Genomic DNA, 57,671 nt, shown 5'->3' on the forward strand with positions numbered 1-57,671 from the left:
AGAGCCTGGGACCGTCCTTTCCACATTCTCCGCGCCGAAATAAATCCCCGAAGGGGTTTCTTGCGGGAGAATGTGGAAAGCACTCAGGAATAACTTTTAACCAGACACAGTTTATTGAACTATCCCTGATGAAACACCAAACTATAATACTAACGAACTAAAATTACTAAAAGACTAAATTACTAACAGACTAACGAACTAAAATCACTAACAGACCAAATTACTAACAGACAACGCCTCCACCCCTGCGGCAGCCGCATCTTGAGTTACCTGGCACCTGCGGCCTCGCCCAAAATCAGGCATACTGCAGCGGTAGGACGATTCCTTACCCCGAGGCCCCAATCCCCGGAAGCATAATAATTATTTGCAATATGTATGAAGAGACCGAACACCGCAAGGTCCTTTTCCGATACTACAGCCCGGTCCTGGAACGGGAAGTTGTGGAAACCCTATGGGCCATCGTTCTGGATGAAGTCAAGGGTCTTTATCAATTAGATAACAATCCTTTTTATGGCCTCCAGCTCGCACCCGGAGATCATTTTTATGCCGAAATTGACCCGGTGGAGGAGGCCTACGTCTTCCGCCATCTCGTCAAAGCATCGGGCAGTTCGGTGATCCTGGTGGTCATCATGCTGGCCGGATACGACGAGAGCGCGTTGAGAAAAGCTTTCCGGAGGCTCGGTTGTGAATCCGAAGGATTTGGGGATGGCTATCTTTCGATGGAAGTCCCCGAATACACCAACTTCCAAATCATTCAGGAGCGGTTGAACCTCCTGCAGGAAAAAGGCATCATCGATTACGCAGTACCTTGCTGCTCAAGTAAGCACAGACATGACGTTAAACAAAACTAGGGCTTCCCTCCTCTTGCTGATTTCCGTGGCCTGGGCTTCTATGGCCTTCGCCCAACCTCCCTCCCATACCCTCATCACCGCAGCCTACCTCTTTGATGGCGAGACCATGCTGGCCGATCGGGCCGTGCTGATTCGGGGAGACCAAATCCTGGCGGTGGGCAAAGTAGGGGAAATGGAACTACCGGAGGAATACGAACGGCTGGACTTCCCCAGCGGAACCCTGTTGCCCGGCATGATTGAGGGGCATTCCCACATGCTCCTCCACCCCTACAACGAGACGGGCTGGAACGACCAGGTGCTCAAAGAATCCTGGGCCGAGCGGGCGATCCGCGGCGGAGAACACGCCAAAAAAACACTTCGGGCGGGCTTCACTACGGCGCGGGACCTCGGTTCAGAGGGCGCCGGATACGTAGACGTGGGACTAAAAGAAACCATTGAAAAAGGGGTGATCCCCGGGCCGCGACTGATCGTGGCGGGAAAGGCCATTGTGGCTACGGGAAGTTATGGTCCCAAGGGGTTTGCCGAGCACGTGAAGGTTCCGCTGGGTGCCGAACCTGCCGACGGTCACGATGACCTCATCCGGGTAGTCCGGGACCAGATCGGGCACGGCGCCGACGTCATCAAGGTGTACGCCGATTACCGCTGGGGACCGGAGGGCACCGCGGAAGCGACCTTTACCCAGGAAGAGTTGGAGCTGATCGTAGCAATTACGGAAAGTAGTGGGCGATACGTAGTGGCCCACGCCGCCAGTCCGGAGGGCATGCGCCGCTCGGCCCTGGCGGGTGTACGGACCATTGAGCACGGCGACGGCGGCACGCCGGAGATCTTTGCGCTTATGGCAGAAAAAGGAGTGGCCCTCTGCCCCACCCTGGCCGCCGGAGACGCCATCATGCAGTACCGGGGCTGGAAGAAGGGCCAGGACCCCGAACCGGAGCGGATCGTCAATAAGCGGAAGTCCTTCGGGGCGGCCCTGAAAGCCGGGGTGACGATCGTCGCCGGTGGCGACGTGGGCGTCTTTCCGCACGGAGACAACGTCCGGGAACTGGAAATGATGATTGATTACGGCATGACACCCCTGGCGGTCTTGCGGTCGGTTACTTCCGTCAACGCAGACGTATTTGGGCTGCAAAACAAGGTTGGCAGAGTGAAGAAGGGGCTACTCGCGGACCTGATCGTAGTGGAGGGTAACCCGCTGGAAGCAATCAGCAACCTGCGTAAGGTGATCCTGGTGATGAAGGGAGGGAAGGTGGTTCGTTAGTCTGTTGGTCTTTTAGTCTGTTGGTCTGTTGGTCTGTTGGTCTGTTAGTCTGTTAGGGGAATGATGAAACACCAAACTAAAATACTAACGAACTAAAATCACTAACAGACTAAAATACTAACGAACCAACAGACTAAATCTCCAACAACCCCTGCGGCAGCTGCATCTTGATTTGCCTGGCACCTGCGTCCTCGCCCAAAATCAGGTTTTCGTGCAGCGGAATGAGGATGCTTTTTCCTTCGTGCTCCAGCTCCGCCAGATAGTGTTCGGGAAGGTCCATAATGCCACTGATGGGGCCCAGCTCCGGGTAATGTTCGGCGATGATGTGGTAGCCCACCAGATGATCAAAGGGCGTGTCTCCGGTGGGTGCCTCGGCGGTCACCTGATGCGCTTGCAGGAACAGCGGCTGATTAGACAGCAGATTAAGTTGCTCCCGCTGATCAAGGTTTTCAAACTTGGCAATGATCGCCCCGCCACCGCGAAAATACTCCACGAAATACGGGATCGGGGGATCTCCGATCAACAGGCTCTTGGCTTCCAGGAGATCGTCCTCGAAGTGCTCGGCGACCCGCAGCTTGATCTCGCCCTTAAGGCCGTGGGCCTTACCCGTCCATCCGATTTCAACTAAATCCATGCGTTTCTGCTTTCTGCAATTTTAGCCAGGGGCAGCCCTCAATTTTCGAGTCGCCGCTGATAAATGATGAATCCTTTTTCGGCCTTGGTGTCCCAGCTTAGGTCAAAACACCCCTGCGTGTCTCCGTTGCAACACACTCGGCACTGGGTATGGCGCGCATCGAGAAAACGCTCGATCAGCCCTACTCCCGGAGCGTAGCGTTCGTAGGCCTGCCGGTAGTCGATCAGGTTGTCAATGTTCGCCTGGTCCACCAGGAGGCTTTCGGTAAAGGTCAGGTTCAGGGTATCCCGGGGAGTGTCCACTTCCGAATACCGGTAATCCCAGCCCGCAAATACGTCCAGCAGCTCTCCGCCGGTGGGAATCTGCCGGAATTCGTCGAAGCCGACGTTACCGTTCCAGCGCCGGCCCTCCCGGACGGGAAAAACCAGCTTCACGAAGGGCAAATTATCCTCGCGGCGGATGGCCTGATTATTCTGGAGGCTCACGTCAAAGCCCTCCACCGGCCGCCAACTCGTCTCCCCGACGTAGCGTTCCGACCGCTCCCCCCGGTACCAGAGGTGCCCATCGGGCGTCCGGAAAGTATCCACCAGCGTCTCCCGTACTTCCAGTCGGGTGGTATCGTAAATGACGCCCCCGACGGTGTTGAAGAGCACGATGCTGTCCAGGCGATAAAAATCCGTTTGCCCGATCGCCAGGGGAAAGTAGGCGAAGTCCGCCGAAAAGTTGCGGGGCTCCAGCACCTCCTCTTCACAACCCGAAAAACTCAGGAGGGAGGCCAGTAAGGCCAGAAGACACAGCGAGCGGGTTATCATCAGGGACATTGGTTTTTCTTGCGGCATAGGGGGCGACGTTGCGCGGGATGCAAAGATAATCAGTGTAGCCAGGCCGTGGGTACCCCGAGATTGACCGGCTCCCGGCATTTCGGCAATAGTTTCATCACAAATGGGCCCAGCTTCCTCCTGGCTTGGCGTGATACCTATCTTCGCGGGGAAATTGCCGCAGAAAACATGGAAAAAGTTCGCATTGATAAATGGCTCTGGGCCGTAAGAATTTTTAAAAGCCGTACCCTTTCCGGGGATACCGTGCGTCAGGGGAAGGTCCGGCTTAACGGCAGTCCGGCCAAACCAAGCACCAAAATCGAGGTTGGTGACCGCATCCAGGTGGCCAAGAATGGTTTTAACCTCGAATTTGAGGTGTTGCGGTTACTGGAAAAGCGCGTGGGTGCGCCCATTGCCGTCACCTGCTACGTCAATCACACTCCGGAGTCGGAGATGAACAAATACAAAGACTGGTTCATCGGCAAGCGAGGTGCCGAATTCCGGGAGAAGGGGACCGGCCGGCCCACGAAGCGCGAACGTCGGGAAATTGATTCTTTTAAGGAAGACTTCTTCGCAGAGTTCGATGAGTTCGACGAGTAGCGTACCTTGCGGCTCGCAAAACCTTTCTCCCATATCATGGCCCAACTGGAACCCGTAGGGATTATTGGTGCCGGTTCTTTCGGCACCGCAATGGCAAACCTGCTGGCCCTCAACACCGAGGTCCTGGTCTACAGCCGTAATCCCCAGCTGGTCAAAAAACTGGAAGCGGACCGCTTCCACTTCGGCGTGCGGCTGCACGACCGGGTGAAGGTCGTCAATGACTTTGGCGTGGTGGCCGATCGCTGTCAGCTGATCCTGCCCATCGTGCCTTCGGATAATTTTCGCGCCATGATGCGCAGCGTCACGGACTACCTCGACCCTTCCCACGTGTTGATTCACGGCACGAAGGGCTTCGACATTTCCGGAGTTAAACTGGAGGACATTCCCGAACGGGGACTGGACCGGAAGCAGGTCCACACCATGACGGACGTGATCCGGCAGGAAAGCGTCGTCGTCCGGGTGGGCGCGCTTACGGGTCCCAACCTAGCCAGGGAGTTGCTGGACGGGCAGCCCAGCGCCTCGGTCATCGCCAGTAAGTTTGACGAGGTGATCCACCGGGCGGATGCCGTCCTCGGTTCGGAACAGCTGCACGTTTTTCATACCCACGACCTGTTGGGGGCCGAGCTTGCGGGGGTACTTAAAAACGTAATCGCCCTGGGCTCGGGTATTCTGAAGGGATTCGGGTTGGGCAAAAACGTCCAGGCCATGCTGATCACCCGGGGGTTGCACGAAATGATTCACTTCGGCCGGGTACTCGGCAGCGATAATCGTGCGTTCTTCGGTACGGCGGGGATCGGTGACCTGATCGCTACGGCTACCTCCAAGAAAAGCCGTAACTATATGTTCGGCTTTCGTCTGGGGTCCGGAGAGAAGCTCGACGAGGTGCGGGCCACCAGTCAGGAGCTCGCCGAGGGCGTCCGGACGCTGATGATCACCCGGCACCTGGCTAAGAATATCCGGCTGCGGGTTCCCATTACGGAAATGCTCTACCGCATTGTTTTTGAGGACTTTCCCATCGCCGAAGCCATGAAATACCTCATCACCTATCCCTACGAAGTCGACGTCGACTTCCTTTAAACCAAGTGTATATACTTTTGAGCGTATGAACTTTAAGAACCTGCTTCCCCACCTCGTGGCCCTCGCCGTTTTCTTCGTAACGGTGTTCTTCAACTTCGCGCCCCAGTTCTCCGGAAAAAGCCTCCGGATGGGTGACATCGACAACTACAAGGGAGCCACTAAAGAAATGCGGGATTACCAGGCGGCGACGGGAGAGCGGACCAACTGGACGGGCTCCATGTTCGGGGGGATGCCTACCTATCAGCTGTCCACCATTTCCGAGGGTAACCAACTCCGGGTCGCCCAGCCCGTGGTACAGGGCTTCCTGCCCCGGCCGGCCGGATACTTCTTTGCGGGGATGCTGTGCGCTTATCTGCTGTTAATCTGCCTGGGGGTCAACCCCTGGCTCAGCATCGCCGGCGCCCTGGGCGCGGCGCTGGCCACCAACGGGTTCATCCTATTCGAAACCGGCCACACCAGTAAGATTCTGACCGTTTTCTACCTGCCCCTCGTGGCCGCGGGAACGGTACTTGCCTTCAGAAAAAAATACATTCTGGGGGGATTGCTCTTTGCCTTCGGCATGGGGCTGGCCATCCTGGCTAACCACCTCCAGATGCTGTATTATTTTGGATTGACCTTCCCCATTCTCGGTATTGTCTACCTGGTGGAGGCCATCCGGGAAAAAACGCTCCCCCATTTCGGCAAGGCCATCGGGGCCTTGGTGGTGGGCCTCCTGATTGCGCTGGGCGCCGGTTCGAATAACGTGATCCCCACCAAGGAGTACTTATCCTCCACCTCCCGGGGCGGTCAGGTGCTGGAAACCCCCGTCGGCGTTGCCGACGCCGAGGACGCTCCGGAAACGGGGTTGGAATGGGAGTACGCCATGCAGTGGAGCAACGGGATGAAGGATTTGCTGGCCAGTTATGCTCCTCTTGCCGCCGGTGGCGGCAGTGGGCAGAGCGTGGAAAACAATTCTGATCTGGGCAAATCCATCCGCCGGGCGGGATTCCAACTTCCCGCCGAGTTTCCGGCCCCCACCTACCACGGTGCCCTGCCCTTTACCGAAGGCCCCAGCTATCTGGGGGCGGTAGTCTGGGCGCTGTTCCTCTTCGGACTCTTTTCCGCACGGATGAGCATTCGCTGGTGGCTTGGCCTGGGTACCCTGTTCGTTTTTGCCCTCAGCATGGGCAAAAACCTGGAAGGATTCAACCGCTTCCTCTACAATACCCTCCCCCTGCTCGAGCAGTTCCGGGCCCCAAGCTCGGCCCTCAGCATTTCGAGTTTCATGATGATCGCCCTGGGTATGGTGGGCGTTCATGACTGGCTGCAAACCCGGGAAGAAGATGAGGGAAAGGCTAAAACCCAACTGCTGCGGGCCGGTATCACGGCGGCGGTACTCGGACTTGCCGTCATCTTTGTATTTCCCGGCTTCATCAACTTTTCCCTTCCCACCGACGCCGCCCAACTGCAGCGGTACTTCGGCAGCCAGGTTGACGTGAATACCTTCCTGGGCCCCCTGGAGGATACCCGCGCAGCGCTCTACAGTGCGGATGCCTGGCGGAGTTTTCTTTACGTCGGTTTGTCTTTCGGGGTCTTGTTCCTGCTTTACCGCAAGACCATCACGCCCCTCATTGCGGGACTGGCACTGGCGGCCCTGTTGGCCGTCGATTTCGGGGGCATTAACGGTCGCTACCTGAAGAAGGAGGACTGGCGCCGTACCCCGCGAAACGCTCAGACCTTCACTCCATCCACCGCGGACCAGCAAATTCTGGCGGACAACGACCCTAATTTCCGGGTCTTTAACCTGACCGTTTCTCCCTTTCGGGATGCTTCCACTTCTTACTTTCACAAGAGTATCGGGGGGTACTCCCCCGTGAAGTTGCGGCGGGTGGATGACCTGATCAGTGGTTACCTCATGCAGCGTGATCCGGACGTCCTGGACATGCTGAACACCAAGTACTTTATCCTACCCGGCCAGGATGGCCAGCCGGCCGCCCAGCGGAACCCCAACGCGTACGGGAACGCCTGGCTGGTGAGCAACATTCAGCTGGTCAACAGCAACGACGCAGAATTCGCGGCCCTGGGCAGCGTGGATCCCCTCCGCCAAACGGCCATCGTTCATGAAGAATTCAGCGATGCGGTCAGTGGCCTCCAACCCACCGGCCAGGGAAGCATCACCCTCACCGAATACCAACCGAATGCCCTGACCTACTCCTTCCAGAGTAACGCCGAACAACTGGCGGTATTCTCCGAAATCTGGTACGGTCCGGACCTTGGCTGGGAAGTCACCATTGATGACCAGCCCGCTGAATTGATCCGGGCCAATTACGTGCTGCGGGCCCTGCGGGTTCCCGCCGGCCAGCACACCATCAAAATGACCTTTACGTCCTCCAGCTATCAGGCGGGCGTGAGTATTTCGTGGGTGTCCAGCCTGCTGATTCTTCTGGGTCTGGTGGGGTACCTTGGCTACCAGCTCTGGCAGAGCAGGAAGGAGGGAAGCACGGAGCAGTAGCCCCACCATTTTCCTGGCAGTACGAACGACCGGATTGCGCAGCAAGCGGACCGACGCGGATTCAGGATAGAACCAACTGTACTACTTGGTTCGCTTGACCTTCAGGACCACCTGACGTTTGTCGGCCTTGGCCACGTCGACGAAGAACTGCCGGTAATCTTCATATGTATCCGCCGGAAGTTCTACCGGGATGAGCTTAAAGGTGCGGATCCAGGTAATCAGATTCCCCTCCTGCTGGAGCTTGCTGGAGTAGTTGCCGACGGGGTGACTGAACGCTACTTCGGTATCCCCCATACTTTCTACCTCCATGTTTTCCGGCAGGGCCAGCTGGACGGTATCCACGAGGAACCGGCTGCTGAGCGAATGGATGTCGTGGTGCCGGGTTTCCAGCTGGTCGGGAATCCATTCGAAGCGATAAAACTTATTCAGGGGGACGAACATCCTGGTACCCAGTTTGCGGCCGTAGGCTTTCAGACTGGTCCGGTAGTCAAGCTCGGCGATGGGATCGTCGGGGTTACAGTTCAGTACCAATCCTTCCCCGGTGATGTTGGGCACGAATTCGCTTGACGCCAGGTACTTCAGTCGTTCTCCCTGATCCTCTTCCTGGTGAAGCAGACCCCGAAGCCATTCCTGCTCCGTTCCGAAAAAGCGTCCACGGGTCGAAAAGGCCGCCGAACCATCGGGCTGAATTTCCACAGTGGTGTGTCGTACGTAGCCGTTTTCGGAGGGCACCAGGGCGGGTGTTCGGGCCAGTTCTCCGCCGGATTCGCTGAGCAGCAGCACGTTACGATCTGACGTACTGGAACCCAGGTAGCCCGGAGGGGCCGTGCTACTGGTACATTCCAGAAACATGTCTTCCGAAGGAACGTACAGGATCATGTGGTTGAAGGCATTGGTTGTAAAGGAAGCATCGACGGGAAAAAACTGTCGGTGCCCCGAATAGATCAGTACCGGCTGGGACGCGATACCCACCTCGGCGAGCATGGCCCCCATGTAGTTGGAGAGCGCCTTGCAGTCGCCAAATCGGTTTTCTTCCACGTAATCGGCGGGGAAAGGTTGCCAGCCCCCAATGCCCAACTGGACGCCCACGTAGCGGGTACGTTCCTGCAGGAGGCGGTAGAGGACGTTGATTTTTTCCCGATCCGTGGATAGCCCGGCCGTTTTTTCCTGCACCAGGGCCCGCAGCTGCTCGGGGAGTTCGCTGCGGCCCTCCATCAGTTTGGCGATGAAGGCACCAAAGGATTGCCAGTCGTTCAGGGACCCGACGTAATCTCCGAGGTCGAAGGTTCGCAGTCCCGTGCGGAGGTAGGGCAGCACCCGGGAAATGGGCGGACATTCGACCTCCTTGACTACCGCTTTGAGGTTCTCTACTTCCCAGAAGTACCGCCGATCGTTGCCCTCCTCGGTAATATTCGCCTCGGGCAGTTGGTTGCCGAAGTAGAGGAGTTCATTGGAGGTTGGAAGCGTGGCCGTGAAGGAGGAATATTCAACGGCCTGATTGAAGTCCTGAGGCATCCAGGAAGGAAACCCGAAAACCCCCACGTCCGTTTGCTTGATTTCGTATTCGAACTCAATGGTGTAGGGATAGGACGAATGATTCAGGGTGGTGGTTTGAATGCGGGCGTCCGTATAAAATTGGCCCCCGGTGAGGTAACGTACGTCCTCAATTTCGGACTTTTTCGCCGAGCGCACCTTTTCCCCCGCCGCGTCGTACAACACCGCTTTGAACTGCGTAATCCGGGTATCGCCGTCGTAGGGAACCACGAGTACATTGTCACGATCATGATTACTATTCAACAAAGTAATCACTTTTCGATGACGCACGAAGGCCACCCGGTCAGAATTCACCCGGTACTCAATGGAATGGTGACGCACTACGGAGGTTGCTCCGGAAAGCAGTTCCGGATTGATGTTGACCACCGCGTAGGCACCATCATCCTGGGCGACCACGACCTCAGGCAGGGTGCAGGCCAGCAAAAAAAGAATCAGGCCAAAAAGGCTAGGGTTTTGTTTGAGCATACTTTCATGGGGTGTAGACGAAGAAAAAAGGGTTACGGGTGCATTCCGGAATTGGCATAACTATACATACGGCTATCCGGGATAACCGTGGCACCTGCGCGCGAGCGCCCAAATCTTCCGCTCTAAATAAGAGTGCTTACTCCTTAAGAAGATGGGAGAGATTATTTGGCGCGTTTGAGCACGATGGTCGAGGCCTGCATGTCAATGATCCGGCGGAACATATCCCGCAGAATGGGGTATTCCCGGGCTTCGTATACCGTGCGGGCCACGTCGACGGTGAAGTTGATTGAAACGGCATTTTGTCCATTATCGGAAGCCGCAAAGGTGCAGCTCATCGTGCCATCTTCGGAACGCATGCGGATAGACTCGGGTAGCTCTTCTACCGCATATCCTTCGGGTAGGTTAATGGTGGTGATGTAGCGTTGCTGCCAGGGGTAGGCAAAATCAACGGGATAAATTCTTTGCTCCACTTCGGCCAGTTCTTTGTCCAGTACGGGAATGAGCACGGGTTGAACGTAAAGGAAATCATCCAGTGACTGGCCCATGGGCACCTTCATCTCAACGTCCATTTCCAGCGGACCGCCCGCCACTTCCGGATCCTTGATGGAGTGGTTGAGGAGTTCCGCTTCGGGGAATACTTCAATGATGTCGGTAACGAGGGGAATCTCTGTGTTTTCTTCCTTTTCCCGCAACTGATTCCGGCCACCGATGGCAAAGTAGCTTTTCATCCGGCTCTGGATTTTCACGTTGCCCATGCCCTGGTCGTCCAGGTCCACCTCCGCCATGACGGTCTGCGTGGACTTGGGCACGCGCACGTCAATCCAGTAGGGCTGGTCGGGATCGGCCACGAAAGCCCGGTGGTTGAGGGCCGATACCCGGGGAAGGCCCGCCGGGCGGACGGGAGAATTTGCGTCGAGGAGCATTCCGCCACCATTCAATTCCGCGAGGACCATCATGTGATCAAACTGGGTCATGATGGGATACAACTCCACCGGAGCCCCGCGGTTACGCAGGGAGACGAGGACCGGTTGGGCGTTAATGCCGGCCTCCTGCAGCAGACCCAGCAGCAGCAAATTCATTTCTCCGCTGGTTCCCGAAGAATTATCAAAGACTTTGTTCAGCGACTGATAGGCCTGGAAGGTATAGGTTCCGTCCCAGGAAATGCGGCCGGCCACGAAGTTATAGGCGGCCTGGATTTTTTCCTCATCGGTCGAAAGTCCGGCGACGATGGGCTCAAACTCCTTCCAGGCCCGGTTGAAGTTACCCCGGTTGCGGTAGGCCTTTCCGAAGCTGGCCGAGCCGTCCAGCTCGCTCACCGTTTCCTTCCAGTCGCTGAAGACCTTGTACACGGGTCTGCCGGGGTACTGAACGGACTGCAGTTGCAGGCGGACCTGGGGAATGTAATCCGAAAAATTATTGGTGTAGGGTTGGTATTCGTAGGCGGGTAGGTCGGCGTAAGCCCAGTCGATGAGGGCGTGGTCTACTTCCTCGCTGCCGTAGGTACGGGTGCCCCGGTCCAGGCGATTGATGGTGTAGTCTCCCGAGGAAGTGGCCAGACTCACGTAATTAAAGTACATGGGAATCTGTGCCTTGTATTCCGCCCAGCGCACGGGGATATCTTCCTGGAAGTAGTAGCGGCTGGGAACCGTCGGATAGTCGTCGTAAGTCACGTAGGAGTATTCAATCACGGCTCCCTCGGTCACCTGGGGGAAGGTGAACTTGAAGATGTCGCGGTCGTCATCGTAGCGTTCCCGGATGAAGTCACTGCGCTTCAGGGTAATGGTGCCCCCGGTGGGCAAATGGATGGCTGCCTTGAGGTTGGTTACCTTTTCGTAGTCCCGGTTGTAGATAATTTCTACGTCGGCACGCTCAAAGCTGGAGGGCTTGAGCAGTTTTACGCGGCGGTGACGGAATTCGTTGAGCATGGGCGCTCCTTCCGGACTTTGGATGACCCGCAGGTAAAGGAGATCGTACAGGACGTAGGCCTCGGCGGAAGAATCTACCGGACAAACCATCATTTGGCGGTCTTCTTTGGAGATTTTTCCCAACTTGACATTGGGGGATTCCTGGGCGTTTAGGGTAAAGGAGAGACAAAGGATGGCTACAAACAGCAATAGTCTTATCATCAGAAAATGAAGGGTTTTGGGGTAAATGGGTTGGCCCGTAAGTTACGCAAAAGCGCTACGTAAACAAAGTGTTACGACACCTATCTTGGGCTACACGCAGACAATCCTGTCCCTCATTTCCTGGCCCGAAACTGCATCCTGCCACCTTCCTTTACGGTCATGACCAGAACCCCAAGTTCCCCTGAATCAGCGCGCTCGGGGTACAGTATCCGCGGATTGCCCGACCGCTTTAACGTCATTAATTATTTCCCGTTCTATCTTTGCAGCGCATAAAGTGATTACATGGGATGGTTTAAGCGCCTGAAAGATGGCATTCAAACAGCAACACGAAACAAGAAAGAGGCCCCGGAAGGTCTGTGGTATAAGTGTAAGCGTTGTAGCGAAACGGTTACCCGTAAGGACCTGAGGGAGAACTATTACAAGTGCCCCAACTGCAACTACCACGATCGAATCGGTTCAGAGGCCTACTTTGATATCCTCTTCGACGGAAACTTTGAAGAGTTCCATCCGGATATGGCGGCAGTGGACATTCTCAAGTTCAAGGATCTGAAGACCTACGAGGAGCGCCTGAAGAGCGCCCGGAAGAAAACTGGTCTGAACGATGCAATTCGCGTGGCGCGTGGTAAGATCAACCGTCGGCCGATCATCATTGCCTGCATGGACTTTTCCTTCATCGGGGGCTCCATGGGCTCCGTAGTGGGGGAGAAAATCTCCCTGGCGATCGACGAGGCCCGGACCAGCCGCACCCCGCTGCTGATCATCTCCAAGACGGGCGGAGCGCGGATGATGGAGGCGGCCTTCAGCCTGATGCAGATGGCCAAGACGAGCGTTAAGCTCAGTCAGTTGGCCAGGGCTGGCGTACCCTACTTCAGTCTCATGACGGACCCCACCACCGGTGGGGTGACGGCCAGCTATGCCATGCTCGGCGACATCAACCTCGCCGAACCCGAGGCCCTGATCGCCTTTGCCGGACCGCGGGTGGTCAAAGAAACGATCAAGAAGGATTTACCCCCGGGTTTCCAGACCTCCGAGTTCTTGCTGGAGCACGGATTCCTCGATTTCATCATCGATCGCTCGGAGTTGAAGCAGCGCCTCGGCGACCTTCTGCACCTCTTCGAAACCGCCACCAAGCGTGCCTAGTAAGCTAGCGGGCATATTATTTTGTCTCCTGCTTGCTTACGTGGCCAGCTACGCCCTGGAGCAATGGCTGGAGGACGGAATCAGCATCTGGACGCCCCCTACCGCAGTGGTGGATGGTTCGACGCTGAATACCAGTCAGTACTTCACCGCTCAGGCAAATTCCGATACTGTTCTGGCCCTGCGGCCGGATCAGGAGGCCCTGCTCGATTTTTACGCCTACCTCGACGGTGGCGGTGCGGACAACTACCGGCGCTGGCAAACTTCCAGCCAGGAACTCCGGGCCGTGGGTACCCCCTACATGGCCCAGGCCCTCGCGCAGGCCGAAGCGACGGCTACCGTTAAGTTTCTGGCGCTGCTCCTGCTCATCGTGACGCTGCTGCTGCGCTTCGGGGAAGTCTTGAAGGAAAATTACTGGACTACTCCCCTACTCTGCGGGGCCATAATTGCTGGCACGGCCGTCCTCTATGGTGGCCTGGCGGCGCCCTTTGCCACCATCCTGTTGGTGGTGATTACGGTACTGTACTTTGGGGGAATCCGGCTGTTTCTCCCCATTTACCACAGTGAGTGGTCGCGGATCATCCGCCCCATCCTGACGCCCTGCGTCTTTCTGCTGGCCGTCATGAGCTGGCGGGGCCAGGAATTGGTGGATTACTGGTTCTGGACCAGCGCCCTCTTCCGGTTCTTCCTGGTGGTGGTCATCTTACTGATGCTCTTTTTCCACCTGAGCATCCTGAGTAAGGTGTTGCAAAAGGCCAACATCGACAGTGCCGCCCGCATCTTTGCCTACGGCATGCCCCTGGGCATCACGGCAATCGTGGCGGGATTGGCGGTCGGCCTTTTCGGAGAAGAAACGGGGGCGGGCCTGCAACGCCTGAACTACGAGTTGCTCCCCCTGGGACCGGACACCGCGGCGGCCTTCTCGGACAGCGCGCCCTTCACGCTATTTTTTGCCGGCGTTGCCCTCCTGATTCTGGGCGGGATCGGCTACTTCATCCAACGCATCGCCCGCTAGTAAGCACCACCAGATCATAACAATTGGAGCGGCGTCGGCGTTGGTCCTCTCGGTTTGGAATTTAAAATCCCCAAGAAAATCTAATCCTGATGAAACACATTCTTCTCGGCATTGTATTATGCCTTTGTATCGGGCCGATCGCTGCCCAAAATACCCCCACCAAGATGGATACCATTTCCTACGCCCTGGGCGTAGTTCTCTCCCAGAACCTGAAATCACAGGGCTTCACCGAAGTAAACGCCAGTGAACTTGCTAAAGGATTTGAAGAAGGCCTGAGCGGCGCGGCCAGCATGGATGTTGCCGCGGCCAACAGCTTCATTCAGAAGTTCCTGCGCGAGAAACAAGAACTGGCCGGAGCGGAAGCCCGCAAAGCCGGAGAAGATTTTCTGGCCGAAAACGCCAAGCGCCCCGAAGTGAAGGTCACCGACTCCGGTCTGCAGTACGAAGTCCTCACCGAAGGAACGGGCGCCAGCCCCTCCGCCACCCAGACGGTAAAGGTACACTACCACGGCACCCTCATTGACGGTACCGTTTTTGACTCCTCCGTAGAGCGTGGTGAAACGATCGAATTCCCCCTCAACCGCGTAATTTCCGGTTGGACCGAGGGACTGCAACTGATGAAGGAAGGAGCAAAATACCGCTTCTACATCCCCTACGATCTTGCCTACGGTCCCCGTGGCTCGGCTCCGAAGATTCCTCCCTACGCTGCGCTGATCTTTGACGTGGAACTCTTCCAGGTGAAGTAAGCGTTCAGCATCAAACAACGTAAACGGAAAGCGGCCGCTCCTGCATCAGGGGCGGCCGCTTTGTTGTTCTTGTAGAACTCGTTCGGGTCCGTTAGGCATTGGCAACGGGTGCATCATTCACCTCCGCATCCTGGAACAGTTCAAAGATTTCGGGCAGTTGGTCCAGCAAGCCGGAAGCGTAGGCAAAGGACGCCAGCAAACTGGCCGTAACCAGGAAGGTAATGAAGCGGGCCTTACGGCGCCGACGACGGTCATTGGAAAGTGTTCGATAATTCATCTCTCAGAGCGGGTTATGTAGAGGTACAACGAAACAACGCGCCGCTATTGTGTATTAGTTTCCATGGAAACCTTAAGTGAATTTAAAATTTTGATAAAATGGCCATCGCCCAGGACGCCTATGACCGCCTTCGCTCCGTCACCGAATCCGCTAACGCCCGCCTGATTGCGGTTTCCAAAACCAAACCCATAGCGGACATCATGGCGCTCTACGAGCAGGGACATCGGGATTTTGGCGAGAACCGGGTCACCGAGCTCGTGGATAAGTACGAGGCATTACCCAAAGACATCAACTGGCACTTCATCGGTCACCTGCAGCGCAACAAGGTGAAATACATCGCCCCCTTCGTCCACCTGATTCACGCGGTGGATAGCCTGCGCCTCCTGCGGGAAATCAATAAGCAGGCCGCGAATAATGAGCGGAGTATTCCCGTGCTGCTCCAGCTTCACATCGCCGAGGAAGAGAGTAAGTACGGACTGACTAACGCAGGTGCCAACGACCTCCTGACGGCCATGCGATCAGATCCACTCCCCAGCGTCAGCATTCGGGGCGTCATGGGGATGGCTACGTACACCGATGATGAAGAACAGGTCCGCGGGGAGTTCCGTCGACTGCGGACGATTTTCGATCAGCTAAAAACGCAGTCTTTCAATGACCAACCGGAATTCCGGGAAATTTCCATGGGGATGTCCGGCGACTACCCCATCGCGCTGGACGAAGGAAGCACCATGATCCGGGTGGGGAGTATGCTATTCGGGGAGCGGTAGGTGGACGCTTTGAGGGCCCCCACCGGCTCAGTTACGCTTAGCCTAAGCCTTCTTTTGGCACTGACGACCGGCTTGCGCTTGCCTGACTACTCGTCGATGAGGCGGGGAGCAAGCCTCTTACGGATACGTCACCTTACGACCGGTCTGCGGAGCAGACCTGTTCCGGTTTTTTGGGGTTTATCTAAACCTATTGAGGTGCAGGTTCAAATCGTACCATGCAGAACCTCCAGACTCGATTAAGCCGTTCACTGAATCATAAATGGCGACAATCGATTCACCTTCCCGCTCAGGGTCAAACTGCTCGTGAGCAATGATGGAACAAATCAGTCTGGCCGCGTTGGACATTATTTCGTCGTCTCGGCTTCCCTGAAGGCACTCCACCCGTTTAAGCACAATCGATAACCGCTCCCAATAATCCATGATTTACGTAGTATTGACGACCGGCCTGCGGAGCAGACCTTTTCCGGTTATTCAGCAGGGAATTCCAGTCAGTTTGGGTGGGCACCGACGACCGGTCTGCGGAGCAGGTCTGTTCCGGTTACCCCGGCAGGTTAACGATTTTGTTGATCTGGATGATCAGCAGTGCCGCGCCACACACCAGGGCCAGGATGCCGGGGGCGAGGGCTTTCCAGTCAGTATCCGTGCCGGCGGCCCGTTGCTTTTTGATCAGATCGTAGAGGTGGTAGCCACCGAACAGGAGGAGGAGTACGCCCAGAATAAAGTCCATAGAAAGAGATTGAGCCGCGAACGGGAAGGGGACAAAAATACGATTAAGCCTCGAGGCCCGCGGTGGCCAGTAGCTCGGAAGAAGTTTGCACCTGCGCTCCGGCGCCCTGCATGTCCACCACCGCCCGGTCCACGTCTCCCTCCGTAAGGTCCACACCACGGGTCGCATCCCGGATGAGGGTAACGGCAAAGCCCTCTTGCAGGCCGTCCAGCACAGTAAATTTGACGCAGTAGTCGGTGGCCAACCCGAGTACGTGCACCTCGGTGATGCCCCGCTCCTTCAGCCATTCGGCCATCCCGGTACTTTTGCGGTGCCCGTTATCGTAGAAGCCGGAATAACTGTCGATTTCCGGATCGGTCCCCTTCTGGAAAATCCTGGTGATCGTCTGCTGATCCAGCTCGTCCACCAGTTCGGCGCCCCAGGTGCCCTGCACGCAATGGATCGGCCAGAGGATCTGGGATAATCCATTCAATTCGATAACCTGCCCTGGCTTCCTCCAGGGATGGTTGGCGGCAAAGCTGCCGTGATTGGCCGGGTGCCAGTCTTGGGTGGCCACCACCGTCCGGTAGGCCGGAATCAGCGTATTGGCCACCGGAATCACCCGGTCGCCTTCGGGAACGGGCAACATGCCGGTCGGCAAAAAATCGTACTGCAAATCCACCAGGATCAGGGCAACGTGAGCGGGGAGCATGGGCTTAGTTTATGTTTAAAACAAAGATAATGCCAGGCGAACACTCCGCAAAGGAAAAAGCTAGGCTGACTAATACTTCTTCTTACTGATCTTGTTGTAGGTAATTTGTCGCTGCGCCTTCGATTTAAAGCGATTGACGTCCGCACCCCGAAGTTTTGCGTGCTTGGTTTTTCGTCCCTGCACCCGGGCCCGCCAGCGCTTCCAACTGCCCAGCTTCATTTCGCGCTTCATCAGGCGGATTACTTCAGCTTCGGAGAGCCCAAACTGGAACTCAATGGCTTCAAAGGGCGTGCGGTCTTCCCAGGCCATGGCGATAATGCGATCAATATCTTCCGGCGTCAATTCCTCCATGACCGTTAAATGGTCCTGGAGAAAAAATTGTTCGCAGGTCTAATAGTACCGCCCCATCATTTCGTGGTCCACGATGGCTCGTTTCAGGGCAAGAAAATCGACTTCACTCTGATGGCGCCACACCACTTCTCCGTCCGGCGCCAGCAGGATGGTATACGGCAGGGCGGCGTTCCAGTCCGGGTCCACGGCTTCCACCAGTTCGTAGATGTCCTCACCGTCAAATTGATAGTTCCTGACCGGGGAATGTATTTTTTCCAGGAAAGCCAGCGCCTTATCGTGCTGACCGGGTTTATCCGCAGAAATGCTGATGAACTCAAAATCCCGGGCGCCGTACATCCGCTGCAGGACCATGAAGTCGGGATATTCCAGCACGCAGGGGCCGCACCAGGTAGCCCAGACGTTGATGAGCCGTAACTTGTCGGAATCCTCGTTCCGCATTAATTCTTTGACCCCCTCGACGTCAATCATCTCCAGCGCCACGGGTTTGGCCCGCCATTCTTCCTCCACTTTATCCCGGTAGGCCGTTTTCCAGGCCCACTTGGTGGAGCAGCCGAAAGTCTTGGTGGTGGGTTCCTCCACTTCCCGCCCCGCCAGGAGCGCATCGACCGCCTGCCGTAAGTCTTCGGCGTTGGCCGTACCGGGCTTTTCCGTCTTGTCGAGTCGACCGGTATACCGAAGTTTTCTATCCTCGTCAAATACGAACACGTGGGGAGTAGCTACGGGGCCGTACTGGAGTGAGGCAGCGTGGTCGTCTCCGTCGTAGAGGTAGGGAAAATTGTACTCCGCGTCTCGGTGCCGGATCTGCATGTCCACGAAATCATCGTTGAGGTCGGAGTAGCCCAGTTCTTCGTAAAGGAGGCCCAGGGGACTGTTGGGCGAAATGGCCACGAGCTGGACGCCCTTTGCGCCATAATCACTGGCAAATTGCTTGATTCTTTCCTCATACGCCTGGGCGGTGGGACAATGGTTGGCCGTGAAAACGAGTACCAACACCTCGGCCTCTGCGAAGTCTTCCAGGGAGTAGAATTGACCATCCGTGCCGGCGAGGCGGAAATCCGGTGCCGATGCACCGATCTCTAGCGTACCGACTTCCCGCTCCGTAACGGGTTGGGGATTTGCGACAAATTCTTCGGCAACCGAAGCCTCCCCGACCTCGGTTTCTGCCTCGGGGGCCGTTTCGGTGCCACAGTTCCAGAACAGCAGGGAAACCAGTCCCAGGGAATACATCAAGCGCATGGGAAATATTTTCTTAATGGAGTGCATACTTAGGTAGACGGTAGAAAGGACAATTAATCCCTACTTTCGGAGCCGCATCCATCCTTCCATGAGTTCAACCGATCCACCGCAAATATTTCGGGACAAGGTGGCCATCGTTACCGGTGCCGGTACGGGCATTGGCCGGGCGGTAGCCCTCGCCCTTGCCGAAAGCAGCTGCACCGTTTACGTCAACGACCTCGATGAAGCCCCCCTTAAGCAGCTCCCCGACACCCCCCTACTCATTCCCCATCCGGCGGATGCAGCGGATCCGGAGGCGATGCGGTCATTGGTGGGACGGGCAATCAGAGACTTCGGTCGCCTGGACTATGTGGTCGCCAATGCCGGCACCACCCGCTTTGCCTCCTTCCTTTCCGCTTCGGAAGAGGATTTCGATGCGGTCGTCAAGCTAAACCTACGGGGGACCTTCTTCCTCGTACAGGCGGCCGCCAACGCCATGGCGGGAACGGGAGGGAGTATTGTACTGATGTCGTCCAACATCAGCCACCGCGCCTATCCCAATCTGACGACCTACAGCATGACGAAGGCCGCCATCAACATGATGGCCAGAAGCCTTGCCCTCGAACTGGGGCCACTGGGCATCAACATCAATGCGCTGGCCCCCGGAGCCACCCTGACCGAAAGGACGGCGCAGGAAGGGGAGGATTACGAAGGTACCTGGTCAGCCCTCATTCCCACCGGTCGGGTGGCCCAGCCGGAGGACATTGCCCGGGCGGCAACCTTCCTGCTCAGCGAGGCGGCCCGACAGATCAGCGGGACGGTCCTGGTGGTGGACGGTGGCTGGTCCGGCGTCGGTCGCCACCCCGGATAGCCAACGGATTGTAAGCGTAGTCCCCCCGTGTTTACGTCCTAAATTACGGTGAGAACCCAAACGTCAAGCCCAATTTCCGATGCGATTACGGACTCCCTGTTTATTGCTCTGCCTCCTTCCGCTGATCTTTTCCTCCTGCGGATCGGACCTCCCACCGGCCGTCCTGGCCATGGAGGACCACATTCCGGAAACCGTCGACTTCAACCAGCACATCCGCCCTATTCTGAGTGACCGCTGCTGGAGTTGCCACGGTCCCGACGCCGAGGCGCGTACGGCTTCCCTGCGGCTGGATACGGAAGAAGGTGCCTTTGCCAGCCTGGCCTCCGGAGCGGGGCATGCCTTCGTTTCCGGACGTCCCGGAAAGAGCGTTGCGCTGGCCCGCATGGTCAGTACCGACCCCGAAACGGTCATGCCTCCCCCGGAGAGCAAGATGAGCCTGACGGCCCGGGAAATTGCCCTGGTTAACCGGTGGATTGAGCAGGGTGCGATCTGGAAGGACCACTGGGCGTTCCTACCCATCGAAGCTCACGAAGTGCCCGACAATCCGGCGGGTTATCCGGCCGAAAACGCCCTGGATCACTTCATCAATGAGCGGCTCCGGCAGGAAGGACTTACGGCCAACCCCCGGGCGGACCCTGAACGTCTCCTCCGCCGGGTGTACCTTGACCTGACCGGTCTTCCCCCCAGTCCGGAAGTGATGGACCGGTGGCTGGCGGAACCCAGTGACGCGGCCTACCGGCAACTCGTGGAAGAACTACTGACCTCCGAAGCCCACGCTGAGCGCCTCGCCATGGACTGGCTGGATGTAGCGCGCTACGCCGACAGCCACGGACTGCACGCCGACGGATGGCGGATGGCCTGGCCGTACCGTGACTGGGTAATTGAGGCTTTCCAGCGTAACCTGCCCTACGATCAATTCATTACCCAGCAAATCGCCGGCGACCTCCTGCCGGAACCCAGTCGGGGAAGCCTGGTGGCTTCCGCCTTCAACCGTATGCACCCCATGACGGCCGAGGGCGGCGTGATCGCCGAAGAGTTTCGCCTGGGTTACGTCGCCGATCGCGTCAATACGGTGGCCACCGGTATGTTGGGCCTGACGATGGACTGCAGCCGCTGCCACGACCACAAATTCGACCCCATTTCCCAGAAGGAATACTACGGCTTCTCCGCTTTCTTCAACAACTTCCGCGAACTGGGCATGACCGGTGATGACGGGAATTTCGGCCCCTACCTGCTCCTTACCGACGAGGTGCAGGACAATATCCTGGCGGCGTACGAACAGCAATTGGGCATCCTGCGGCAGGACAAAGGATCGGTCACCGTATCCGACCAGGAGCTGGAAGCGTTTCTACGTAACGCCGGCCCGCAGCCAGTCCGGGCAGACCATACGTTTACCTTTGATCGGATCGCTTCGGATGGACAGGGCCATCGCATTGACCGCCACGCCTGGGCCACCGAAGAGACTACCTTCCCCACCGTACCGGGCCGGGGCCGGGTGGCCCAGTTTGATCACCCCTATGACGATATTTACCTCGATGAAGGGATCGCGGGCATCCAGTCTCATGATCCCCTGTCGGTGAGCCTCATGATCCGGACCACCAAACGTGACAGCAGCCTGATGCAAACCTTGCTGGGTAATGCCGGTGGCAAAAATGAGGCCTGGCAGGGCACGGAATGGTACCTCGACGACGAGAACTACCTGCACCTTCGCCTCATCCGGACGATGCCGGACGACCTCCTGCACGTGGTTTCGCGGGACAGCATCAAGGTCAATACCTGGACCCAGGTGGGCTTTACCTACGACGGCTCCGGAGAGGCCATCGGGGTACAACTGTACCTCAACGGCAGGGCCGTGGAACAGGAGACGCTGGTGGACAACCTTCGCGGAGCGATCTATCCCGTCAATCACGAAGCCTGGCGCAACGTCAGCTCCCGCAAAACGCGACTTGGTCAGGCCTATCGCGCCTTTACCGGCGAAAATGGCATCTTCCTCGGACAGATGGACGATCTGCGGATCTTCAAGCGTCCGCTTACCCAACTGGAAATGGCCCAACAGGTGAATGCCCCGCCCCCAATCTCCCGGGACGTGGCCACGGAGCACCTGCTCCGGACCGCTCCCCGATACCGGGAAACGATGGAAAAATTCCGGAAAATCCAGGGCGAACGCCTGGCGCTGCTGGACAGCACGCCACGACTGATGATCAGTGAGGACATGAACCGCCCCCGGACCACTTTCGTCCTGGATCGCGGGGCCTACGATGCGCCGCTGGAGCCCGTGCAGCCGCAAACCCCGGCCAGTATCCTTCCCTATTCGGAGGACTTGCCCCCCAACCGGCTCGGTCTGGCCCGCTGGATTTTTGACGACCGAAACCCACTGACCGCCCGGGTGGCGGTGAACCGATACTGGCAGCTGATTTTCGGCCAGGGAATCGTGAAGACACCCCACGATTTTGGCAGCCAGGGGGCCCTGCCCTCTCACCCTCATTTGCTGGACTACCTGGCGGTTCAGTTCCGGGATAATGGGTGGAACGTCCGGGATTTGCTCCGGATGATGGTACTCTCAGATACCTACCGGCGGGAAAGTCACGCTGAGCGGGAGCAACGCGAAGCGGACCCCGAAAACGTGCTCCTCGCCCGGGGGCCTTCGGTGCGATTGCCGGCCGAAATCATCCGGGACAATGCCCTGGCCGCCGCGGGGCTACTGCATCGGGAAGTGGGTGGACCGAGCGTAAAACCCTACCAACCCGCCGGACTGTGGATTCAGTCCAATAACTTCTCCAGGATGTTGCTTACCTACGAAGCAGACACGGGGAATAAACTGTATCGCCGCAGTATGTATACCTTCATCAAGCGGACGGCGCCCCCACCCTTTCTGATCAACTTTGATGCTAGCGGGAGGGACGTGTGTACGGTGAAACGCTCCACGACCAACACGCCCTTACAGGCCCTGAACTTGCTCAATGACCCGCAATTTGTGGAAGCGGCCCGGGTACTGGCCCAACGGGTACAACACGAGAAAAGCGGTCCGGATCAGCAACTCGCCCACGCCTTTCGGCTGGTGGCCGGCCGGCGGCCGGCACCGGAGGAAACGGAAATCCTGAAGCGGCTGTACGTAGAAGAGTTAGCCCGTTACGCCGAGCATCCCGCGCTGGCGGATAGCTTGCTGCTCGTCGGAGAATATCCCGTCCCGGAAGAACTTGACCGCAGTACGACTGCCGCCCTGACCAGCGTGAGCAATATGCTCTTCAGCTTCGATGAAGCCTACGTAAAACGATAAGTATGGACTGCCATCACTACGAGAAAATTCACAGCCGCCGGGATTTCCTGAACAAACTGGGTATGGGTTTGGGGGCCATGAGTTTGTCCGCCCTCATGAACCCGTTAAAGGCCGGGAATTCCCTTCTCTCCGGAGGTCCCTTCATCGTTCCCCGGGCCAAGCGGATCATTTACCTGTTTCAGTCCGGGGGGCCGAGTCAGCAGGATCTATTTGACTACAAACCCATGCTGCGGAAAATGCACGGCGAGGAGTTACCCGCCAGCGTGCGGCAGGGGCAACGGCTTACCGGGATGACGGCCGGGCAGGGGGCACTTCCCCTGGCCGGATCCGTATTCGACTTTAAGCAGTACGGTCAGTCGGGAAAATGGCTATCGGACCGGGTGCCCTACCTGGCGCAGGTGGCGGATGAATTGTGCTGGATTCAGAGCATGCAGACCGATGCGATCAATCACGACCCGGCGGTAATGTTTTTACAAACCGGCTCGCAATTCCCCGGTCGCCCGAGTATGGGGGCCTGGGCCAGTTACGGACTGGGATCGATGAACGAGAACCTGCCCGCCTTTGTCGTGCTGCTCAGTCGCGGCAGCAATGGCGGGGCTCAGCCCCTTTATCCGCGATCCTGGGGAGCGGCCTTTCTGCCCAGCCAGCACCAGGGCGTTCAGTTCCGCGCGGGGGTAGATCCCGTACTGTACCTGAACAACCCCGCCGGCATCACGGCCGCCGCCCGCCGCAACCAACTGGACAAACTACGGGAGCTGCAGGAACTTCAGCGAGAAGCCAGTAAGGACCCCGAAATTGACGCCCGGATCGCCCAGTACGAAATGGCCTACCGGATGCAGACGAGCGTCCCGGACCTGATGGAAACGGACGATGAGCCGGACTACATCTACGAAATGTACGGCCCCGATAGCCGGAAACCCGGCACCTACGCGGCCAACTGTTTGCTGGCCCGAAGGCTGGCGGAAAAGGACGTTCGTTTCATCCAGTTGTACCACCGTGGGTGGGACGCCCACGGCAACGCACCGGGTGTAGTCACTAATCAGGCCCGGGACACCGACCAGGCCAGTGCCGCCCTCATCAAGGACCTTAAACAACGTGGCCTGCTGGAGGACACCCTCGTCATCTGGGGCGGAGAATTTGGCCGGACGGCCTACAGTCAGGGCAAGCTCACCGTGGACAATTACGGTAGGGATCATCACCCAAAATGCTTCACCATGTGGATGGCCGGCGGTGGCGTTAAACCTGGTCTGGTGTACGGCAAGACGGATGACTTCAGCTACAACATCCTGGAAAATCCCGTTCACGTACACGATTTCCAGGCCACCGTACTGCATTTACTGGGCATCGATCACGAAGCCCTGACCTTTAAACACCAGGGCCGCCGCTTTCGACTCACGGACGTGCATGGGCACGTGGTCAGGGACTTACTGGCGTAGCATCTGGAGGGAATAAAGTTTTGGGCAACGCGTGCGGGTGCAAAGTTGATTCGGGTACCGGCAAGGTGGTCTGGTTGCTCCGGAGAGGATGACGGTTTCAGTTCCCAATTTCACGGCCACAACCCAAAGCTGGGCACCTGCGCTTGCGCCCAAAAGGTCGTCTCCCTTCCCTTCGTGTACATAAGGTCGTCTCCGTAGATGGGGTGCGGGTGTTGCTGGCGAATAGTTTAGTACCGTTGGTTTATATTTGATCGTTTTTAATATTTCTCATGCGATCGCTCACGACCTTATTCCTACTCCTGCTATTGCCCGGTTTTCTTACCGCCCAATCCAGCCTGGCCGAGATTCTGCGGTCTTCAAATGACTTCAACTCCCTGGTGGAACGTGGAGAGGCCTATTTCCGGCAAAAACACAAAAACACGCCCTTTAATGAACTCGGTCTGGGGGTTAACCGGGACGGCGAATTCGTCAAATTCATGCGCTGGCGAAAATTCTGGCAGGACCGGCTGAATCCGGACGGAACGCTGGGCGATATTTCCGCCTACGGCAGAAAACGGGTGAAGCGCAACGAGCGAAAAAACAGCAACCCCTACGCCAACGTTCCGTGGACTAACATTTCCTACGAAGATTACATCATCTCACAGATCGGCCTGGGGCGCACCACTTCCATGGTTTTTCACCCCTCCAACCCCAATATATTCTACGTGGGAGCCGCCATCGGGGGCGTCTGGAAAACCACAGATGGCGGGCAGAGCTACGTCCCGATCGGTGACAACCTTCCCTTCCTGGCCGTCAGTGCCCTGGTGCTTGACGGGAATACGCTCTACGTGGCCGTGAGTGACCACGTATGGTACGGACCGCCCAGCATTGGCGTCTATAAAACCAACGACGACGGACAAAACTGGGAGCCGACCGCTCTTTCCTTCGACTTCACCAGTGACCGGAGAATTTATTGGATGGAGCAGCACCCCAGCGCCCCCAAAACCATTCTGGTGGGCACCCAGGCGGGGCTCTATAAAACCACCGATGGTTTCAGTTCCGTCACCAGCGTCAGCAACAGCAACACCTTTTCGGTCCGGTATAAAACGGACGATGCTAACGTAGTCTTTCAGGGGACCTCCAATGGGCAACTACGCAGAAGCACCAACGGAGGAAATAGCTTTTCTACCCTACACGACTTTGGTAATGGTAACGTCTACATCATCCTTAGCCCTACTGACGGTGATAAAGTGTTCGTTCGAAACAACGAAACCCTTTACCGCAGCTACGACGGTGGACTGACCTTCGATAACGGAACACCCCTACCCGAGAGCAACCAGGTAGTCTTGTTTGCGCCCACTGACGATGACATCTTATTGTCCGGCAACTTCGAAACGCACCGATCGGATGACGGGGGGAACACCTTCAGTGCCACCAGCCAGTGGCTGGGCAACAATGGCCTGCCCGACATCCACGTTGATCAGCGCAACATGTTCTTCAACCCCCTCGAACCGAACGCGGTGTACTACACCAATGACGGCGGGGTGTACCGCTACCTGATTGCCCAGGGTCAGTTCGAGAACCTGAGTAACGGGCTGGCCATTACCCAGTTTTACGACATCGCCGTGGCCCAGAATGACCCGGCGGTGCTGAGCGGCGGCTCCCAGGATAACGGGAACGTGTTCCGGGGAAGCAACGGCAGCTGGATGCAGCACGCCCGCACGGGCGACGGGATGAATCAGGATATCGACCCTACGGACGCTAACGTCCGCTACTGGTCCTACCAGTACGGGGCGATGCGCCGCTGGGAAAACGGGTTCAACCGGGGCATCGCTCCTCCGGGACAGGACGGAAACGGCGCCTGGGAGACGCCCTTTAAACTGGACCCCTCAAACCCTTCGCGGCTCATCGTTGGGTACGACCGGGTGTATGCGTCCAACGACCGGGGTAATTCCTGGACTGACATCAGTGGTTCCCTCGCTAATGGCGGCGACCTCAACGAGCTAGCCATCGCGCCGTCGGCTCCCGAAAGGATTTACGCCACGCGGGGAGGAACCCTGTACGTGCGCGACCCCAATACCCTGACCTGGAGCAGTAAAAGTCTGCCGGGTCCCGTATCGGACCTCGAGGTGGACTTTAACAACGATCAGCTCATTTACGTTACCGTGCCGGGGTACAGCAGTGGCCAGAAAGTATTCCGCTCCGCTGATGCCGGCGACAACTGGGAGAACATCAGTGGTAGCCTGGCCAACGTTTCTACGGGAGCACTGGAACTGCTGCCGGGAAGCAATCACGGCATCTTTGTCGGCAACGACTATGGGGTCTTTTACCGGGACGATAACAACCCGGACTGGCTGCAGTACGGCCAGTTGCCCAGCACCCGGGTGGAGGACATTGAGATTCAGGTATCCGCCCAGCTGATCCGGATCGGCACCCACGGTCGCGGTGTCCTGGAAGCACCCATTGATATTCAGACTTGTTCGGCCAGTTCGGCCGACGGAGATAATGACGGCGTTTGCGATCTCTTCGACGCCTGCCCGGGATTTGACGACGGCCTGATCGGGACGCCATGCGAGGATGGAGATCCCTACTCTTCCGGGGAAAGGTTTACCACCAATTGTGCCTGTGAAGGCGGGATGGCCAATCTGGAATACTGCGCGGCCGCGGGCAGTCCGGGAACCGGTAGTGACTACATTAACCTGGTGAATCTCCACACCATTCAGAACAGTTCGGGACAAACCGCCTACAGTGATTTCCGATCCATATCCACGGAACTGGAACAGGGCCGTGGCTACCCCATTGAAGTCAGACTTGCGGCCGTTTTCTCCCCCGACCGCGTACTCGCCTGGATAGATTATAATCGGGACGGGCAGTTTTCCACCGAGGAGTCTATTCCCATGTCGGTGCCAGATTCCGGAACGAGGATCAGTTCCGGCACCGTAACGGTGCCCGTGGATGCTGACCTCGGTGCGACCACCTTGCGGGTCAGGGTCGTGTACTCGACCACCTTCGACACGCCCTGCGGGGATGCGTTCGGGGAAGTGGAGGACTATACCGTCTGGATGCTCTGTGGCGAAGGAAGTACCAATACTGCCTGTACCGGACTACCCCTAGAATGGGTAGGTTTTTCGGCCGAACGGCAATCCGAAAAATCGGCTCGGCTCCGCTGGACTACCTCGCAGGAAGAAGGCCTGGACAAGTTTGAGGTGGAGCGGTCCGTGGACGGCATCGCCTTTGATCAAATTGCCCAGGTAACCGCGCGGAACCTTTCCGAAGAAGGCAGCTACGTATACGTCGACGAAAATATTCAGGCTTCCGGTTACTATTATCGGGTTCGGGCGATGGAACACGACGGAAGCAGTAGCCTGACGGAGGTAAAACGAGTGTTGTTTCCATCCCATGCGAAAGCGTCCTTTTACCTTACCCCAAATCCCGCCAACGATTTTTGCACGCTTAACTGGCGGAAGGATGCTGGTCCCTTCACCTGGCAACTTTGGGAAGTAAACGGTAAAATGCTACGTACCCAGCGGGTTACTGATTCCCAGCCGGGGAGCACCAGGATTCCCCTGGACGATTTACCACCGGGGATGTACCTCCTCAAAGTGAAACACTCACGGGAGACGGAGACGTTGACGCTCATCAAGCAGTAAACCAAACACCAGGTGTTGGTTGAGGTCCTCATTTAATTTTTTAAAAAGTATTGTACCATGTGGCAACATCCCTTCTACGGTCCTTCGGAGGACCAGGAATACTATTTCAAAGAAAGGTGTCACATCCTGGAGGTCATCAACCACCCGGAGGCTCCGGCCATCTCCCTTGCCCGGGCCCGGGTGGAGCCGGGCGTCACCACGGTGCTCCACGCCGTTGCCCGCACCGAGGTCTATTACGTTCTGGAAGGTCGGGGAGTCGCCCGGGTCGGTGATCAGGAGTATACCCTTGGCCAGGGTCAGGCGGCATACATTTCGCCCGGAACTCCCCAACAAATCAGCAATACGGAAGCCACTGATTTAGTCTTTCTGGCCATCTGTAGCCCCCGCTTCACCCCCGAATCCTACACCGACTTAGGGGAGAAATAACACTAAGTAAACGCGATATTTTGGAGAAAAATCCCAAAAGGATGTTGGGATGATTACCAAATGTGCCGCCACAGACCATACAATATTCTGAATTTTGGTTTTTTTTGGGCGAATTGTTCACGTTACTGATTTTTTACATAGCTTTAGCGCAGCTTTAAAGCGGTATGTCCAAATAATCATTCACGAGACTAGTGCATATCGGCGTTTCTCACAACCAACTAACACGCATTCATGAAAAGACTTTTTCTCTTAGGAGCATTGTGCCTCCTCGGGCTTTCTTTTGTCCAAGCCCAAGCTACCTACTACTGGAGTACGGAAGGAAAAATTTCGGTTACCGCTTCAGATTACCAGTTCATCGTCACGGCTAACGAGGGTGTTTCGTTAGACCAGGTGAGACTCGACAACGTGAAGCAATACGAAAGTTTTGCGCACAAAAACTACGCCGTTTTCGAGTCCGTTCGTCCGCTTTCTGCCGATCAGGTAGCGGCAACGCTCGGATTCGACACCGACGAAATCCAGGTGAGCCCCGGATTCCAGTACGAGGATGGTTTCACCATTTACCCCACCCGTAAAATCGTGGTTCAACTCAACCGTAAGGAAGACGTTGGCGCCATGATGGACCTGGTAAACCAATACGGGGTAAAGGCCATCACGGACAAGAACGGTATCTTCCGCATCGAGCTTGCACAGCTCGACGACGCCTTCGCCCTGTCCAACAAACTCTACGAGAGTGGCATTACGGCCTTTGCGCATCCTGATTTCTACGCGCCCATTGAGCGCTACCAGATCAACGATCCGCTCTTTAATCAGCAGTTCCAGATGAACAATACCGGCCAGACCATTGACGGTGTTGCCGGTCAGCCAGACGCCGACTGTAATGCATTGGAAGCCTGGAACATCAGTTTGGGTTCCAGCTCCATCACCGTTGCCGTAATCGATGACGGTCTGGAAGATCACGAAGACTTTAACGACGGTACCGGAGCCAGCCGCTACATTGGCGGTTTCACGCCGGCCAATAACGGCAATGGTGACGCCATCAGCGGCAGTAACCACGGCGTAGCCTGTGCGGGTAGTATTGCGGCCAGCCATAACAACCTCGGTGTTCGTGGTGTTGCACCACTGGTCAAAATGCTGTCCGTAAACATCTTTTTCGGTGGTGAATCCACCCAGGATATCGCCGACGGTATCAGCTGGGCCAAGAACAACGGCGCCGACGTACTGAGCAACAGCTGGGGATACACCAGCTGTACGGCCAGCTTTTCCAACATCCGTAACGCCATCGCTGATGCTGACGCCAACGGCCGTGGCGGTCTGGGTAGTATCGTCATCTTTGCTTCCGGTAACGGCTACAAAGACTGCGTCGACTTCCCCGCCAATGACCAGAATGCAGTAGCCGTAGGGGCCTTTGCCAACACGGGTATTCGTTCGGCCTACTCCAACTACGGTTCCGACCTCGACATCATGGCTCCCTCCAACAACGTCGGTGGCCCCGGTGCCGGCGTACGTACCACGGACCGCATGGGAAGCCCGGGTTACACCAGCGGTAACTACACCAGCAGCTTCGGTGGTACTTCTTCTGCCTGTCCTACCGCAGCGGGTGTTGCCGCCCTTGTACTGGGCTACGACCCCAGCCTGACCACGACGGCCCTGAAGAACCTGCTCTACAGCACGGCCATCGACATGGGTCCCGCCGGTGTTGACGCCGAGTACGCCAACGGTCGGATCAACGCCCTGGGTGCCCTGCAGCAGCTCAGCGGTGGCGGCGGTGGCCCCACCTGTGACGACGGCATCCAGAACGGTGACGAAACTGGCATCGACTGTGGTGGTGCTAACTGTCCCGCTTGTCCTCCCGTTACCTGTAACGGTACGGAAGTCACGCTGACCATCGTACTGGACAACTACCCCGAAGAAACCAGCTGGACCATCACCGCCGACGGCGGTGGCATCGTGGCCAGCGGCGGAACCTACGGCTTCCTGGCCGACGGTAGCACCTACACGGAAGACATCTGTCTGGCCGACGGTTGCTACACCTTCACCATCAACGACAGCTACGGCGACGGTATCTGCTGTTCCTACGGTAACGGATCTTACTCCCTCACCGACGGAGGTACGGTGCTCGCCAGTGGTGGCGCTTTCGCTTCCTCCGAAGCGACCGCATTCTGTGTCGGCGGTGGTGGAGCAGACACCGAAGCCCCCACCACGCCCACCAACCTGACGGCCTCCAACATCACGACGAGCTCCATGGACCTTTCCTGGAATGCTTCTTCCGACAACGTTGGCGTTACCGGCTACAATGTCTACCAGGGTAGCACCCTGCTCGGAACCGTAACCGGAACCTCCGCTACGATCACGGGCCTGGCCGAAGGCACGACCTACACCTTCTCCGTGACGGCTACGGATGATGCCGGTAACGAATCCGGTGCCGCTTCCGTAACGGCGACCACCCTGACGGCCGGAGACTCTTCTCCGCCCACCACGCCCACCAACCTGGCCGCGTCCAACATCACGACCAGCAGCCTGGACCTGACCTGGAATGCCTCTTCCGATAACGTTGGCGTAACCGGCTACAATGTCTACCAGGGTAGCACCCTGCTCGGCTCCGTAACCGGAACGGCCGCCTCTATTACGGGACTGGCCGAAGCCACGACCTACACCTTCTCCGTGACGGCCACGGACGCCGCCGGCAACGAATCCGGTGCCGCTTCCGTAACGGCAACCACGCTCTCTAGCGGTGGTGGTGGCCAGACCGAGACGATCTTCGCCTCCTTCTTCGAGACGGGATGGGACAACTGGAACGACGGTGGCTCAGATTGTTACCGCTACCGCGGCAGCCGCAGCTACGAAGGACAGTACTCCATCCGTATCCGCGACAATAGTGGTACGGCCAGCTCGATGACCTCCGACCCCGTTAACCTGACCAACTACGCCAGCGTAGATATGGAGTTCTACTTCTACCCCAACAGCATGGAGAACGGCGAGGACTTCTGGCTTCAGTATAACGACGGTAGCGGCTGGCAGACGGTAGCGACCTACGCCAGCGGCAGTCAGTTCAGCAACGGAAGTTTCTACACTTCCACCGTAACCCTGGACCGCAGCCAGTACAACTTCTCGGCGAACGCCACCTTCCGCTTCCGCTGTGATGCCAGTGCCAATGCTGACCAGATCTACATCGACCAGGTGACCCTGACGGGTACCACCCTCGGCGGTGCCAACATCGGCGGTGACGGTACGACGGTTACCATTGAGCAGCTGCCCACCCGTACGACCTTCGACATTGAGGACGAAAGCGAGTTCGATATCCGCATCTCCCCCAACCCCGCCACCGACCTGGTGACGGTCCGGGCCGACGAAGCCATCGAAAGCGTGACCGTGACCAGCATCGACGGTCGCCAGCTCCTTTACCGGAAAGTTGGTAACGTAGACCAGGCACAACTCGACGTCAGCGACTTCCCCGCGGGTGTTTACCTGATCAGTATTCAAACTACTGAAGAGCTCCTGACCGACAAGGTGGTAATCCGGCGCTAAGCTCTGGAATTACCTCCTGAACAGCCCGCCTCCCTACCCTGGGGGGCGGGCTTCTTTTTTGGATATTAGAAATAATGTTCCAAGCGTTCCAAAATTTATGTTTTTTAACGAATCAGCTTTTCATACTTCGTTTCTCAACAATATATTTACACAGTTTTAACTCGGTTTACACTCACCCCGTACAGTTTCAAAAAGCACTTCAATCTGTACACCTAATACTTAATCGCTATGCAAAAACTTTTTACGCTCTGTTTTTTCCTGTTACTGGCCGGATGGGTCCAGGCACAAATGGTGGAGGTCACCTTCGCCGTAGACATGAACGACGCCGGCGAAACGGTGGAAGCGGCCTTCGTGGCCGGAGAATTCCAGAACTGGACCCCCGCCGACGGTGCCCTGGATGACGCTAACGGAAATGGCGTCTGGGCCCGCACCTACATGCTCGCCCCGGGTACTTACCTGTACAAATTCGGCATTGGCTCCGACTGGGGCAACAACGAAGGCGGTGGCCTCGGCGACTGCGGTGTCGACGACGGCAACGGTGGCTTCAACCGGACCGTCACCGTGGAAGCAGGTAGCCCACAAATCATTGAGGTCGTCTACAATGGCTGTGATGAATCCAGCCTCACCTTTGACGGTAAGGTAGCCGTCACCTTCGGCGTTGACGTTAATGACGTCAACGGGTTTGATCCCGCCGGTGGTGCCTTCGTGGCCGGTGAATTTCAGGGTTGGACGCCCGGAGACGGTGCCCTTGCCGACGAAGACGGTGACGGTCTCTGGACGCGCACCTACCGCCTGTTCCCCGGCGCCACTTCCCCCTACAAGTTCGGTCAGGGAAGCGACTGGGGTAACAACGAAGGTGGAGGCCTGGCCGACTGCGGCACCGACGATGGTAACGGCGGCTTCAACCGTAACTTCGAAGTTCCTAACGATGGTTCCAAGGAGGTCACCTTCGCCTTCAACTACGACAGCTGCGAAACTTCCGACCTGGTTTCCGTAAACGACCTCTCCACCCTGAGCGGCGTGTCCATCTACCCCAACCCCATGACCAACGTAGCCAGCATTCGCTTCGAGGATGAAGGCAACAGCCACGACGTATTTCTGAGCAACATGGCCGGCCAGGTCGTGCGCCAGTACCACGACGTACGCGGCAATGGCGTAGACATCGAGCGGGGCAACCTCGCTCCCGGCCTCTACTTCGTGACCTTCCGCAACCAGGTAGGACAAATTGGCTCCGCTAAATTGATGATCCAGTAACGGAGAATATTTGGGGCGATTCCGCAGGTGCAACGCTCATCCGTGATCAGCCAGTAACCCTGGCCAGACCCGAGATGCCGGCACCTGCCTCCGGCCAAACGCCAGCATACCGCCCCCAATACTGACCTTACGCTGAGTGGCTCGTTCCGGCAGGGGCGAGCCACTTTTTCGTGGTTATCTTTAGGGAATCCTAAAAACAAACACCATGCGCGCAGCCTTCGTGCTAACCCTGTGCCTTTGCCTGAATTTCTTTCTCCGGAGTCAAAATAGCTACCATGAAGTGCGGGAGATTTCCTCCGCCGAACGATGGGTACGGCTAAACGACATCGGCTCCGTTAAAGCCGGGCAACACCTCCTGCTCTATCAGGCTACGGGGGCCACCCTCGCTACCACCGGCGGGAGCATCGGTTCCGTGGAAGTAAACCAGGGTGCGGGACTGTTTGGCTTACTCAAGGTGACGCGGGTCTCCGGCGATACCGTTTTCTCTGATTACCCAATCTCCCCAGGCTTCCAGCCCGCGCTGACCCAGGCCATCATCTCCGCGGGCCGCGACACCCTGGAAACCAACGCTACCCACACGGCCAACAACTATGATGGCCGATTGGGGGGCGTGCTGTTTCTTTCGGCCAACGAGCGGCTAATCATAAGGGATTCCCTGATCGCCTCCGGCGCCGGCTTCCGGGGTGGTCAGGGGCAGGAGGCCGACAGTGACTGTAACCGACTCAACAGTTTCAGCGGGGAGCTGTATAGCGGAACGGACTGGCGGAGTTCCCGGCGTGGGGAAGGCATTGCCGGAGTCCTGCTTAGCTTCCCGAACGGCAGGGCACCCGCCGCCAACGGCGGCGGTGGAGGCAATGACCACAACGCCGGTGGAGGCGGAGGTGCAAACGTTTCCCGGGGCGGAACCGGCGGCATCAACGTCGTGGAGGGCCTCCTTAATTTTTCCTGCCGCGGGAACTTCCCGGGACGTGGCGGTCTGGGACTAAACGCCGACAAGGATCGTATCTACCTGGGTGGCGGAGGCGGAGCGGGACACGCCAACAACACGATCACCGCAGGGGGTGGCAATGGCGGTGGCCTGATTGTCCTCTGGGCCCCTGTGATCGAATTCCGTCCTGGCGGAGCCATCGTTTCCGACGGACAGCCCGGCGCCTCCGTGGATGGCGACGGAGCCGGTGGTGGCGGTGGTGGAGGCAGCCTGCTGATGTTGGCCGACAGCATTTTCGGTGCCGCCACGATGAGTCTCACCGGCGGGCGGGGAGGTGACGTCACCAATATGTCCGATCGCTGCTTTGGTCCCGGAGGCGGAGGCAGTGGCGGTCGGGTGCTCCTGGCCGTTCGCTCCGGCGGCAATCAACTGGACGCCGAATTCCACCTGGATGCCGGAGGTCCGGGATTACGGCTGAACTCTGACGTTTGTGCTCCAACCGATGCGCCCGCCGGCACCGGAGATCCCGGGAGCCTGCAACCCATCATTATTCCCGTTCCCTTCCCCGGCATCCAGCTGTCGGCGGACACCCTTTGCAGCGATCAACGACTGACGGTACTCAACACCAGCGCCGGCGTAAATACCGTAACCTGGGAAATACTCGGAGCGGATTCTACCCTGATCATTGAGCCCCTGGGTCCCAACCTTCGGGTAAGTTTTACCGACCGGGCGGAAGGGACCTATCGCGTGGTACAGACCCTCTTTGTCGGGGAAACCGAGTTTCCGGGAGACACCGCCGTCTTTACCGTGGTCGCGGCCCCCGGACTGGAGCGTGCGGAAGTTTTACGAAACGGAGCCACGATTTCGGTAAACCTGGAGGAAGCCACGGGGTATTCCAGCGTTACCTACGATTTCGGGGATGGCTTCGCGCTTGACACCACGGCCACCTTCGGGTCACACACTTATGCCGCCGGGGGGGGCTACCCGGTCAGGGTCAGCCTCATCAATGAAGTATGCGGTAGCCTGACGGTACTTGACACCACGATAATCATTCCGGAATTTGCCGAGGCCATTACCGACATCAAAGAAAGCTACGGCTGCACCCCCTACACCCTTACCGTGGCGGACCTGAGTCTTGGCACCTACCGGGGCGTTTTGTGGTCCTTTCCCGGCGGTAACCCGGACACCTCCAGCCTGGCGACCCCCACGGTCACCTACGCCGATTCCGGTAATTACGTCATCACCCTACGGCTGCTCGGTGCCGTTGGACCGGATAGCCTGGCCACCATTACCGTCCGGGTGGACCCTACGCCCACGGCCGATTTTTCCTTTGCGGTCGACACCGCCACCGTTTCCTTCACCAACCTCAGTGAAGGGGCCACGGTGTATTTGTGGAATTTTGGTAACCGCACCGTTAGTCAGGAGGAAAATCCCACCGTAACGTACGACAGTACGGGGACCTACACCGTGTTCATGACGGCCACCTACCGTGGGTGCTCCAGCCGGGTGGAACGAACGGTCACCGTTAGTCTCCTGAGTGACGTTACCGAACTCAGCCAGTCGGGCGTGAGGGTTTTTCCAAATCCGACCACCGGCGTGGTTAATCTAGTTGGTCCAGGGGTACCGCTGGCGGTGAGGGATATGTCCGGACGCCAAATGGCCGTCCCCATGACGAATGATCAGGTAGACCTGAGTACTCTGCCACCCGGAATCTATTTAGTGAGCCTGCGCGTAGCACAACAGCACTACACCATCCGGGTTGCCGTCAGTCGTTAGTCCAGAATGCGGAAGGTCGTTCGCCGGTTTTCCTGATGCTGCTCTTCCGAGCACCGCTCACAGATGCATTCGGCGATGGGGGCCGTTTCCCCGTAGCCGCGTGCCGACAGTCGGGTTACATCGATCCCCTGCTGCACGAGATAATCCACCGCCGCCTGGGCCCGTTGCTGGCTGAGGCGTTGGTTGTAGGGGTCGGGACCGCGGCAATCCGTGTGGGACCCCATTTCGATTCTGATATCGGGGTTACGTTCCAGCGTTTCGGCCAGTCGGTTTAGCGTTGGTTTGGCGTCGTCGCGGATGAAACTCTGGTCAAAATCGTAGTAAATATTGTTGAGCACGATTTCCTGGTTCCGGAAGATCTTTTCCAGTTCTAGCTCCAGTTCGTACCGTTGTTCGGGTGCCCGTGGGTCCTGGGGTAGATCGGTACTGGAAAAAGCGCCTTCCGCGGCCAGGTACTCCTCGCGCTCGGCGCGGAAATTGTATTGCTGGTCGTCAACGAGGACCAGGCTGAGTTTACCCTCCTCATTGGCGTTTACCGTTCGGCTCTGGTCCCCGATACTGGCGATGATGGTAGCGTTGGGCACCGGCCGCCGCCCCAGTACTCTACTGCGGGGATTGGTCGGGTCTTCGAGAATTTTCTCTACGACGTAAACGTCCAGGATGTTGCGATAAGCGATTGGGGTGGTATCCTTAGGCGGCGGCGGAAGGGTACGTTTTTCATAGGAATAGATATCGTCGCTGCCGGACCCACCGGGTCGGGCGCTGCTAAAGTACCCCTTTACGGTAGCAGCTAATCCCGTGCCCTGACGCCTCACAACGGTGTAGGCAAAATCATCGGAGCCGCTGTTGACCGGAGGTCGGAGATTTTCCGGGGCGCTGTAGCGGCCGTTGGGCATGAGATAGGTCCGGTAAATATCGAGTCCCCCCATGCCCTCCAGACCGTCACTGGAGAAATAGAGGGTATCGGCGTCGAAGGAAGGAAATTGCTCGTTACCCTGGGTATTGATTGATCGGTTCAATAGAAAGGGCTCCTTCCAGTTGCCATCCTCCAGGCGATCGCTGACGTACAGATCGTATCCCCCCCAGCCGTCATCGAGCTTGGCGCTGAAGAAAAGCCGCTTGCCGTCCGCGCTCAACGCGGGGTGCATGTAGTTGAACCCGGGGCGGATGAAGGACAGCTTCCGGGCCGGTGACCAGCCCTCGCCCAGTCGCTCGGAGACGTAAAGTGCACAGTAGGCATCCTCCCGTTGCCCGGGAGGGCTACAGCGCGTAAAGATCATCTCTTTCCCGTCGGCGCTGAAGGTGGGCGTTCCTTCATGGTCGGCAGAATTGATGCCACTGTCGAAGCTGGTCACGGAGCTCGTTCCCTCCGCAGAAGTCACGAAAAGATCGGTGAATCCCCTACCCGTCCAGTTGAAGGTTTCCTCCCCCGTGCTGGCCTGACGGTCGCTGGTGAAGACCAGCTGGTCTCCCAGAAGCACGGGGGCGTAGTCTGCCTGACGGCTGTTGAAATCGCTGGGAGTTACGGTGTACGCGGGTTCCCGTTCGGCCCATTCCTGGGCCAGTTCGGCGCCGCGGATGTCTTTGCGGAATTCGTACTTGGACCCAATTTCAAAGCCCAGATCAGTGTAGGTTTGGATGGCTTCATCGTAGCGCTCCAGGCGCTTGAGCGCCGCAGCTTTTTCGCGCAATGCCTCGGGACCAACGCTGTTATCGTAGGCCGTCTGGAACCACTGCAGGGCATCTTCGTCCCGACCGGTTTCCCGCAACGCCAGCCCTAGATTCATGGCAATTTGCCCCCGCTCCGTTCTCGTTTTTGCCCGTTTGTATTCCCGCTGCAGCATGGGAACCGCTACGTCATACTGTTTCCGGTCAATGGCGGTGGCGCCATCCGTGATTTTGGCGGTGTAGGTGCAAGAAGCAATCAGGAGAAAAAGCAAAAAGTAAGCTTGGCGCATAACGGGTAGGCTTTGACAAAAAACGGGTGAATACGGGCTTTGTTGCTGCTGGATGCTAGCGCGCCCGCATTTGCACAATAAACGACGGATTTTGTCCGCGAGCCGTTGCTAAAAATCTTCGGGAAGGAAAGATTTCTTCCTCCTACTTTTTCTCGCACACATAAATCACCGAACTACCGCGCTCCGGCGTGCTCAGACTGGTGGCAAATGATTGCAGTCCGCGGAGGCCGCCCTTGAGCAGTCCCCCTCCGGAAGCGTAGCGTTCGCTCATGATGGAAACGTAGAAGGGATCCAGCGGCATATGGCGCTGTTCGGTGATCCGGAAGCCCGTTTGCTCCATGATGGTGGCCATTGTCGTCGGGGAGAAATGCCAGAGGTGACGCGGAACATCGTAGGCCGCCCAATGAGCGCCGTAGGCCTGGGCGTCCTTACTGGTATGGTTAGGGACCGCTACGATCAGGATGCCCCGGTCATCCAGGATTTCGTGGAAGCGCCGCAAATACCGCTGAGGATCGTACAGGTGTTCCAGCACATGCCAGAGGGTAATCACGTCGAAGTGGTCCTTTTCGTACCCGTCAAAGAGGTATTGGGGGGCATGGACGGAAATACCGAAGCGCTGGATGCCATACTGACGCGCGCCCTCATCAATTTCAATGCCCTCCGCCTGGTACCCTTGCCGGACCATAAAGTCGGTAAAGTAGCCCGTTCCGGTGCCGTAATCCAGGAGTCTTTTCCCCGTGGCCAGTCGGTCTACCAGCCGAAACTTTTGGGCCAGCATGAAGTCCCGGGCCCGGTGGTAGAGCTGGTTGACAATCCCCCGTTGGTTGTCGCTGTGACTGATGTAGTCTTCACTCTGGTAGTAACGACCGGCAGATTCCGGACTTGGGGGGTCCTGGGTAAAGAGGAAATCACACCTCCCGCAACGCCACAATTCAAAGACCTCCTTGGTAATGCTGTGGTCCTTGACGGTCATCGAGGACGCAAGATCACTTGATCCGCACAGGGGGCAGGAATTGTGGTGGAGTTTCATGAAGACCAGATTTCATCCGCGAAGGTAATATTCCGGGGCATAAGGGGAAACCCCATAGAGGATCAGGCCAGCTCAAGGATGATAAACTCCACGCCGTTAAAGACGAGTTCTTCCCCGACGCCTTTTCCCAGCATGGCCCGCGCAATGGGTGCCACGGGCGAAGTGCAGAAAAAGGGACGGCCGTCCAGCGTTACTTTTCCGATACCGGTGGCGATGAAAAAGTTCCCCCGGTTGGTGCCCACCAGGGCACCCGCCCCCGCGCTTTGGCGCGGGGTGGCCAGATCAATAGCCAGCAAACGATCGTAGGCTTCGCCGGCTTCGGCCAGCTGCCCCCGGAGCTTGGCTTCTTCCAGCTGCATCATGGCCCTGCCCGTTTCGAACTTGTCACCGGCACTGCTCTTGGTTTCTCCGTCGCGGGACTCCACGATGTTCCGCAGGGCGTCCTCCAGTTTTTCGGTCCGCTCCCGGAGTTGGCGTTTACATTCGGCGAACAGACGGCGCTTGAGCTCCGGGACATCTACTGAGGGCATACGGGGGTAATTTTCGTCCAAACTTAGGGCATTACTGCTTCTCGTTACCAAATGCTACCTTTAAAGTTTATGATCAGGTTCTGGGTAAGGCGTTGGAGGCTGTTCCTTGTGGGGCTTAGCCTACTTTGGCTCGGAGGATGCGGGCATCAGCCGACCGTGAGCTTCAATGAAGACATCCGGCCCATCTTCAACGAGCGCTGCGTTTCCTGCCACGGCGGGGTCAAGCAATCGGGCGGCTTCGGGCTGGTATTCCGGGAAAACGCCCTGAAGGAAACGGCTTCCGGGAAGTTTGCCATTGTGCCCGGTAAGCCCGGCCAGAGCGAGTTGCTCAAGCGCATTCGCCACGACAATCCGGAATGGCGGATGCCCCTGGAGGAAGCTCCCCTGACGAACGAAGAAGCCGATCTGATTGAGCGCTGGATTTGGGAGGGGGCGGCCTGGGCGCCCCACTGGGCCTACCAACCTCCCCGGGAGATCGCCCCGGAAGAAAGGGCTCCCCACGGACATAACCTCATTGACGATTACGTTTACGGCCGGCTCGTCGGGAAAGATTTGGCACCCGCGCCCCGCGCCCAAAAGAGCGTCCTGTTACGACGGCTCAGCCTCGATCTGACCGGCTTGCCGCCCTCCCCTGCCCTGATGGAGGATTTTTTGCAGGACGACACCCCCGGGGCTTACCAAAGGATGGTGGATAGCCTGCTGAACGCTACTGCCTTCGGCGAACGCTGGGCCAGTATGTGGCTCGATCTGGCGCGCTACGCGGACAGCCGCGGCTACGAACGGGACCGGGACCGCAGCATCTGGCAATACCGCGACTGGGTCATCGACGCCTTCAACCAGGACCTCCCCTTTGATCGGTTTACCATCGAACAGCTTGCCGGAGACTTACTGAACGAAAGCAACGATAACAACCTGATTGCCACTGCCTTTCACCGCAACACTTTAAGTAATGGAGAAGGCGGCACGGAAAATGAGGAGTACCGGGTGGCGGCCGTCATTGATCGGGTGAATACGACCTGGGAAGTCTGGCAGGGCACAACGATGTCCTGCGTGCAGTGCCACAGCCATCCCTACGACCCCATTAAGCACGAAGACTTTTACCGATCGTATGACTTTTTCAACCAGACCCTCGACCACGATCACGTTTCCGAGTTCCCGAGTCTGATCACCCACACTAAGGTCAATCAGGCAAAACTGGAGAACATCCTGGGCCACATCGCCATTGCGGGCGACGGCGCGCAGGTGCAGGCATGGCGAGACCGTCTGCTCCTCCAGGAACCCCGTTGGCGTCCCCACAGTTTTACTTCCGTCCAAAACGCCGTCTTCACCGATCGTGCCGACGAAGACTACCTCTTCGTGCGGAATGGAGCGCAGTTTCAACCGCCCACCCCGGACATTCCGGAAGTAGCCGCCCTTCACCTCAGCTACCGGGCCAGAACCGGGGCGGACCTGACCGTGCACCTCGACCGGGTGGACGGACCGGTGATCGGAAGTCTCCGCCTGAGCGACCGGTCGTGGCAATCCCGTACCGACGTCATTCCCCTGACCACCAATCCCGGGACCCGGCCAATTTTCCTGACCTTCTCCGGCCAGGAGGGTCCCATTCTCGCCGACGTTTACGGAATCCATTACCAACCTCCACTCCCCGACGCCAACGCCCCCGCTACGGAGGAAGTACGGGAAATGATCGTCCAACTGCTGAATACCCGCGACTCCGTACGCACCCCCGTGATGGTGGAAGCGCCGCCGGCGATGCGGCGGACCACCCATCTCTTTGTGGGCGGCAATTGGTTGGTACACGGCCCGCCCGTCAGGGCAGGAATCCCGAAAGTGTTTAGCGGCCTCGACCAAGAAGAAACTGCCGATCGCCTCGCCCTGGCCCACTGGTTGGTCAGCGATAATAACCCGCTGACCAGCCGGGTAACCGTTAACCGTATCTGGGCCCAGCTCTTTGGGCGGGGCATCGTGGCGACCCTCTCCGACTTCGGCAGTCAGGGGGCACCACCCTCCCACCCTGAGTTGCTGGATCACCTGGCGGTGAGGTTTCGTGAAGACTTTGCCTGGAGCCTCAAGGCATTGTTGCGCTACATCGTTTCTTCGGCTACCTACCAGCAAAGCAGTAGCATTGATCCGGAGCTTTACGCACTGGACCCCGACAACGTCTACCTGGCCCGGGGGCCTCGCCTCCGGCTCAGCGCAGAGCAAATCCGCGACCAGATGCTCGCCCAGTCGGGTCTGCTCAGTCGGAAAATGTACGGCCCCGGTGTGATGCCGCCCCAGCCCGATGGGCTCTGGGACGCCATCCCCTACAGTGGTCGGCGCTGGGTGACCAGTACGGGGGAAGACCGGTACCGGAGGTCGGTGTACACCTACTTGCGGCGGTCCGTCCCCTTTCCCGGCCTCACCACCTTTGACGGTCCGAACCGGGAATTCTGCCTCTCCCAGCGAACGACCACCAACACCCCGCTGCAGGCCCTGCACACCCTGAATGATCCCATCTTTCAGGAGGGAGCCGCGTTGCTGGCCCGGGAGCTCATGACCGAATTCGATGATCCCCGTGCCCGCATTGACGGGCTTTTCCAACGCCTCTTGTTCCGCAAGGCAAGTTCCCTGGAACAGCAGCAATTGCTGGACCTTTTTATGGAAGCCCGCGGGCAGTTTCAGCGGCAGGAAAATCAGCTAAACCCGGAAATTGCCGCCATGACCTTAGTGGTGAATACCGTGTTTAACCTGGACGAATACCTAAGCAAAACCTAGCATGGACCACCAAAGTGAAGCACAAATTCGTCGGGCGGCCCTCAATACCCGCCGGCTGTTCCTGCGGCAGGGCCTACTGGGGATGGGGGGACTGGCGCTGGGCACCCTGATGGGTTGCGGAACCAAAACACCACCATCTTCCTCCACGGCCGCCTCCCTTGCGCAGGCATACCGGTTTGCGCCCCGGGCGCGTCGGGTCATCTACCTCCACATGGCCGGGGCACCTTCCCAGCTAGAACTCTTCGATTACAAACCCACCCTGGCCAAATTACACGGGCAGGATTGTCCGCCCTCCCTGCTGGACGGAAAACGCTTTGCGTTCATTCAGGGAACCCCCAAGATGCTGGGCCCCCAGGCCACCTTCGGGCAGTACGGACAGAGTGGCGCCTGGGTCAGTGATTTGTTACCGCATTTTCAACAGGTGGTAGACGAGGTAGCCTTCCTCAAGGCCGTGCACACCGAGGAGTTTAACCATGCACCCGCCCAGCTTTTGTTTCAGACCGGAAGTCCGCGCGTCGGGCGGCCTTCCATGGGCTCCTGGGTGACCTACGGTCTGGGGTCCGAGAACGACAACCTACCGGGCTTCATCGTCCTGGCGTCGGGCGGACAAATCCCGAGTGCGGGCAAGAAGCTTTGGGGAAGCGGTTTTCTGCCCTCCATCCACCAGGGTGTACAGTGCCGGACGGAAGGCGACCCGGTATTGTACCTGCAGGATCCGGACGGGATATCCCGGAACCTGCGCCGGGAAAGCATTGAGACCATCAACGCCATTAACCGCGCCCAGTACGAACAGCTCGGGGATCCGGAAACCCTGACCCGGATCGCCCAGTACGAGATGGCCTTTCGGATGCAGACTTCCGTCCCCGAGGTTATGGACATCAGTAAGGAGCCCGACTACATCCACGAACTCTACGGCACGGAGCCCGGCAGAGCCTCCTTCGCCAATGATTGTCTCCTGGCCCGACGCCTGGTGGAATCCGGCGTCCGCTTCGTCCAACTGTACAACTGGGGCTGGGACGATCACGGCACCAACCGGGACACGAGCCTCCGGCACGGACTGGTGGAGCGCTGTAAGAAAATTGACCGTCCGATCACGGCCCTGATCCTTGACCTCAAGCAGCGGGGACTGCTGGAGGACACCCTCGTGGTCTGGGGAGGAGAATTTGGCCGTACCCCAATGCAGGAAAATCGTGGAGGAGTAACGATGCCCTTCTTCGGTCGGGATCACCACGGGGAAGCCTTTACCATGTGGATGGCGGGCGGGGGCGTCAAACCCGGAGTCAGCTACGGGGAAACGGACGACATCGGATACCGGGGCGTAAAAAATCGCCTGCACGTTCACGACGTACAGGCGACTATTTTACACTTGCTCGGCTTACAACACGAGCGCTTTACCTATCCCTTTCAGGGGCGGGACTTCCGCCTTACGGACGTCAGTGGTCAGGTGGCGGAAGCCATCGTTGGTTGATGACTATATCACCCGGTAGCTGTTGGCCAACCGTTCCTGAAGTTTGGGTTTCAGCACCGAAGCGGCGTCCAGGATCAGGGCCTCATTACTCGGGAAGGGAATGGGACGGTTCCCGATTCTGCGGCGGGTGTCGCTGCTGAGGGCCCGGCGATCTCCCCGGAAAGTACTGGCGTAGTTTTCGAAGATGGCTTCCGCGGTAAGCTGGTCTTCGTCGACGATGCGCCGGAGGCGATTATCGTACAGTACCAGACTACCCGTCACGATGGCCGTTTTGGTCTGAAGGACTTCAGTCACTTCGGCCCGCACGACAACCTGGCGCGGCCGGGTGATGTCGTTGCCCAGGGTATCCTTGGCCACGTTGCCGTTTTCATCGAGCACGTATTCTTCGCCGTCGGTGATTTCCTTCTCGTCGATGTAGTTGCGCTCACTGACGCGTTCGGGGCTCACCTGGATGTCGTGGATGACGATGCGGGCGTTGTAGTCGTAGTCACGGTCGCGACGGGGGGTGAAATCGTACACCCTCCACCGGTCGTTCATACCGCTGGTACGTACGCGGAGCAACTCATCTTCAAAACCACGGGGCAGGTAACCGCCGGTTTCGTTGACCATACTGACGATGACGAACACGCGGCCAAGTTCTTCGGCCTCGGCGGCCAGCGCGTAGGCATCACGGTAGTTGCGGCGGTAACGGTCAATCCGTTCAAACTGCATGACGGCGTCCCGGGCGGCGGCCTTATTGCCGTTACGACCTTCGGCCAGCAGGCGCAGGGCATCCTCATAGATTTGAGCCGCAGCGTTTTCGCTGGCCCGCACCATCAGGTCATCGACGTTGGCGAAGCGAAATTCGGCCTGGCGCCCCCGCTTGTCCACCAGCGGCAGGAGTGGACGCAGGGCGTCCTGACGACGCTGAATGCGCTCATAGATGCCGAACACCTGGGGCCAGTCGGCGTTTCCACTTTCCGCAATTCTGCGGGCACGGGCCATGTCTTCTGCCGTGACCCGGTTAAAGGCCTGCTCCAGGGCAGCGACTAATTTTGGGTTTTTCTTTTGCTTTCCGGTAAGGCGACGCTGGGCTACGTCAATGGTCTGTTCGTAGTTACCAGACTCCACCAAATCCTGCACTGAGGTGCAGGAAGGCAGCGTCAGAAAAACGACGGCCAGAAAGCAGATCAGGGAGGTGATTGGTAACTGTTTCATAATAGTGGGTTTATACTCAAAAGTACGAGCACGCCAGACCGGAGATGCCTACCAAAAGTATAAAAGAACTTAAGAAGTGTTAAGATCCGTCCATCACCATTTCTCCGAGAAGGAAGCCCTCCTCAACCACTTTGGCTGACTACACAGTTTCCTTCGCCGCCAATTCCTGCAGGTAGTTATTGAGGCGTTCCATCGGTTTTACGATGGCGACCCGCCCGGAGCGCACGAACTCGTAAATGCCGTAGGTTTTTAGTTCCTGCAGTAAGGCTCCCGTTTCGGATTCGTGTCCCGTTTTCTCAATTACCACGAATTCTTTCTCGATCAACAGCACGCGTGCATTGTGCTTCCGGATAATTTGCTCCACGGTACTACCGTTGTTGAAGGCTTCCGTGGGAACCTTGTAAAGCGCAATTTCCTGGAAGACGATATCCTTCTCCTCGTAATAAAAGGCTTTGAGCACGTCAACCTGCTTATCGAGCTGGGCGATCAGCTTTTCCACCATGTCGTGGCTAACCTGGACCACGATGGTGAAGCGATGAATGCTTTCATCACTACTGGCGCTGGTGGTGAGGCTGTCGATATTGATATTCCGGCGATTAAAAATCCCCACTACCCGGGAGAGCAGTCCGGTCTGGTCTTCGGTGAACACCGTGATGGTGTAGGCTTGCGTGGCGGTAGTCATGGTCCTAAATTTTTTGAGATCCGAGATCGATTACAGGTCTTCGGGCGAGAGGATGACCTCATGGACGCCCTTTCCGCTGGGTACCATGGGGAATACATTGTCTTCCTTGGCCACGTGCACGTGCAGGAGGTACGGGCCGTCATGGGCCAACATTCTGGCCACGGCAGGTGCAATATCTTTCGGGTCACGGATGGATTCACCGGCCACCCCGAAGCCCCGGGCGATGGTCACAAAATCAGGATTCTGGAGTTCTACCGAGCTGTAGCGCCTTTCGTGGAAGAGCTGCTGCCACTGCCGCACCATGCCGAGGAAATTATTATCCAGCAATACGATTTTGACGCCAACGTGCCACTGGGCGCAGAGGCCGAGTTCCTGAAGGGTCATTTGAAAACCTCCGTCGCCGATGAAGGCGACCGTTTCCCGTGCGGGATCGGCGTACTTGGCACCAAAGGCAGCTGGGAGTCCGTAGCCCATGGTTCCGGCTCCGCCGGAACTCACCCACTGATCATGACCTTTGTACTCGTAATACCGGGCGGCCATCATCTGGTGCTGCCCCACGTCGGTGGCCACGATGGCCTGCCCGTCGGTTTGGTCAGACACCTCCCGGATGACTTGTCCCATCCGGATTTCCCCCTCGGCGGTTGGCAGTAATGCCTCCCGGATGACCCGGTCTTCTTCGATCCGACGGCACTCCCGGAATCGCTCGGCCCACTCCGGGTGGCGCTTTTCCGTCACCATGGGGAGCAGGGCTTCGAGGACGTCCCGGGCGTCACCCAGCACCGGTGCCTCCGCCTTCACGTTTTTATTGATTTCTGCCGGGTCGATCTCGATGTGGACCACCTTACTGTCGGGGAGGTATTTGGACAGGTTACCCGTTACGCGATCGTCGAAGCGCATCCCAATGGCGATGATGACGTCCGCTTCGTTTTGCAGGAGGTTCGGCCCGTAGTTACCGTGCATCCCGAGCATACCGGTGAAGAGCGGATGGTCGTTGGGCAGGGCCGAAAGCCCGTGGCAGGTGGCTCCGACGGGGATACCGGTTTTGTCCACGAACTGCCGAAAGACCTCCTGGGCGTGGGCGATGTGGATACCGTGTCCGGCGAGGATCATCGGGCGCTCGGCGCCGTTGATGAGGTTCGCCGCGGCCGTCAGTTGGGCCTTCTTGGGCTTATTGTAGGGAGAATAGCTCCGAATCTTCAGCTTCTCCGGGTACCGGAAATCGACTTCCGCCAGCTGAGCGTCTTTGGTGATGTCGATAACGACCGGTCCGGGCCGACCGCTGTTGGCGATAAAAAAGGCCTTCTTGAAAACCCAGGCGATTTCTTCCGGATCGGTGATCTGGTAGTTCCATTTGGTCACCGGAATAGTACAGTTCACCACGTCCGTTTCCTGAAAAGCATCACTGCCCAGCAGGAAGCTGGGCACCTGCCCGGTGATGGCCACCAGGGGAAGGGAATCCAGTTGGGCGTCGCACAGTCCGGTGAGGAGGTTCGTGGCTCCGGGTCCACTGGTAGCCATGCAGACCCCGGTTTTACGCCTGATTCTGGCGTAGCCCTCGGCGGCGTGAATGGCCCCCTGTTCGTGACGCGGGAGGATGTGGGTAATCTTGTCTTCCACGTCCACCAGTGCGTCATAGACGGGCATAATGGCACCTCCGGGGTAGCCGAAAATAGTATCGACGCCCTCGGCGATGAGGCATTCCAGTACGGCGCGTGCTCCGTTCATTCTTACCGTTTTGGGAGCCTGACCATTGATGGTGGCGGAAGTGGTAGTATTGGTGGCCATGATTAACGTACATTTTGCGTTACCGGGGAGCTTGCACCTGCGTCCGCGACAAAAGGTCGGGACCCTCGTGCTCTGCCGGGGCTCCTTCGGCTAATTCATCTTTATTTCTACAAATCGGTCACACAGCCCAGGGAAGCGCTGCTTACCGATTTTGCGTATTTCTTCAAAATGCCAAAACTGGCGTTGAGCGGTGGCGCTTCCCAGCGGGCCCGCCGCTCGGCAATGGTCGCCTCATCGAGTTCGGCCTCCAGCACGTTGGCCTCCGCATCGATCCGGATGATGTCTCCGTCTTCGAGCAGGGCCAGCAGTCCACCGACCTGGGCCTCCGGACTGATGTGTCCCACCACAAAACCGTGGGTGCCGCCGCTGAAGCGACCGTCGGTGATCAGGGCGACTTTCTTGCCCAATCCCTGCCCCATGATCTCGCTGGTGGGCTTGAGCATTTCGGGCATGCCGGGTCCACCCTTCGGACCACAATAACGAATGACGATTACCTCGCCCTCCTTAATGGTTTTTGCACCAATAGCGGCGTTGGCCTCCACCTCTGAGTTGAACACCCGCGCCGGCCCCATGAACTGGGTACCCTCCTTTCCGGTGATCTTCGCCACCGACCCTTCCGGGGACAGATTGCCGTAAAGAATCCGCAGGTGACCGGTTGGCTTTATGGGCTGATCAAAGGGCTTGATGATGTCCTGCTCCTCCCGCAGGGGAGGCACTTCGGCCAGGTTCTCGGCCAGTGTTTTACCGGTGACCGTCATGCAGTCTCCGTGGAGGTAACCGTTGTCCAGCAGCAACTTCATCACGCCGGGGACACCCCCCGCGTAGTAGAGATCTTCCATGACGTACTTACCACTCGGTTTGAGGTCCGCGATGAAGGGTACGCGGTCACTGATGCGCTGGAAGTCATCGATGGTGATGTCCAGTCCGGCGGCGTGACTCATCGCCAGCAGGTGGAGCACGGCGTTGGTGCTGCCCCCCAGGGCGATGAGGGTGACCATGGCGTTCTCGAAGGATTTCCGGGTGAGGATATCCAGCGGCTTCAGGTCCTTAACCAGCAGGTTTTTCATGTATTCCCCCACCCGCTTAACGTCAGCCTGTTTGTCCGGATGGTTCGCGGGGATGGAACTGTTGTAGGGCAGGGCCATGCCCATTGCTTCGATGGCCGTGGCCATGGTGTTCGCCGTATACATACCTCCGCAGGCGCCCGAGCCCGGGCAGGCGTGGCGAATCACGCCACGGTAGGTTTTTTCATCCACCTGCCCCGTGCGGTACTTCCCAAGCACCTCAAAGGCGGAAACGATGTCCAGCTTCTGGTCTTCGTAGCAGCCGGGGCTGATCGTGCCCCCAAAGAGCAACAGCGAGGGCCGGTTCAGGCGCGCCAGGGCAATCATGGCTCCGGGCATATTTTTATCGCAACCCACTACGGTTACCAGTCCGTCGTACCACTGGGCTCCGGCCACCGTCTCGATGCTGTCGGCAATCACGTCGCGGCTGGGTAGGGAATACCGCATCCCGGCCGTCCCCATGCTGATGCCGTCGCTCACGCCAATGGTGTGGTAGATCAGGCCGAGGATGTCGTCCTGTTCGTTGATGCCGGCCTTGACCCCTTCGGCCAACCCGTTCAGGTGCATATTACAGGGATTGCCTTCCCAGCCCGTGGAGACCACCCCGATCTGGGCCTTCTCCATATCCTCATCGCTCAACCCGGTGGCGTACAACATCGCCCGGGCGGCGGGTTGCTCGGGGTTGCTCGTTACGTTTTTACTGTATTTATTCAGGGGATTCGACATGTGATCTGTTGAACTTTTTTGGGAGGGGATAAAGCAAAAAAGCCGCTTTCCGGGCTGGAAAGCGGCTTTTTCGAGTTGATGGCAAATTATGCAGCTTTCCGTGAGTTGATGGGCTCACCCACCACCAGCACAATAAGCACCACAATTACCAGTAACTGAGACATAGGATGTACCATTAACTTCACTAATGTACCCAGCTCATGGCTACTGATAAAAGCCCACTTCAGGGGCATTTACGACGGCAAAACCTCAATAACGTCGCTTGTCCAGACGGAAAGTAGCCTGTAAGCCAAGTTGATACGCCAGGGATTTGGGACTCCCATCAACGGGTTCCCCGTTTACGTCGGTAAACCGAAAATCCACGAATGGCCCCGTGCCGTACCTGGCGGAAACCAGGGGCGTAAGGGTGAGCAGGTTGCTGATACCAAAATCAATGCCCACGCCACCACCGAAGGTAAAGGCACTCGTATTTTCCACGTTCAGCCCATTATCCCATCGGTAAAATGCGTAACCCGGACTCAGCTGCACAAAGAAACCCTTCTGCAACTGGGGTCCCTGTTTACCGAAGGTCGGGCAATCACAGTCGGTTCCGAAATCGAAGAGGTAAATATTGGTTTTGAACTGGAAACCATACTCACCGTACCGGCCGTCGGCAAGGGCGGTATTGGCGGCGGCGTAATAAAGGGTTGGTTGAAATTCTACCCGTTTCTGGGGAAGGCGAAACCAGTAGTGGGCCGCGAACTCAATGCCATTATCCAGGAGCTCAGCATCCGTCAACTGATCTGCCGGTCCGGACCAGACGGTCTGATTCAAATTATAAAAGGAAGACACCCCAAACTGGGCCTTAGCGAAAAGTCCCGTACACAGCAGCAGGACGAGTAATGGGAAGCGCATAAAGATCATTTTAAGGGTCAACGGAAGCCCGCAAAGAGAATTGCCCGGCAAGGATTTTTTTGACCGTTGTCTGCGGTACTTTCGGTGGGTCGTTTTACGGCACGCTCCCCAGAATACACCACGAATACCACCAGCGTTCACTTCGAAATTGATTGGGCATAATGGATTCTCCGTGGCGGAAAACCCCAAAAAGCAAAACATAGCCGACGACGACTGGTTAAAGACACGTTAAGTCCGCCCCGAAGAGGTACTGATTTCGGAGGGGTTCCTATCTTCTCCCTTATGCCGACCATCAACCAATACCGAACTGCTTTCTTTTTTCTTTTCCTCAGTATCGCTGCGGTGCTTTCCGGTCAGAAAAACTATCGACTCACCCTGATTAAGGGAGAGACGGGAATTCTCATCGACAGCGTTACCGTGAACAGCACCCTGCCAAATTCAGCAAGGGCGCTCGCCTTTCCCGGTGACTCCGCTACCCTGACCGTCCCGGTGTACGTGCCCTCCGATAAATTGCTCATCAATACCTACGCCGAAGGTAATTACCTCGGAACCGTGGAATGCTGGGTGGACGAAGGCAAGGCAAGAGTATTTCTTTCCGTCGATTCCGGCCGAACCATGATTGACTCCATCCGGGGTTCTACCCTGGATGACTGGGTCCTTGCCGTCACCCGGGAATTTAATGCCCGGGAAGACATTACCTCGGGCGATGGCTTTTATGACCTGCTCACGCTAGCATCCAACTACGCTTACGAATTGGTGTCCGCCCCCTTCGTGAGAATGTGCCTTGAAGTGTGGCCGAATGATTACCGTAAGATGATGTCTTTACGCAATGCCCTCTACGACCAGCCGGGTTGGCTAAGGCGACACCCCTACTATAAACCACTGCTGGCGCGGATCAATCTGGTAACCTACAATAAATCGGTCAAGCTCAATTCGTTTAACCTCATTGACCGGGGCGGAAACCCCGTAAACCAACCCTTACCCAATACTCCCTACACGGTGCTGTATTTCTGGAGCCTGAACAGTCCCTCCTCCGACGTCGATCACCAGCGCATGGCGGCGGAACGAGAGGCGGAGGTCTTCCCCAAAGGCGTACCCTTCATCGGCGTCTGCGCACCGGCCGATCAAACGGTATGGAACAACTACCTACGGGAAAGAGACATTCCCTGGATCAGTTTTATGGAAGTAGCCGAGGACAATAAACTTAACTCCGATAAACTGGGTATTCTCGTGTACCCCACCTACTTCCTGCTCAACCGCCGCGGCCGGGTGATGGGTATCTTCAATAATTACGACGCCTTGCGAAAAACCCTCGAAGCGGTGGCCGATGCCCCGAAAAGGGGGCAATAACCCATTGCCTAATCCTCGCGGTCAAGTACTTTCCAATTCCTTTCTCCGCTGACGATTGACTGAATGAACAAGGTAAGTCCCACCAGGAAAAGGATACGCCCCACCATGGAGGCGACCGACGTATAGGCCATTATCTCCAGGTAGAATCCACGGTCGGTGTCCTCGGCGGGTCCAAGGGGAGCAGAATAAGAAAGGTAGGAAGTTATGGAGGCGTGTACGAGCATCAATAGGGAGCCCACTACCATCAGATTGCTTCCAGTATTCTTCTTCTTTTTCTGGGCGTAGATGCTGATGAACAATTGCACCGTAGCAAAGGCAGGACTGATTAAAAATGCAAGAACGGTCAACATTTCCATTTGGAATGGTTTAAGCGAGTAAGCATATTTAGCTTGCCTAAGCTACGGGAGATCACCCATTCCTCCCGATTGAGCAAATACTGACCTCCCCAAAACAACCCCATGAAGACCTTTGTGCTCTTCGACATCGACGGCACCCTACTCTATTCCAACAAGGTAGACAGTCAGTCATTTGCCACAAGTTATGAGCGGATTTTCGGACGGGAGTTCCCCACCATTGACTGGACGCGCTTTCCCTCGGTAACCGACCACGTAATTTTCCGGACGGCCTTCCATGATCACTTTGGGCGCTATCCCTCAGAGGAGGAACGCCAGGTTTTCGAAGACGATTACGTGGCCAATTTACAACGACAGCGGGTGTCCGCTCCCGAGGACTTTCGGGAAGTTCCCGGCGCAGCCGCCCTCTGGCGGCGGCTTGCCGAAGAAGATGACCTCGTCACGGGGATTGCTACGGGTGGCTGGAAAACGCCGGCCTCCATCAAATTGGCCCACGTCGGCATCCCCGAAAATCCACCCTACGCCGGATACGCCAACGGTCATTTCCGCCGGGAGACCATCCTACAGACCGCCATCGATCGCGCAAGTGCCGAACACGACGTGCAGCGGGTCGTGTACATTGGCGACGCCATCTGGGACGTGAGCACCACACGGGCCATGAAAATCCCGCTCATCGGCATCCGCCGACAGGGCGACCACCACGTGCTCCACCAGGCCGGAGCGGACACGGTGATTACCGACTTTCAGAATCAGGATAGCTTCCTGGAAATTCTGCGGAAAAAGGCGTCTGAATCCGGGCAAATTCACCCGACCTAAAAAATGTTATTAGTCCGTTCTTTCCTTCTTCCAACGATTATCCTGAATCCGGGCAAATTCAGGGATAAAGCAATTTAAACCGATAAAATTCAGAACATAATTTTTCAACACGGCCAATCAAGGAGCCCGTACCAATAATTATTTCGCAAACTATTGTTTGATATGAAAATTACCCCGATCTTTGCGGCGCAAAACGGAGGTACTCCAACTTGCACGGATTGAATTTGATTATTGCCGGGCCTTCCGGCACCCCAAAAACGTTGAAATATGCGTGCATCCCAGAACATTGACTTAGGTCGCAACACCAAAATCACTCCCGCCCAACTCCGGCTTTCCGCCGGCGCAAATGGCCCTGCCGGCATGCGTTTTCGCGCTCGTCGCAGTGCCCTTCCCCGCGCCCGTCGCGCCGAAGTAGCTGCCGCCCTCACGGGTGCGGTACTCATCGTTAGCCTGATCCTGGGTTTGATGGCGATTTAGACCAGCAACCTTAACCGAACAGAGAAAATGGCCTGTCCCCGAAGTACCGGGGGCGGGTCATTTTATTTCACCCTACGAAGTACCGCATAAATTCTGCCTTCCGCCGACGGCTGACGTCGAGATGGTGCCCCTGCGCCAGGCAGACTACCCCACCCTCGCCCCGCTGGTAGGATTTAACGTGCGTGAGGTTGATCAGGTAGGACTGATGAATGCGGCAAAAACCGGAGCCATCCAGTAAGCGCTCATATTCCTTCAGGGTTTTGCTGGTCAACAATTCCGTTCCGTCATCCAGAAAAAAGCGGGTGTAGTTAATCTCCCCGCGAAGGAAGATAATTTGTGACAGGGAGAGCACCCGAAAGCCGCTCAGATCGGGCACCACCAGCCGCGATTGCTTTCCTTGCTGGTTGGTGAGAAAAGTTTTGAGGCGATGGTCCGCAGGTGCCGTGGCTTCCCGTCGTCTGGCGAAGCGCTGAACGGCTTCGCGCAGCTCTGAGATACGCAGGGGTTTCAGCAAATAGCCCAGGGCCGCAAAATCGAACGCCCGGATGGCGTACTGATCGTAGGCGGTAGCAAAAATCACCTCCGCTTCCAGGTCGGGCAATTGGTTCAGCAAATCAAAGGCGGTTCCGCCCCGGAGGTTGATGTCCAGAAAGATCAGCTCTGGCCTTTCTTTCCTGATGAGCGCCACTCCTCCCGACACGTCGTCGGCCTCCCCCACGATTTGTAGGGGAAATTCCATGTCCATCAATAAACTGGCCAGCAGTTGGCGGGCGCTGGCTTCATCTTCAATCAATACCGTGCGGATGGTGCCCATGGTCATGTTTTGGTTAAAGTGTCTACGGTCATTCAGTAATGCTCCCCTTACTATATCGTGCGGACAAAGATTCCCTTACCCCCTGGCCTACTCCCAGAGCGGAATGACCAACTCGGTACGTACCCCCGTCTGGGCCAGGTCAATGTCTTTGCGGTTCCGGATGTTTACCCTGCCCTTATCGCCCAGCCGTTCGCGGGTGATTTCTACTCCCCGGGAGCGGTGCCCCTCCTGCTGGGGAGGTCCCCCCGACATCCCTAAGCCATCATCTTCTATCAGGCAGACCAGCGCATCCAGATCTTCATCGTAATCTACGCAGATGTCGATTTTCCCCGGTCTTTTTGAGGGGGCAATACCGTGCCAGATCGCATTCTCTACGAAGGGTTGAAGAATCAAAGGGGGTACGCGGACCAGATCGGGTTCCACCTCCTCCGTGAGCCGGAAGGCGAACTGCAGTCCCGTACCCAGTCGCTGCTGCTCCAGCCGCAGGTACAGTTCCAGCGTTTCCAGTTCCTCGGCCAGACTGATCCTCTTCTGGCCCGTTTGCTCCAGCACCCGCCGGACCAGCTGGCTGAAGGCCCCCAGATACTCGTTTCCCTGCGCAAACTTCCGGGAAGAGAAAAAGCTCTGAATCGCGTTGAGGGAATTAAAGATAAAGTGCGGGTTCATCTGTGCCCGTAGCAGGTTGTAGCGAAGTTCGGCCTGCCGCTTGGCGTATTCGAGATGCTTGCGTTTTCTTCTCGCCCGCACGATCAGCGTCCCCCCCAGCGAAGCAATCATCAGAGTACCAAAGCCTCCCAGGGTAAGCCGCTGCCGGGTGCGGGCCGCACGTTTCTCCCTGTCCAGTTCCATTTGGGCGAGGGTATACTCCCGCCAGGCCCGGTTCGCTTCCAGTTTGGCGGCCATTTCCTCTACCCGCTCGGCCTGCCGACGTTCCTGCAGGCTGTCCTGAATCACGTAGGACCGACTGGCGAATTCATAGGCCTCCTGATACCGGTCCAGCCCCGCATAGCTTCTAGACAAGGCCGCGTAGGCCTCCATCAACTTACCGGCATCGGCCCGCTTTTCAAAGTACGGGAGGGCATCCTCAATGAGTTGCACGCTTTCGGTGAAGTTGCCCCGCTCACTCTCAATGATGCCCAGGTTCATTTCCTTGAAATTCTCGGAATCTTCCAACCCCTGTTTCCGGGCGGACGCAATGCCAAGGTTCAGTAATTCTGCGGCACGGTCCAGATCTCCCAGGTCGTGGTACACGGATGCGGCGTTGGTGTAAAAAGAAGAGTTCAGCGCCTTGGACTGGGTGTACTTCAGCACCGGGCTCATGCGGTTGACGTAGACCAGGGCGCTGTCCAGTTCCCCCAAGTTGCGGTAAGCAATGATGAGCCGGTTATACAAGCTGGCCTCCAGACGGTACCACTTTTCTTCCCTCACCTCATCAAGGAACTCCTTGGCCAGTCGGGGAATCAAGTCGTATTGCCCACAATCACCGAGGGTAGCACAGTAAGTGTTTCGTGACTTCACCCGGTTCATCAGGTTGGTATTGTTTTTGGCCATCAAAGAGTCGGCCAACGCCAATGCTTCAATGGCTTCTCCACACCTTCCCGCCGAGGACAACTGGTAGCCCAGGTTAGAAAGAATCACCAGTTCACCCATCAGGTGACCCGCCGCCCGGTAGTAAATGGCGGCAGAATCAGAATCGGCCAGCGAAGCATCAAAGGCCCCCTCCCGCCGGTCGATGATGGACAAACTCCGAAACCCGTGCCCGATCAGGGTATCGTGACCGATCATCCGGCCCAACCGCAACGTTTCCATCGCGTAGAACCTGCAGCTGTCGTAGTTAGCGTTCCGGAAGTGGAACTCCGAGAGCTTATCCGCCGTAAACCCCCTTTCCCGAACGTCCGTTTGGATGAGGTAAACCCGCTGCAGGCTATCCAGGGTTGCCCGAACGTCCATCTCCTGCCCCCTTACGGTCGATACACAACCGATCAGAAACAACACCATAAATCCAGCTTTCATGCTCTTCGCAATTTCTGACGGCCCCTCATACATCAATCAATTTACGACCGCCGCGCATGCCACCCGTAGTAGTTGGCCTGCTCAAAATAATCTTCCAAATCTACGCATCACCCCTCCCAAAGACCAGCGGCACTGATTTTTTGGTAGTCGGCAATGATTAAGTGGCAATCGAAGCGATACGGATTCCGCCAATTGTCCGGCGATTATGTAGGAAACCAGGAAGTTAGCCCCATTGATCCTTTGGTTGAAACCATATCAAGGAGGTATTTTACTCCCCTTCCTTCAGCCTCAGGGGCACCAATTTGCCGTCCGGGGTTACCATGAAGTACTGCTGTTCGTAAATCTTTTGGGTGGGGATTTTCCGCTCGGGCAGGACAAAGCGCACCTTCAGACTATAACTGAATTGCGCGGCGGGGGCCAGCAAATCCGGATTAATGACCAGATCGTAGTCGTTGGCGGGGATGGGGTCGTAAAACCGCAGGGTAGGTTTGTCAATCTTGTCCACCACCGCTTCGTCCCGCTCCTGGGCGGTGAGTTGCTGGGCGGCGAAGGCGGTGTAGGATTTGTAACGGTCGGCCGGATAGGCCACCCAGGCGTTTTCGGCGGTGATGACGTAAGCACTGTCAAGGCCGATACCCTGCTCGCTGTAGATTTGCGTCAGGGTGTCCAGGTAGGCGAAGGTCATTTGCCGTAGCTCGGTGTAGATGTCCTGCGGCCGGTCTACCTGATAATCTACCTTAATGATGTCGTACACTTCCTGGCCCGCGGCGGCCGTGACGATCTGATCCAGAAGGGCCGGGTCGCGGTAGCGGACGTGGATGTTCTTCTGTAGCTGAAACCCGGTGGGCACTTCGGTGAGCGTCTTACGGGAGAAGATTTTCTTCTCCGAGGCAAAGGCGTAGGTGGGCAGGAAGTTGACCATGTCGATGTAGATGTCCGCTTCGGGTACCCCAAGAGAACGCAGGGCCGTTTTGACGCCGCTGATGCGGTCGTTCATCTGTTCGTTGGTACTGGAGACCGTCTTGCCGGCCTGGAAAACGCTAAACACCGCCACGTAGCTGCTGGCGGGTTGGTTGGACAGGGCGTTGATGGTGATCTCCACCTCGTTGGAGGCATCCAGGAAAGTAGCGGCCCGCTGCACGCCCCGGAAATTGGCGCGATAGTTGATCGCCGTGTTGTTGTTCTGCTGCTGATAGTTGCCCATGACCTGAGCGGGAAGAGAGGTTGCTCCCAGGAGGAAACCCAGGAATAGCATAGACAGGGTGAAAGTTTTCATAACCAGGCTTTGGTGAGTGATCGGAGACGAAACGCCCCGTAAGGTGTAACGCAAGGAGGCGATCAATCTTATTTCAAGGTGGAGATTGCCACTTCCAATAGCGGGGAATAAGGGCACGGAGTGCGGGTGCCGAGTGTACGGGAAAGGAGCCAAGGTCACCCTCCTGGTGGTGCCATTCCCCGAATGGCAGCCGAATCAACTCTACCTATGGAATCGCACCATCTCTAAATTCCATTGGTGCCTGAAGAATGGTATCGCCCCACCTCAGTGGGCCGTGGAGACTTTTCGGCGAAAAGTCACACCAGTAGGTAGATTACCTTGCCGTCATTCAATTCATGGCACCCGCGCCGCGTCGCCCAAATTAAATCCTAAATCCTATAGCCTTGATCCTAAGTCCTCAAACTTCTACCCCTCCGTCAGGGTCTCACCGATGTCCGTGCGGGCCGCCTGTATGGCCGGAATGACCGCCGCCAGGAAACCCAGGGCGAGGGCTCCCAGGAACATCCAACCCTCTTCGGGCAAGAAGCGCCAGGCGTCTAGCTGATAGCGAAAATCGTCC

Annotated in this window: 44 protein-coding genes (1 of these 44 running past the window's edge); 22 read left to right on the forward strand and 22 right to left on the reverse strand. The window is 57.4% G+C overall.

Features of this window, described 5'->3' with window-relative positions; all coding sequences use genetic code 11:
- The first annotated feature begins 371 nt into the window (after window positions 1-371).
- Together E1J53_RS08315 and E1J53_RS08320 are read left to right on the forward strand one after the other, a co-directional pair.
- The gene (locus E1J53_RS08315) at window positions 372-851 is read left to right on the forward strand and encodes a DUF4265 domain-containing protein (protein WP_134272476.1); all 480 of its coding nucleotides are present in this window, start codon (window positions 372-374) and stop codon (window positions 849-851) included.
- Window positions 832-2,109, forward strand: coding sequence for an amidohydrolase family protein (locus tag E1J53_RS08320; protein WP_216650024.1), 1,278 nt, complete (start codon window positions 832-834; stop codon window positions 2,107-2,109). The genes E1J53_RS08315 and E1J53_RS08320 overlap by 20 nt, the downstream gene beginning before the upstream one ends.
- Before the next feature lie 133 nt (window positions 2,110-2,242).
- On the opposite strand, the gene rimM is transcribed toward E1J53_RS08320, so the two are convergent.
- A complete protein-coding gene (gene rimM / locus E1J53_RS08325) occupies window positions 2,243-2,743 on the reverse strand; it encodes a ribosome maturation factor RimM (RefSeq protein WP_134272477.1) in 501 nt (166 codons plus the stop codon).
- Window positions 2,744-2,781: 38 nt separating this feature from the next.
- Window positions 2,782-3,555 (reverse strand): hypothetical protein, encoded by a 774-nt coding sequence (locus tag E1J53_RS08330; RefSeq protein WP_216650025.1) that lies wholly within the window; start codon window positions 3,553-3,555, stop codon window positions 2,782-2,784.
- A 195-nt stretch (window positions 3,556-3,750) separates the two neighbouring features.
- Here E1J53_RS08330 and E1J53_RS08335 point away from each other — a divergent pair, with 195 nt between their 5' ends.
- The 3 genes from E1J53_RS08335 to E1J53_RS08345 are packed head-to-tail and all read left to right on the forward strand — an operon-like array spanning window position 3,751 to window position 7,729.
- Window positions 3,751-4,161 carry an RNA-binding S4 domain-containing protein gene (locus E1J53_RS08335; RefSeq protein WP_134272479.1) on the forward strand — a complete coding sequence of 137 codons (411 nt, stop codon included), beginning with the start codon at window positions 3,751-3,753 and terminating at the stop codon, window positions 4,159-4,161.
- Window positions 4,162-4,197: 36 nt separating this feature from the next.
- Window positions 4,198-5,238: an NAD(P)H-dependent glycerol-3-phosphate dehydrogenase gene (locus tag E1J53_RS08340; RefSeq protein WP_134272480.1), complete on the forward strand. Its 1,041-nt coding sequence runs from the start codon at window positions 4,198-4,200 to the stop codon at window positions 5,236-5,238.
- A gap of 25 nt (window positions 5,239-5,263) precedes the next feature.
- Window positions 5,264-7,729, forward strand: a complete 2,466-nt coding sequence (locus tag E1J53_RS08345; RefSeq protein WP_134272481.1) for a YfhO family protein — start codon at window positions 5,264-5,266, stop codon at window positions 7,727-7,729.
- Window positions 7,730-7,810: 81 nt separating this feature from the next.
- Here E1J53_RS08345 and E1J53_RS08350 read toward each other — a convergent pair whose 3' ends face one another.
- Both E1J53_RS08350 and E1J53_RS08355 read right to left on the reverse strand, forming a co-directional pair.
- A complete protein-coding gene (locus tag E1J53_RS08350) occupies window positions 7,811-9,748 on the reverse strand; it encodes a DUF3857 domain-containing protein (RefSeq protein WP_134272482.1) in 1,938 nt (645 codons plus the stop codon).
- A gap of 161 nt (window positions 9,749-9,909) precedes the next feature.
- Window positions 9,910-11,874, reverse strand: a complete 1,965-nt coding sequence (locus E1J53_RS08355; RefSeq protein ID WP_134272483.1) for a DUF3857 domain-containing protein — start codon at window positions 11,872-11,874, stop codon at window positions 9,910-9,912.
- Window positions 11,875-12,156: 282 nt separating this feature from the next.
- On the opposite strand from E1J53_RS08355, the gene accD reads away from it, so the two are divergent.
- The 3 genes from accD to E1J53_RS08370 all read left to right on the forward strand — a co-directional run bounded on the left by accD (window position 12,157) and on the right by E1J53_RS08370 (window position 14,772).
- Window positions 12,157-13,014 carry an acetyl-CoA carboxylase, carboxyltransferase subunit beta gene (gene accD, locus E1J53_RS08360; RefSeq protein ID WP_134272484.1) on the forward strand — a complete coding sequence of 286 codons (858 nt, stop codon included), beginning with the start codon at window positions 12,157-12,159 and terminating at the stop codon, window positions 13,012-13,014.
- Window positions 13,007-14,026 carry a hypothetical protein gene (locus E1J53_RS08365; RefSeq protein ID WP_134272485.1) on the forward strand — a complete coding sequence of 340 codons (1,020 nt, stop codon included), beginning with the start codon at window positions 13,007-13,009 and terminating at the stop codon, window positions 14,024-14,026. The genes accD and E1J53_RS08365 overlap by 8 nt, the downstream gene beginning before the upstream one ends.
- A gap of 164 nt (window positions 14,027-14,190) precedes the next feature.
- On the forward strand, window positions 14,191-14,772 hold the full coding sequence (locus tag E1J53_RS08370) for an FKBP-type peptidyl-prolyl cis-trans isomerase (RefSeq protein WP_173021418.1): 582 nt from the start codon (window positions 14,191-14,193) through the stop codon (window positions 14,770-14,772).
- 91 nt (window positions 14,773-14,863) lie between these two features.
- Here E1J53_RS08370 and E1J53_RS08375 read toward each other — a convergent pair whose 3' ends face one another.
- The gene (locus E1J53_RS08375; RefSeq protein ID WP_134272487.1) at window positions 14,864-15,049 is read right to left on the reverse strand and encodes a hypothetical protein; all 186 of its coding nucleotides are present in this window, start codon (window positions 15,047-15,049) and stop codon (window positions 14,864-14,866) included.
- A gap of 98 nt (window positions 15,050-15,147) precedes the next feature.
- Between E1J53_RS08375 and E1J53_RS08380 the strand changes: the two genes are divergently transcribed.
- A complete protein-coding gene (locus E1J53_RS08380; protein WP_134272488.1) occupies window positions 15,148-15,816 on the forward strand; it encodes a YggS family pyridoxal phosphate-dependent enzyme in 669 nt (222 codons plus the stop codon).
- A 538-nt stretch (window positions 15,817-16,354) separates the two neighbouring features.
- Here the strand turns inward: E1J53_RS08380 and E1J53_RS08385 are convergent.
- From E1J53_RS08385 to E1J53_RS08400, 4 genes are all read right to left on the reverse strand, one after another.
- Window positions 16,355-16,543 carry a hypothetical protein gene (locus E1J53_RS08385; RefSeq protein WP_134272489.1) on the reverse strand — a complete coding sequence of 63 codons (189 nt, stop codon included), beginning with the start codon at window positions 16,541-16,543 and terminating at the stop codon, window positions 16,355-16,357.
- 43 nt (window positions 16,544-16,586) lie between these two features.
- A complete protein-coding gene (gene pncA, locus E1J53_RS08390) occupies window positions 16,587-17,234 on the reverse strand; it encodes a bifunctional nicotinamidase/pyrazinamidase (protein WP_134272490.1) in 648 nt (215 codons plus the stop codon).
- A 69-nt stretch (window positions 17,235-17,303) separates the two neighbouring features.
- Window positions 17,304-17,585, reverse strand: coding sequence for a TIGR03643 family protein (locus E1J53_RS08395; RefSeq protein ID WP_134272491.1), 282 nt, complete (start codon window positions 17,583-17,585; stop codon window positions 17,304-17,306).
- A 39-nt stretch (window positions 17,586-17,624) separates the two neighbouring features.
- A complete protein-coding gene (locus E1J53_RS08400; RefSeq protein WP_253931181.1) occupies window positions 17,625-18,821 on the reverse strand; it encodes a redoxin family protein in 1,197 nt (398 codons plus the stop codon).
- 88 nt (window positions 18,822-18,909) lie between these two features.
- Here E1J53_RS08400 and E1J53_RS08405 point away from each other — a divergent pair, with 88 nt between their 5' ends.
- The 8 genes from E1J53_RS08405 (at window position 18,910) to E1J53_RS08440 (ending at window position 35,922) form a co-directional block, all read left to right on the forward strand.
- Window positions 18,910-19,671, forward strand: coding sequence for an SDR family NAD(P)-dependent oxidoreductase (locus tag E1J53_RS08405; protein ID WP_134272492.1), 762 nt, complete (start codon window positions 18,910-18,912; stop codon window positions 19,669-19,671).
- 79 nt (window positions 19,672-19,750) lie between these two features.
- Window positions 19,751-22,948: a DUF1553 domain-containing protein gene (locus E1J53_RS08410; RefSeq protein WP_134272493.1), complete on the forward strand. Its 3,198-nt coding sequence runs from the start codon at window positions 19,751-19,753 to the stop codon at window positions 22,946-22,948.
- Window positions 22,949-22,950: 2 nt separating this feature from the next.
- Window positions 22,951-24,384, forward strand: a complete 1,434-nt coding sequence (locus E1J53_RS08415) for a DUF1501 domain-containing protein (protein ID WP_134272494.1) — start codon at window positions 22,951-22,953, stop codon at window positions 24,382-24,384.
- 269 nt (window positions 24,385-24,653) lie between these two features.
- Window positions 24,654-28,013 carry a GEVED domain-containing protein gene (locus E1J53_RS08420; protein ID WP_134272495.1) on the forward strand — a complete coding sequence of 1,120 codons (3,360 nt, stop codon included), beginning with the start codon at window positions 24,654-24,656 and terminating at the stop codon, window positions 28,011-28,013.
- A gap of 57 nt (window positions 28,014-28,070) precedes the next feature.
- A complete protein-coding gene (locus tag E1J53_RS08425) occupies window positions 28,071-28,439 on the forward strand; it encodes a cupin domain-containing protein (RefSeq protein ID WP_134272496.1) in 369 nt (122 codons plus the stop codon).
- A 231-nt stretch (window positions 28,440-28,670) separates the two neighbouring features.
- Entirely contained in the window at window positions 28,671-31,964 is a 3,294-nt protein-coding gene (locus E1J53_RS08430) for a S8 family serine peptidase (RefSeq protein ID WP_134272497.1), read from the forward strand.
- 228 nt (window positions 31,965-32,192) lie between these two features.
- A complete protein-coding gene (locus tag E1J53_RS08435) occupies window positions 32,193-33,218 on the forward strand; it encodes a T9SS type A sorting domain-containing protein (RefSeq protein WP_134272498.1) in 1,026 nt (341 codons plus the stop codon).
- Window positions 33,219-33,423: 205 nt separating this feature from the next.
- Window positions 33,424-35,922 (forward strand): PKD domain-containing protein, encoded by a 2,499-nt coding sequence (locus E1J53_RS08440; protein ID WP_134272499.1) that lies wholly within the window; start codon window positions 33,424-33,426, stop codon window positions 35,920-35,922.
- On the opposite strand, the gene E1J53_RS08445 is transcribed toward E1J53_RS08440, so the two are convergent.
- From E1J53_RS08445 to E1J53_RS08455, 3 genes are all read right to left on the reverse strand, one after another.
- Complete coding sequence (locus E1J53_RS08445; protein ID WP_134272500.1) at window positions 35,919-37,880, reverse strand: OmpA family protein; 1,962 nt, start codon at window positions 37,878-37,880, stop codon at window positions 35,919-35,921. The genes E1J53_RS08440 and E1J53_RS08445 overlap by 4 nt on opposite strands.
- 142 nt (window positions 37,881-38,022) lie before the next feature.
- Window positions 38,023-38,910 carry a class I SAM-dependent methyltransferase gene (locus tag E1J53_RS08450; RefSeq protein ID WP_253931188.1) on the reverse strand — a complete coding sequence of 296 codons (888 nt, stop codon included), beginning with the start codon at window positions 38,908-38,910 and terminating at the stop codon, window positions 38,023-38,025.
- Window positions 38,911-38,972: 62 nt separating this feature from the next.
- Window positions 38,973-39,440: a 3-oxoacyl-ACP synthase gene (locus E1J53_RS08455; RefSeq protein ID WP_134272501.1), complete on the reverse strand. Its 468-nt coding sequence runs from the start codon at window positions 39,438-39,440 to the stop codon at window positions 38,973-38,975.
- 69 nt (window positions 39,441-39,509) lie between these two features.
- Here E1J53_RS08455 and E1J53_RS08460 point away from each other — a divergent pair, with 69 nt between their 5' ends.
- Window positions 39,510-42,197: a DUF1553 domain-containing protein gene (locus E1J53_RS08460; RefSeq protein WP_154640164.1), complete on the forward strand. Its 2,688-nt coding sequence runs from the start codon at window positions 39,510-39,512 to the stop codon at window positions 42,195-42,197.
- A gap of 1 nt (window position 42,198) precedes the next feature.
- Entirely contained in the window at window positions 42,199-43,665 is a 1,467-nt protein-coding gene (locus tag E1J53_RS08465) for a DUF1501 domain-containing protein (RefSeq protein ID WP_134272502.1), read from the forward strand.
- 3 nt (window positions 43,666-43,668) lie between these two features.
- Here the strand turns inward: E1J53_RS08465 and E1J53_RS08470 are convergent, their stop codons facing one another.
- The 5 genes from E1J53_RS08470 to E1J53_RS08490 form a co-directional block, all read right to left on the reverse strand.
- Window positions 43,669-44,862, reverse strand: coding sequence for a hypothetical protein (locus E1J53_RS08470; RefSeq protein WP_134272503.1), 1,194 nt, complete (start codon window positions 44,860-44,862; stop codon window positions 43,669-43,671).
- 139 nt (window positions 44,863-45,001) lie between these two features.
- Window positions 45,002-45,544: an acetolactate synthase small subunit gene (gene ilvN, locus E1J53_RS08475; protein ID WP_134272504.1), complete on the reverse strand. Its 543-nt coding sequence runs from the start codon at window positions 45,542-45,544 to the stop codon at window positions 45,002-45,004.
- A gap of 30 nt (window positions 45,545-45,574) precedes the next feature.
- Entirely contained in the window at window positions 45,575-47,329 is a 1,755-nt protein-coding gene (gene ilvB / locus E1J53_RS08480) for a biosynthetic-type acetolactate synthase large subunit (protein ID WP_134272505.1), read from the reverse strand.
- A 107-nt stretch (window positions 47,330-47,436) separates the two neighbouring features.
- Window positions 47,437-49,119 carry a dihydroxy-acid dehydratase gene (ilvD, locus tag E1J53_RS08485; RefSeq protein ID WP_134272506.1) on the reverse strand — a complete coding sequence of 561 codons (1,683 nt, stop codon included), beginning with the start codon at window positions 49,117-49,119 and terminating at the stop codon, window positions 47,437-47,439.
- 249 nt (window positions 49,120-49,368) lie between these two features.
- Entirely contained in the window at window positions 49,369-50,013 is a 645-nt protein-coding gene (locus E1J53_RS08490) for a hypothetical protein (RefSeq protein ID WP_134272507.1), read from the reverse strand.
- 282 nt (window positions 50,014-50,295) lie between these two features.
- Here E1J53_RS08490 and E1J53_RS08495 point away from each other — a divergent pair, with 282 nt between their 5' ends.
- Window positions 50,296-51,363, forward strand: coding sequence for a thioredoxin-like domain-containing protein (locus E1J53_RS08495; protein WP_134272508.1), 1,068 nt, complete (start codon window positions 50,296-50,298; stop codon window positions 51,361-51,363).
- Between the two features lie 8 nt (window positions 51,364-51,371).
- Here the strand turns inward: E1J53_RS08495 and E1J53_RS08500 are convergent, their stop codons facing one another.
- On the reverse strand, window positions 51,372-51,713 hold the full coding sequence (locus tag E1J53_RS08500) for a hypothetical protein (protein WP_134272509.1): 342 nt from the start codon (window positions 51,711-51,713) through the stop codon (window positions 51,372-51,374).
- A gap of 108 nt (window positions 51,714-51,821) precedes the next feature.
- On the opposite strand from E1J53_RS08500, the gene E1J53_RS08505 reads away from it, so the two are divergent.
- On the forward strand, window positions 51,822-52,532 hold the full coding sequence (locus E1J53_RS08505) for an HAD family hydrolase (protein WP_134272510.1): 711 nt from the start codon (window positions 51,822-51,824) through the stop codon (window positions 52,530-52,532).
- 267 nt (window positions 52,533-52,799) lie between these two features.
- Window positions 52,800-53,009 (forward strand): hypothetical protein, encoded by a 210-nt coding sequence (locus E1J53_RS08510; RefSeq protein ID WP_134272511.1) that lies wholly within the window; start codon window positions 52,800-52,802, stop codon window positions 53,007-53,009.
- A gap of 67 nt (window positions 53,010-53,076) precedes the next feature.
- Here E1J53_RS08510 and E1J53_RS08515 read toward each other — a convergent pair whose 3' ends face one another.
- The 4 genes from E1J53_RS08515 to E1J53_RS08530 all read right to left on the reverse strand — a co-directional run.
- A complete protein-coding gene (locus tag E1J53_RS08515; RefSeq protein WP_173021407.1) occupies window positions 53,077-53,823 on the reverse strand; it encodes a LytTR family DNA-binding domain-containing protein in 747 nt (248 codons plus the stop codon).
- 87 nt (window positions 53,824-53,910) lie between these two features.
- A complete protein-coding gene (locus E1J53_RS08520) occupies window positions 53,911-55,836 on the reverse strand; it encodes a histidine kinase (RefSeq protein WP_173021408.1) in 1,926 nt (641 codons plus the stop codon).
- Between the two features lie 268 nt (window positions 55,837-56,104).
- Window positions 56,105-57,112, reverse strand: coding sequence for an SIMPL domain-containing protein (locus E1J53_RS08525; protein WP_253931197.1), 1,008 nt, complete (start codon window positions 57,110-57,112; stop codon window positions 56,105-56,107).
- Between the two features lie 405 nt (window positions 57,113-57,517).
- Window positions 57,518-57,671: the 3' end of an ABC transporter permease gene (locus E1J53_RS08530; RefSeq protein WP_134272514.1), read on the reverse strand. Its footprint extends 1,148 nt past the window's final position; the window shows 154 of its 1,302 coding nt (coding positions 1,149-1,302); its start codon lies beyond the right edge, outside the window; its stop codon occupies window positions 57,518-57,520.

It is taken from the genome of Lewinella sp. W8 (assembly GCF_004375085.3).
Taxonomy (GTDB): domain Bacteria; phylum Bacteroidota; class Bacteroidia; order Chitinophagales; family Saprospiraceae; genus Neolewinella.

Coding starts and splice junctions, on each gene's coding strand:
- E1J53_RS08315 (WP_134272476.1), top strand. CDS start 372: ATGTATGAAGAGACCGAACACCGCAAGGTCCTTTTCCGATACTACAGC.
- E1J53_RS08320 (WP_216650024.1), top strand. CDS start 832: ATGACGTTAAACAAAACTAGGGCTTCCCTCCTCTTGCTGATTTCCGTG.
- rimM (WP_134272477.1), bottom strand. CDS start 2,743: ATGGATTTAGTTGAAATCGGATGGACGGGTAAGGCCCACGGCCTTAAG.
- E1J53_RS08330 (WP_216650025.1), bottom strand. CDS start 3,555: ATGATAACCCGCTCGCTGTGTCTTCTGGCCTTACTGGCCTCCCTCCTG.
- E1J53_RS08335 (WP_134272479.1), top strand. CDS start 3,751: ATGGAAAAAGTTCGCATTGATAAATGGCTCTGGGCCGTAAGAATTTTT.
- E1J53_RS08340 (WP_134272480.1), top strand. CDS start 4,198: ATGGCCCAACTGGAACCCGTAGGGATTATTGGTGCCGGTTCTTTCGGC.
- E1J53_RS08345 (WP_134272481.1), top strand. CDS start 5,264: ATGAACTTTAAGAACCTGCTTCCCCACCTCGTGGCCCTCGCCGTTTTC.
- E1J53_RS08350 (WP_134272482.1), bottom strand. CDS start 9,748: ATGCTCAAACAAAACCCTAGCCTTTTTGGCCTGATTCTTTTTTTGCTG.
- E1J53_RS08355 (WP_134272483.1), bottom strand. CDS start 11,874: ATGATAAGACTATTGCTGTTTGTAGCCATCCTTTGTCTCTCCTTTACC.
- accD (WP_134272484.1), top strand. CDS start 12,157: ATGGGATGGTTTAAGCGCCTGAAAGATGGCATTCAAACAGCAACACGA.
- E1J53_RS08370 (WP_173021418.1), top strand. CDS start 14,191: ATGGATACCATTTCCTACGCCCTGGGCGTAGTTCTCTCCCAGAACCTG.
- E1J53_RS08375 (WP_134272487.1), bottom strand. CDS start 15,049: ATGAATTATCGAACACTTTCCAATGACCGTCGTCGGCGCCGTAAGGCC.
- E1J53_RS08380 (WP_134272488.1), top strand. CDS start 15,148: ATGGCCATCGCCCAGGACGCCTATGACCGCCTTCGCTCCGTCACCGAA.
- E1J53_RS08385 (WP_134272489.1), bottom strand. CDS start 16,543: ATGGACTTTATTCTGGGCGTACTCCTCCTCCTGTTCGGTGGCTACCAC.
- pncA (WP_134272490.1), bottom strand. CDS start 17,234: ATGCTCCCCGCTCACGTTGCCCTGATCCTGGTGGATTTGCAGTACGAT.
- E1J53_RS08395 (WP_134272491.1), bottom strand. CDS start 17,585: ATGGAGGAATTGACGCCGGAAGATATTGATCGCATTATCGCCATGGCC.
- E1J53_RS08400 (WP_253931181.1), bottom strand. CDS start 18,821: ATGCGCTTGATGTATTCCCTGGGACTGGTTTCCCTGCTGTTCTGGAAC.
- E1J53_RS08405 (WP_134272492.1), top strand. CDS start 18,910: ATGAGTTCAACCGATCCACCGCAAATATTTCGGGACAAGGTGGCCATC.
- E1J53_RS08410 (WP_134272493.1), top strand. CDS start 19,751: ATGCGATTACGGACTCCCTGTTTATTGCTCTGCCTCCTTCCGCTGATC.
- E1J53_RS08415 (WP_134272494.1), top strand. CDS start 22,951: ATGGACTGCCATCACTACGAGAAAATTCACAGCCGCCGGGATTTCCTG.
- E1J53_RS08420 (WP_134272495.1), top strand. CDS start 24,654: ATGCGATCGCTCACGACCTTATTCCTACTCCTGCTATTGCCCGGTTTT.
- E1J53_RS08425 (WP_134272496.1), top strand. CDS start 28,071: ATGTGGCAACATCCCTTCTACGGTCCTTCGGAGGACCAGGAATACTAT.
- E1J53_RS08430 (WP_134272497.1), top strand. CDS start 28,671: ATGAAAAGACTTTTTCTCTTAGGAGCATTGTGCCTCCTCGGGCTTTCT.
- E1J53_RS08435 (WP_134272498.1), top strand. CDS start 32,193: ATGCAAAAACTTTTTACGCTCTGTTTTTTCCTGTTACTGGCCGGATGG.
- E1J53_RS08440 (WP_134272499.1), top strand. CDS start 33,424: ATGCGCGCAGCCTTCGTGCTAACCCTGTGCCTTTGCCTGAATTTCTTT.
- E1J53_RS08445 (WP_134272500.1), bottom strand. CDS start 37,880: ATGCGCCAAGCTTACTTTTTGCTTTTTCTCCTGATTGCTTCTTGCACC.
- E1J53_RS08450 (WP_253931188.1), bottom strand. CDS start 38,910: ATGAAACTCCACCACAATTCCTGCCCCCTGTGCGGATCAAGTGATCTT.
- E1J53_RS08455 (WP_134272501.1), bottom strand. CDS start 39,440: ATGCCCTCAGTAGATGTCCCGGAGCTCAAGCGCCGTCTGTTCGCCGAA.
- E1J53_RS08460 (WP_154640164.1), top strand. CDS start 39,510: ATGATCAGGTTCTGGGTAAGGCGTTGGAGGCTGTTCCTTGTGGGGCTT.
- E1J53_RS08465 (WP_134272502.1), top strand. CDS start 42,199: ATGGACCACCAAAGTGAAGCACAAATTCGTCGGGCGGCCCTCAATACC.
- E1J53_RS08470 (WP_134272503.1), bottom strand. CDS start 44,862: ATGAAACAGTTACCAATCACCTCCCTGATCTGCTTTCTGGCCGTCGTT.
- ilvN (WP_134272504.1), bottom strand. CDS start 45,544: ATGACTACCGCCACGCAAGCCTACACCATCACGGTGTTCACCGAAGAC.
- ilvB (WP_134272505.1), bottom strand. CDS start 47,329: ATGGCCACCAATACTACCACTTCCGCCACCATCAATGGTCAGGCTCCC.
- ilvD (WP_134272506.1), bottom strand. CDS start 49,119: ATGTCGAATCCCCTGAATAAATACAGTAAAAACGTAACGAGCAACCCC.
- E1J53_RS08490 (WP_134272507.1), bottom strand. CDS start 50,013: ATGCGCTTCCCATTACTCGTCCTGCTGCTGTGTACGGGACTTTTCGCT.
- E1J53_RS08495 (WP_134272508.1), top strand. CDS start 50,296: ATGCCGACCATCAACCAATACCGAACTGCTTTCTTTTTTCTTTTCCTC.
- E1J53_RS08500 (WP_134272509.1), bottom strand. CDS start 51,713: ATGTTGACCGTTCTTGCATTTTTAATCAGTCCTGCCTTTGCTACGGTG.
- E1J53_RS08505 (WP_134272510.1), top strand. CDS start 51,822: ATGAAGACCTTTGTGCTCTTCGACATCGACGGCACCCTACTCTATTCC.
- E1J53_RS08510 (WP_134272511.1), top strand. CDS start 52,800: ATGCGTGCATCCCAGAACATTGACTTAGGTCGCAACACCAAAATCACT.
- E1J53_RS08515 (WP_173021407.1), bottom strand. CDS start 53,823: ATGGGCACCATCCGCACGGTATTGATTGAAGATGAAGCCAGCGCCCGC.
- E1J53_RS08520 (WP_173021408.1), bottom strand. CDS start 55,836: ATGAAAGCTGGATTTATGGTGTTGTTTCTGATCGGTTGTGTATCGACC.
- E1J53_RS08525 (WP_253931197.1), bottom strand. CDS start 57,112: ATGAAAACTTTCACCCTGTCTATGCTATTCCTGGGTTTCCTCCTGGGA.